46 protein-coding genes (2 of these 46 cut by a window edge) are annotated in these 57,671 nt (G+C 50.9%); 19 read left to right on the top strand and 27 right to left on the bottom strand.

The window, feature by feature from the left end; genetic code table 11:
- Both chuS and chuA read right to left on the bottom strand, forming a co-directional pair.
- On the bottom strand, nucleotides 1-303 hold the beginning of the coding sequence (gene chuS / locus ACJHX3_RS11965) for a hematinate-forming heme oxygenase ChuS (RefSeq protein ID WP_001017181.1). 726 nt of this gene lie to the left of the window's left edge; 303 of the gene's 1,029 nt are visible here — the first part of the coding sequence; it begins with the start codon at nucleotides 301-303; its stop codon lies off the left edge, out of view.
- 48 nt (nucleotides 304-351) lie between these two features.
- Entirely contained in the window at nucleotides 352-2,334 is a 1,983-nt protein-coding gene (chuA, locus tag ACJHX3_RS11960) for a TonB-dependent heme/hemoglobin receptor ChuA/ShuA (RefSeq protein ID WP_024046303.1), read from the bottom strand.
- Between the two features lie 681 nt (nucleotides 2,335-3,015).
- Here chuA and shuT point away from each other — a divergent pair.
- The 6 genes from shuT to ACJHX3_RS11930 are packed head-to-tail and all read left to right on the top strand — an operon-like array spanning nucleotide 3,016 to nucleotide 8,225.
- Nucleotides 3,016-3,930, top strand: coding sequence for a heme ABC transporter substrate-binding protein ShuT (shuT, locus tag ACJHX3_RS11955; protein ID WP_140427141.1), 915 nt, complete (start codon nucleotides 3,016-3,018; stop codon nucleotides 3,928-3,930).
- Between the two features lie 19 nt (nucleotides 3,931-3,949).
- Nucleotides 3,950-5,287, top strand: coding sequence for a heme anaerobic degradation radical SAM methyltransferase ChuW/HutW (gene hutW, locus ACJHX3_RS11950; protein WP_094308212.1), 1,338 nt, complete (start codon nucleotides 3,950-3,952; stop codon nucleotides 5,285-5,287).
- Nucleotides 5,288-5,299: 12 nt separating this feature from the next.
- Nucleotides 5,300-5,794, top strand: a complete 495-nt coding sequence (gene hutX / locus ACJHX3_RS11945; RefSeq protein ID WP_094308211.1) for a heme utilization cystosolic carrier protein HutX — start codon at nucleotides 5,300-5,302, stop codon at nucleotides 5,792-5,794.
- Nucleotides 5,794-6,417, top strand: coding sequence for an anaerobilin reductase (gene chuY / locus ACJHX3_RS11940; RefSeq protein WP_087890943.1), 624 nt, complete (start codon nucleotides 5,794-5,796; stop codon nucleotides 6,415-6,417). Before hutX ends, chuY begins: the two co-directional genes overlap by 1 nt.
- A 48-nt stretch (nucleotides 6,418-6,465) precedes the next feature.
- Nucleotides 6,466-7,458, top strand: a complete 993-nt coding sequence (gene shuU / locus ACJHX3_RS11935) for a FecCD family ABC transporter permease (RefSeq protein ID WP_206310263.1) — start codon at nucleotides 6,466-6,468, stop codon at nucleotides 7,456-7,458.
- Nucleotides 7,455-8,225, top strand: a complete 771-nt coding sequence (locus ACJHX3_RS11930; RefSeq protein WP_000622315.1) for a heme ABC transporter ATP-binding protein — start codon at nucleotides 7,455-7,457, stop codon at nucleotides 8,223-8,225. The genes shuU and ACJHX3_RS11930 overlap by 4 nt, the downstream gene beginning before the upstream one ends.
- Nucleotides 8,226-8,276: 51 nt before the next feature.
- Here the strand turns inward: ACJHX3_RS11930 and ACJHX3_RS11925 are convergent, their stop codons facing one another.
- The 3 genes from ACJHX3_RS11925 to hdeA form a co-directional block, all read right to left on the bottom strand.
- Nucleotides 8,277-8,924 carry an MgtC/SapB family protein gene (locus tag ACJHX3_RS11925; protein WP_001296814.1) on the bottom strand — a complete coding sequence of 216 codons (648 nt, stop codon included), beginning with the start codon at nucleotides 8,922-8,924 and terminating at the stop codon, nucleotides 8,277-8,279.
- Between the two features lie 63 nt (nucleotides 8,925-8,987).
- Nucleotides 8,988-9,314: an acid-activated periplasmic chaperone HdeB gene (gene hdeB, locus ACJHX3_RS11920; protein WP_001298717.1), complete on the bottom strand. Its 327-nt coding sequence runs from the start codon at nucleotides 9,312-9,314 to the stop codon at nucleotides 8,988-8,990.
- A gap of 115 nt (nucleotides 9,315-9,429) precedes the next feature.
- Nucleotides 9,430-9,762 carry an acid-activated periplasmic chaperone HdeA gene (hdeA, locus tag ACJHX3_RS11915; RefSeq protein WP_000756550.1) on the bottom strand — a complete coding sequence of 111 codons (333 nt, stop codon included), beginning with the start codon at nucleotides 9,760-9,762 and terminating at the stop codon, nucleotides 9,430-9,432.
- A gap of 254 nt (nucleotides 9,763-10,016) precedes the next feature.
- Between hdeA and hdeD the strand changes: the two genes are divergently transcribed.
- Nucleotides 10,017-10,589, top strand: a complete 573-nt coding sequence (hdeD, locus tag ACJHX3_RS11910) for an acid-resistance protein HdeD (RefSeq protein ID WP_000965672.1) — start codon at nucleotides 10,017-10,019, stop codon at nucleotides 10,587-10,589.
- A gap of 798 nt (nucleotides 10,590-11,387) precedes the next feature.
- Nucleotides 11,388-11,915 (top strand): acid resistance transcriptional activator GadE, encoded by a 528-nt coding sequence (gadE, locus tag ACJHX3_RS11905; protein ID WP_000576690.1) that lies wholly within the window; start codon nucleotides 11,388-11,390, stop codon nucleotides 11,913-11,915.
- Here the strand turns inward: gadE and ACJHX3_RS11900 are convergent, their stop codons facing one another.
- Nucleotides 11,916-12,194, bottom strand: coding sequence for a hypothetical protein (locus ACJHX3_RS11900; protein ID WP_087890945.1), 279 nt, complete (start codon nucleotides 12,192-12,194; stop codon nucleotides 11,916-11,918). It lies immediately after the preceding gene.
- Nucleotides 12,195-12,301: 107 nt separating this feature from the next.
- Here ACJHX3_RS11900 and mdtE point away from each other — a divergent pair, with 107 nt between their 5' ends.
- Complete coding sequence (mdtE, locus tag ACJHX3_RS11895) at nucleotides 12,302-13,411, top strand: multidrug transporter subunit MdtE (RefSeq protein ID WP_309228574.1); 1,110 nt, start codon at nucleotides 12,302-12,304, stop codon at nucleotides 13,409-13,411.
- 24 nt (nucleotides 13,412-13,435) lie between these two features.
- Nucleotides 13,436-16,549 carry a multidrug efflux pump RND permease MdtF gene (mdtF, locus tag ACJHX3_RS11890; protein WP_094322044.1) on the top strand — a complete coding sequence of 1,038 codons (3,114 nt, stop codon included), beginning with the start codon at nucleotides 13,436-13,438 and terminating at the stop codon, nucleotides 16,547-16,549.
- A gap of 362 nt (nucleotides 16,550-16,911) precedes the next feature.
- Here the strand turns inward: mdtF and gadW are convergent, their stop codons facing one another.
- The 4 genes from gadW to ccp all read right to left on the bottom strand — a co-directional run bounded on the left by gadW (nucleotide 16,912) and on the right by ccp (nucleotide 22,200).
- Nucleotides 16,912-17,640, bottom strand: a complete 729-nt coding sequence (gadW, locus tag ACJHX3_RS11885) for an acid resistance transcriptional activator GadW (protein WP_000150006.1) — start codon at nucleotides 17,638-17,640, stop codon at nucleotides 16,912-16,914.
- A gap of 368 nt (nucleotides 17,641-18,008) precedes the next feature.
- Complete coding sequence (gene gadX / locus ACJHX3_RS11880; RefSeq protein ID WP_001191050.1) at nucleotides 18,009-18,833, bottom strand: acid resistance transcriptional activator GadX; 825 nt, start codon at nucleotides 18,831-18,833, stop codon at nucleotides 18,009-18,011.
- Nucleotides 18,834-19,191: 358 nt separating this feature from the next.
- Nucleotides 19,192-20,592, bottom strand: a complete 1,401-nt coding sequence (locus ACJHX3_RS11875) for a glutamate decarboxylase (protein ID WP_000372259.1) — start codon at nucleotides 20,590-20,592, stop codon at nucleotides 19,192-19,194.
- A 210-nt stretch (nucleotides 20,593-20,802) separates the two neighbouring features.
- Nucleotides 20,803-22,200: a cytochrome c peroxidase gene (ccp, locus tag ACJHX3_RS11870; RefSeq protein ID WP_024044706.1), complete on the bottom strand. Its 1,398-nt coding sequence runs from the start codon at nucleotides 22,198-22,200 to the stop codon at nucleotides 20,803-20,805.
- Nucleotides 22,201-22,604: 404 nt separating this feature from the next.
- Between ccp and ACJHX3_RS11865 the strand changes: the two genes are divergently transcribed.
- Nucleotides 22,605-24,254 (top strand): alpha,alpha-trehalase, encoded by a 1,650-nt coding sequence (locus ACJHX3_RS11865; RefSeq protein ID WP_024216255.1) that lies wholly within the window; start codon nucleotides 22,605-22,607, stop codon nucleotides 24,252-24,254.
- Between the two features lie 50 nt (nucleotides 24,255-24,304).
- Here the strand turns inward: ACJHX3_RS11865 and ACJHX3_RS11860 are convergent, their stop codons facing one another.
- Nucleotides 24,305-24,907: a helix-turn-helix transcriptional regulator gene (locus tag ACJHX3_RS11860; protein WP_001167666.1), complete on the bottom strand. Its 603-nt coding sequence runs from the start codon at nucleotides 24,905-24,907 to the stop codon at nucleotides 24,305-24,307.
- A 519-nt stretch (nucleotides 24,908-25,426) separates the two neighbouring features.
- On the opposite strand from ACJHX3_RS11860, the gene ACJHX3_RS11855 reads away from it, so the two are divergent.
- From ACJHX3_RS11855 to ACJHX3_RS11845, 3 genes are all read left to right on the top strand, one after another.
- Complete coding sequence (locus tag ACJHX3_RS11855) at nucleotides 25,427-26,326, top strand: LysR family transcriptional regulator (RefSeq protein ID WP_087890860.1); 900 nt, start codon at nucleotides 25,427-25,429, stop codon at nucleotides 26,324-26,326.
- A gap of 48 nt (nucleotides 26,327-26,374) precedes the next feature.
- A complete protein-coding gene (gene yhjD, locus ACJHX3_RS11850; protein ID WP_000191259.1) occupies nucleotides 26,375-27,388 on the top strand; it encodes an inner membrane protein YhjD in 1,014 nt (337 codons plus the stop codon).
- A gap of 391 nt (nucleotides 27,389-27,779) precedes the next feature.
- Nucleotides 27,780-29,102: an MFS transporter gene (locus ACJHX3_RS11845; RefSeq protein WP_001149003.1), complete on the top strand. Its 1,323-nt coding sequence runs from the start codon at nucleotides 27,780-27,782 to the stop codon at nucleotides 29,100-29,102.
- 234 nt (nucleotides 29,103-29,336) lie between these two features.
- Here the strand turns inward: ACJHX3_RS11845 and ACJHX3_RS11840 are convergent, their stop codons facing one another.
- Nucleotides 29,337-31,397, bottom strand: coding sequence for an AsmA family protein (locus tag ACJHX3_RS11840; RefSeq protein ID WP_087890841.1), 2,061 nt, complete (start codon nucleotides 31,395-31,397; stop codon nucleotides 29,337-29,339).
- A gap of 69 nt (nucleotides 31,398-31,466) precedes the next feature.
- Complete coding sequence (gene pdeH, locus ACJHX3_RS11835) at nucleotides 31,467-32,234, bottom strand: cyclic-guanylate-specific phosphodiesterase (protein WP_001295219.1); 768 nt, start codon at nucleotides 32,232-32,234, stop codon at nucleotides 31,467-31,469.
- 231 nt (nucleotides 32,235-32,465) lie between these two features.
- Between pdeH and kdgK the strand changes: the two genes are divergently transcribed.
- On the top strand, nucleotides 32,466-33,395 hold the full coding sequence (gene kdgK, locus ACJHX3_RS11830) for a 2-dehydro-3-deoxygluconokinase (RefSeq protein WP_001296796.1): 930 nt from the start codon (nucleotides 32,466-32,468) through the stop codon (nucleotides 33,393-33,395).
- Nucleotides 33,396-33,490: 95 nt separating this feature from the next.
- Here the strand turns inward: kdgK and ACJHX3_RS11825 are convergent, their stop codons facing one another.
- From ACJHX3_RS11825 to bcsR, 9 genes are all read right to left on the bottom strand, one after another.
- Nucleotides 33,491-34,987 carry a M16 family metallopeptidase gene (locus ACJHX3_RS11825; RefSeq protein ID WP_001562260.1) on the bottom strand — a complete coding sequence of 499 codons (1,497 nt, stop codon included), beginning with the start codon at nucleotides 34,985-34,987 and terminating at the stop codon, nucleotides 33,491-33,493.
- A 219-nt stretch (nucleotides 34,988-35,206) separates the two neighbouring features.
- Nucleotides 35,207-36,493, bottom strand: coding sequence for a C4-dicarboxylate transporter DctC (dctA, locus tag ACJHX3_RS11820; protein ID WP_000858214.1), 1,287 nt, complete (start codon nucleotides 36,491-36,493; stop codon nucleotides 35,207-35,209).
- A gap of 182 nt (nucleotides 36,494-36,675) precedes the next feature.
- Nucleotides 36,676-38,664: a biofilm formation regulator HmsP gene (hmsP, locus tag ACJHX3_RS11815; protein ID WP_087890842.1), complete on the bottom strand. Its 1,989-nt coding sequence runs from the start codon at nucleotides 38,662-38,664 to the stop codon at nucleotides 36,676-36,678.
- Nucleotides 38,665-38,745: 81 nt separating this feature from the next.
- Nucleotides 38,746-42,219 carry a cellulose synthase complex outer membrane protein BcsC gene (gene bcsC, locus ACJHX3_RS11810; RefSeq protein WP_094322011.1) on the bottom strand — a complete coding sequence of 1,158 codons (3,474 nt, stop codon included), beginning with the start codon at nucleotides 42,217-42,219 and terminating at the stop codon, nucleotides 38,746-38,748.
- Nucleotides 42,201-43,307, bottom strand: coding sequence for a cellulose synthase complex periplasmic endoglucanase BcsZ (bcsZ, locus tag ACJHX3_RS11805; RefSeq protein ID WP_087890844.1), 1,107 nt, complete (start codon nucleotides 43,305-43,307; stop codon nucleotides 42,201-42,203). The genes bcsC and bcsZ overlap by 19 nt, the downstream gene beginning before the upstream one ends.
- Before the next feature lie 6 nt (nucleotides 43,308-43,313).
- On the bottom strand, nucleotides 43,314-45,653 hold the full coding sequence (bcsB, locus tag ACJHX3_RS11800) for a cellulose biosynthesis cyclic di-GMP-binding regulatory protein BcsB (protein WP_094308222.1): 2,340 nt from the start codon (nucleotides 45,651-45,653) through the stop codon (nucleotides 43,314-43,316).
- Nucleotides 45,654-45,663: 10 nt separating this feature from the next.
- Nucleotides 45,664-48,282, bottom strand: a complete 2,619-nt coding sequence (bcsA, locus tag ACJHX3_RS11795) for a UDP-forming cellulose synthase catalytic subunit (protein WP_000025849.1) — start codon at nucleotides 48,280-48,282, stop codon at nucleotides 45,664-45,666.
- Complete coding sequence (gene bcsQ / locus ACJHX3_RS11790) at nucleotides 48,279-49,031, bottom strand: cellulose biosynthesis protein BcsQ (protein WP_000279503.1); 753 nt, start codon at nucleotides 49,029-49,031, stop codon at nucleotides 48,279-48,281. The genes bcsA and bcsQ overlap by 4 nt, the downstream gene beginning before the upstream one ends.
- A gap of 11 nt (nucleotides 49,032-49,042) precedes the next feature.
- Complete coding sequence (gene bcsR / locus ACJHX3_RS11785) at nucleotides 49,043-49,231, bottom strand: cellulose biosynthesis protein BcsR (protein WP_001063314.1); 189 nt, start codon at nucleotides 49,229-49,231, stop codon at nucleotides 49,043-49,045.
- Nucleotides 49,232-49,502: 271 nt separating this feature from the next.
- Between bcsR and bcsE the strand changes: the two genes are divergently transcribed.
- Genes bcsE through bcsG form a run of 3 tightly spaced genes read left to right on the top strand, consistent with a single transcriptional unit; the run spans nucleotide 49,503 to nucleotide 52,938 of the window.
- Nucleotides 49,503-51,074, top strand: coding sequence for a cellulose biosynthesis c-di-GMP-binding protein BcsE (gene bcsE / locus ACJHX3_RS11780; protein ID WP_001204954.1), 1,572 nt, complete (start codon nucleotides 49,503-49,505; stop codon nucleotides 51,072-51,074).
- Nucleotides 51,071-51,262, top strand: a complete 192-nt coding sequence (bcsF, locus tag ACJHX3_RS11775; protein ID WP_000988308.1) for a cellulose biosynthesis protein BcsF — start codon at nucleotides 51,071-51,073, stop codon at nucleotides 51,260-51,262. The genes bcsE and bcsF overlap by 4 nt, the downstream gene beginning before the upstream one ends.
- Nucleotides 51,259-52,938 (top strand): cellulose biosynthesis protein BcsG, encoded by a 1,680-nt coding sequence (gene bcsG / locus ACJHX3_RS11770; RefSeq protein WP_000191599.1) that lies wholly within the window; start codon nucleotides 51,259-51,261, stop codon nucleotides 52,936-52,938. Before bcsF ends, bcsG begins: the two co-directional genes overlap by 4 nt.
- Nucleotides 52,939-53,024: 86 nt before the next feature.
- On the opposite strand, the gene ACJHX3_RS11765 is transcribed toward bcsG, so the two are convergent.
- Both ACJHX3_RS11765 and ACJHX3_RS11760 read right to left on the bottom strand, forming a co-directional pair.
- Complete coding sequence (locus tag ACJHX3_RS11765; protein WP_001295224.1) at nucleotides 53,025-53,132, bottom strand: type I toxin-antitoxin system toxin Ldr family protein; 108 nt, start codon at nucleotides 53,130-53,132, stop codon at nucleotides 53,025-53,027.
- Nucleotides 53,133-53,507: 375 nt separating this feature from the next.
- Nucleotides 53,508-53,615 carry a type I toxin-antitoxin system toxin Ldr family protein gene (locus tag ACJHX3_RS11760; protein ID WP_001295224.1) on the bottom strand — a complete coding sequence of 36 codons (108 nt, stop codon included), beginning with the start codon at nucleotides 53,613-53,615 and terminating at the stop codon, nucleotides 53,508-53,510.
- A gap of 475 nt (nucleotides 53,616-54,090) precedes the next feature.
- Between ACJHX3_RS11760 and ACJHX3_RS11755 the strand changes: the two genes are divergently transcribed.
- Nucleotides 54,091-55,362: an aromatic amino acid transport family protein gene (locus ACJHX3_RS11755; RefSeq protein ID WP_001316716.1), complete on the top strand. Its 1,272-nt coding sequence runs from the start codon at nucleotides 54,091-54,093 to the stop codon at nucleotides 55,360-55,362.
- A gap of 29 nt (nucleotides 55,363-55,391) precedes the next feature.
- Here ACJHX3_RS11755 and dppF read toward each other — a convergent pair whose 3' ends face one another.
- The 3 genes in view from dppF to dppC are tightly spaced (at most 10 nt apart) and all read right to left on the bottom strand, a layout consistent with a single transcriptional unit that may run on beyond the window.
- Nucleotides 55,392-56,396 (bottom strand): dipeptide ABC transporter ATP-binding subunit DppF, encoded by a 1,005-nt coding sequence (gene dppF / locus ACJHX3_RS11750; protein WP_000107026.1) that lies wholly within the window; start codon nucleotides 56,394-56,396, stop codon nucleotides 55,392-55,394.
- Complete coding sequence (gene dppD / locus ACJHX3_RS11745) at nucleotides 56,393-57,376, bottom strand: dipeptide ABC transporter ATP-binding protein (protein ID WP_410236142.1); 984 nt, start codon at nucleotides 57,374-57,376, stop codon at nucleotides 56,393-56,395. The genes dppF and dppD overlap by 4 nt, the downstream gene beginning before the upstream one ends.
- Nucleotides 57,377-57,386: 10 nt before the next feature.
- On the bottom strand, nucleotides 57,387-57,671 hold the end of the coding sequence (gene dppC / locus ACJHX3_RS11740) for a dipeptide ABC transporter permease DppC (protein WP_000084677.1). The gene runs 618 nt beyond the window's last position; the window shows 285 of its 903 coding nt (coding positions 619-903); the start codon falls outside the window, past its right edge; the stop codon is at nucleotides 57,387-57,389.

The raw sequence follows: 57,671 nt of genomic DNA, 5'->3' as shown, positions 1-57,671 counted from the left end.
CAGACGCAAATCCAGCGCGCGTGGATTGAGGATCAATCCGGCATGTCCGTTCAAATGCTGGTTTGTGAACGCACCAACTTGCTCATGGACTGCATATTCATTACGGCAAATACATTTGGTCTCGCCAACACTTTCGAGCGCCGCCAGAATGTCACGGATATCGCCGCACATCCGCCACGCATCGTGCGTGACGCGCGCAAATGCCAGTTCTGCTTCGCTAATATTCATTAAACCTGCGATGTCACGCGCGTACTTTCCGGGATTTTGTTCTTTTAACTCAAGCCAGCGTGTGTAGTGGTTCATTGTCTCTCTTCCTTCCAGATAAATGCCCCGAAATATCGGGGCAGATGATTACCATTGATAACTCACGAAAATTTTTCCATTACGACCATCCTGTGGGATGCCTTGTGGCGACCAGTACTCTTTGTCGAAAGCGTTACCCAACACCAAAGTAGTGGTCATACCTTTGAGCGCCTGCTGCCCTTGATAACTGACGTAGAAATCATTCACGCCATAGCCTGGTTGTTTGCTGTAACTGCTGCTGATATGTGTTGAGCGATCGGCAAACGTACCAACCCACCCAACAGAGAAGCCACTGTGAGCGATCGGAATATTCAGGGTGCTGGTAACGGTATCCGGGTTAATACTGGAGATATATTCGCCGGTATCGGTGTCTTTGCCGCGGGTACGGTTATAGGCCACATCAAGGCTAAACAGATCAGTGGTATATTTCGTCATCACATCCCAACCCCAGATTTTGGCGTTCGGGACGTTATACGACATAGTTGTCGCCGCCGCGAAATCGACGGTCGTGGAGATGTAATCCTTCGCTTTGGTATCAAAGTAGCTGGCTTTAAATTCCAGAGTATCATTGGACAACATCAGGTCATCAAAACGCAGCCCAAAACCGTACTCCTGAGTTTCGTTAGTTTCCGGACGTAAGTTCGGGTTTGGCACCCAATAGTTGGTATAGAAGCGACCAATCGAGAAGTGCTTAGAATCGTTATACATTTCGCCCATCGTCGGGGCGCGGAATGCCTGGGCATATGAGCCAAATAACATCAGCCAGTTGGCCGGGTTGATAGTCATCCCCGCGCGAGATGACCATTTGTCGGCATCAACATCTTTGTAGCCGTCGCTGCTACCGCGATAACTGTCATAGCGGGTTCCGCCAAGCAGGGTAATCGGCAGATCGCGTAAGGTGATCTCATCCTGTAGCCAGCCGGAGCTAAAATCGATTTTTGCTTGCGGGAAGCCCGTCGTCGCGCCGCCCGGATGTTGTTCCTGACGATAATACTCACCGCCATATGTCAGTAAGTGAGAAGCGAAACTGTCGGCAAATAGAGTGGAACGGTTCTCCAGTTTGGCTCCTTTTGTTATCTGTTCACGATACTCGCCGGAACTCCCCGTGTTTTGCGCATTAATACGGACTTCCGACCAGTAAATTTTTGCATCTGCATTTAACCAGTCGTTGCCCTGCGGGGCGAGTTTATAAGAAAGCTGCGCATCGCGTTGAATTGTTGAACGATCAACCATCGGGTTGCTGCTATCAGAAGCTTCAACGGTCTGCGGATTTTTTGGTTCACGCGCGTCGTTGTTGTAGTAACGCACTAAACCGCTCAGAGACTGGGCTGAATCAATTTGCCAGGTCCCTTTCGCCAGCATGTTATTAATGGACTCGTCATTCGGCGCGGTTTCACCATTGCTCTGGCGTAAATCACCCCGATCGCGACTGGACCAGGCCACAATACCATCCAAATTTTCAGTTCGCCCAAACGCGCTCGCGCCTAATCCCAGGCTATGGTCCCCCGTGCCGCCAGTACCAAAGACACGAAAACCACTGCTTTGTCCTTCCTGCAATAAATCTTTTGCATCGACCGTATCGTAGGAGATCACTCCACCCAGCGCACCACTGCCATACAGTAATGCTGAAGGTCCGCGAACAATCTCAACACGCTTGATCAGCGCCGGATCAAGAAAAGTACCATTCAGGTGTCCGGTATCCGTTCCCTGACGAACACCATCGACAAGAACCAGCACGCCGCGATGATCATAGCCACGCATATTTACATCCTGACCGTTGGTTCGTCCGGTACCATCAAGAGTAATTCCAGGAACATGACGCAGCAGATCGGTGGCTGAAGTAGCCGTTTGATTTTCAGGAGCGGAAGTGTCGATGACGCTGACCATCATAGGCGCTTCGAAGGAACTACGGGCATTCCCCGTTGCCGTAACGGTCATGGTTTCAGTAGCAAAAGCAAACGTTGGCAAGGTGGCAGAAACAGCCAAAGCCAACAAACTCAAACGCAACGAGGTAAATTGCGGACGTGACATAGCGATTCTCCATGAGGAAAATAAAAAATGCTGGCTGCCTGGGTTAATACCGGGGTGGCTGGCGAAAAATAAATTTATTTAAAATTCAGAGCGATAATATTCGCCGGGTGAGTTTACAGGCGTTTATATCCCATGAAATTGCCTGGTATCTCGGCAAATACGCAAAAGCACGCCCTCTTTGTCAGGCAAAACGATATGCCCCATCAGGAGTGAAGAGCGCTGTGCGTTACCCCTTGTAAATGATATGGCTTTGTTATCCATATGGCCGTATTTTGTTAAATGCAACGTGATAATGAGAATTATTATCGATCAATTTTTTATGATCAAGCTTTTTTTAACCGCCATTAACACAATAAACAGGGGGTTATGAAACTTATCCTGCGCCCTGGAAACCACTTTGTTTTTATGGTTATTCCCCCATGACCTCATCACTAAACTTTGTCGTTAACAATGATAATTTTCTCTTCGCTTTGCTCTGCAAGCCTCGATATCTCTGGGTTCTCAGCTTTTTCCCGCGCTGAAATTTAGTCGGTAACAAGAACGTTAGCTGACGAAGCATCTTGATAAAAATCAAAAATAAATACGCTTGTAACGCCTTGCGTATTGAATCGACGGTTGTATTTCATATATAACTCAAATGATAATCATGATCATTCTCAATTTGATAAGAGTTCTCATATTATGCCAAGGTTCATCACCAGGCCGTTTCTTTTTTCCCCACTGACGTTATGTATTTCAGCCGTGGCCTCTGCCGCAAAGACCGCGGTAAAACGAAAAAAATTGTTTACGGCAGTACTGGCTCTTAGCTGGGCTTTTAGCGTAACGGCTGCCGAACGTATCGTGGTCGCAGGAGGATCGCTGACGGAGCTAATCTACGCGATGGGCGCTGGCGAACGCGTGGTTGGTGTCGATGAAACGACATCTTATCCACCAGAAACCGCCAAACTGCCGCATATTGGCTACTGGAAACAACTCAGCAGCGAAGGCATTTTGTCACTTCGCCCGGATAGCGTAATTACCTGGCAGGATGCCGGGCCACAAATTGTGCTCGACCAATTACGAGCGCAGAAAGTCAACGTCGTCACCCTGCCGCGTGTGCCTGCCACCCTTCAGCAGATGTACGCCAACATTCGCCAACTGGCAAAAACGCTACAGGTTCCTGAACAAGGCGAGGCGCTGGTGACACAGATCAACCAACGCCTGGAGCGAGTACAGCAAAACGTGGCGGCCAAAAAAGCCCCGGTTAAAGCCATGTTTATTCTCTCCGCAGGCGGAAGTGCGCCACAGGTTGCCGGTAAAGGCAGCGTCGCGGACGCCATTCTTTCGCTTGCCGGAGCAGAAAACGTCGCAACCCACCAGCAGTACAAAAGCTACAGTGCAGAATCACTGATTGCGGCCAATCCAGAAGTGATTGTCGTAACTTCACAAATGGTCGATGGCGATATTAATCGGCTACGTTCTATTGCCGGAATTACCCACACTGCCGCATGGAAAAACCAGCGCATTATCACCGTTGATCAAAACCTGATTCTGGGAATGGGTCCGCGTATTGCTGATGTCGTTGAGTCTTTACACCAGCAGCTTTGGCCGCAATAAATGGATTTAAATCAGACGAATGAACACAAATAACACCCTGGATCTCACGCCACATTTTGCTTTAGACGGTGATCAGCCATTTAAAGACAGGCGCGCCATGATGCCGTTTCGTGGGGCCATTCCAGTTGCCAAAGAGCAACTGGCACAGACCTGGCAAGAGATGCTCAATCAAACGGTATCACCACGTAAGCGACTGGTTTATCTACACATTCCTTTTTGTGCAACACACTGCACGTTTTGTGGTTTTTATCAGAACCGTTTTAATGAAGATGCGTGTGCTCATTATACCGACGCCCTGATTCGTGAAATAGAAATGGAAGCGGACAGCGTATTGCATCAGTCTGCCCCCATCCACGCGGTCTATTTCGGTGGCGGCACGCCTTCCGCGCTTTCGGCACACGATTTGGCCAGAATTATCAACACATTACGAGAAAAGCTGCCACTGGCCCCTGATTGTGAAATCACTATCGAAGGCCGGGTACTGAATTTTGACGCTGAGCGAATCGATGCTTGCCTTGATGCAGGAGCAAACCGCTTCTCAATTGGTATTCAGTCGTTTAACAGCAAAATCCGCAAGAAAATGGCCCGCACCTCGGATGGCCCAACCGCCATTGCGTTTATGGAAAGCCTGGTCAAACGTGACCGTGCTGCGGTGGTCTGTGACCTGCTGTTTGGCCTGCCGGGTCAGGATGCGCAAACCTGGGGAGAAGATCTGGCTATTGCTCGCGATATCGGTCTCGACGGCGTCGATCTCTATGCGCTCAATGTCCTGCCCAATACACCGCTGGGCAAAGCCGTGGAAAATGGGCGTACTACCGTGCCCTCTCCGGCAGAACGTCGCGATCTTTATCTGCAAGGGTGTGATTTTATGGACGATGCCGGTTGGCGCTGCATCAGTAACAGCCACTGGGGCCGTACCACACGCGAACGCAATCTCTATAACCTGCTGATAAAACAAGGTGCCGATTGTCTGGCCTTTGGTTCCGGAGCCGGTGGTTCGATTAATGGTTACTCCTGGATGAACGAACGCAATCTTCAGACCTGGCATGAATCCGTCGCGGCAGGCAAAAAACCGCTGATGATGATCATGCGTAACGCCGAACGTAATGCGCAATGGCGTCATACCTTGCAGTCAGGTGTTGAAACAGCGCGTGTACCGCTGGATGAACTTACGCCACATGCCGAAAAACTCGCGCCGTTACTGGCTCAATGGCACCAAAAAGGCTTAAGCCGCGATGCGTCAACTTGCCTGCGGCTGACTAATGAAGGTCGTTTCTGGGCAAGCAATATTTTGCAGTCTCTTAATGAACTAATTCAGGTACTTAATGCGCCAGCGATTGTGCGTGAAAAACCATAACAGGAGTGATTTATGAGCCATGTCTCGTTACAAGAATTTTTGAAAACGGAGCCGGACGGTACGCTGGAGGTGGTAGCCGAACAATACAACACCACACTGCTGGAAGTAGTGAAAAATCTGCCCTCCTCTACCATAGTGTCAGGCGATAAATTCGATACTGTATGGGATACCGTCTGCGAATGGGGCAACGTCACCACGTTAGTACATACTGCCGATGTTATCCTCGAATTTAGCGGCGAACTGCCTTCGGGTTCCCATCGCCACGGCTATTTCAACCTACGCGGAAAGCACGGCATGTCCGGGCATATCAAAGCAGAAAACTGCACGCATATTGCCTTGATCGAACGTAAATTTATGGGCATGGACACCGCCTCTATTCTCTTTTTCAATAAGGAAGGCAGCGCAATGTTGAAAATCTTCCTCGGCAGGGATGATCATCGTCAGCTCCTGAGCGAACAAGTCAGCGCCTTCCATGCTCTGGCAGCATCGTTAAAGGAACACGCCTGATGACGCCGTGGCTACTCTTTGGCGCAGGCGGAAAAGGTGTGGGTGCCAGAACGCTTGAACTGGCGCTGGCAGAGCAACGTCCGGTCGTTGCTGTCGTTCGTCATGCCGATGCCGCCACGAAACTGGCGCAACAAGGCGTACAGGTTTTTACAGGCGACGCCTGTGATGCCAGCGTAGCCGCGGATGCTTGCCGCGCAGCTGGCCCGGATGCGCTTATCATCTCAACAATGGGCGGAGCTCAGGATTATCTGGCGCACAGAACAGTGATTGATGAGGCCGAAAAGGCCGGCATCAGTCGCATGATTCTGGTGACCTCTTTGGGATGCGGCGATAGCTGGCCGTTTTTATCGGAGCGAGCAAAGGCTGCGTTTGGTCAGGCGGTACGGGAAAAAACGCTGGCGGAAAGCTGGTTGCAAACCAGCCAGCTTGATTACGCCATTCTCCGCCCTGGCGGTCTGCTTGATGGGGCGGCAACGGGCAAAGCACAACGGATACAAAATCAGGAGTGTCATGGTTTTGTTCACCGTGCCGATGTCGCCGCACATATCCATGAACTGGCAAATGCGCCAGCACTTAACCAGCAGGTCTACAGTCTGATTGAACCGGACCTGAAACCGGCGTGATACCCCGGCGCGGCATGTCCGCGCCGTAATGTCGTAACGGAGTTTTGCGTGCTCAAGGATTCACTCTCTTCCGCCAGGGTCTTTATGGGGCTATCACTATTATTGCTCGCTCTGGTGCTGTTCGGTGCCAGTCAGGGAGCGTTAAGGATCAGTTTTGATGCTCTTTTTGATGAGGAATACCGTGATATCTGGCTCAATATTCGTCTACCACGGGTTTTGCTGGCGGTGCTGGTAGGTGCAGCGTTGGCAACCGCAGGGGTAATTATGCAGGGGCTTTTTCGCAACCCAATGGCTGACCCTGGATTACTCGGCGTCAGTAGCGGTTCTGCATTAATGGTTGGCGTTGCTATTGTGCTGCCCTTCTCCTTCCCAGTGGTGCTGGTGCTCTATGAGCAAATGGTGTTTGCCATTGCCGGAAGTTTAGTGGTCTGCACCATCATTTTTCTCATCACGCAGCGCCATCGCGATGGCAGCATGATGCAATTATTACTCGCCGGTATCGCCATCAATGCCCTGTGCGGCGCAGCGATCGGCATCCTGAGCTATATCGGCGATGAGCAGCAGCTACGACAACTCACATTGTGGATGATGGGCAATCTTGGACAGGCGCAATGGCCGACGTTATTGGTTGCCAGTTCATTCATCCTACCGGCCATTATCGCAACAACTTGTCTCGCCGGAACGCTGAATTTACTGCAGCTCGGTGATGAAGAAGCCCACTACCTCGGCGTGAACGTTAAGCGTAAACGCCAGCAATTACTGTTAGTGAGCTCACTGCTCGTTGGTGCCGCCGTATCGGTAAGCGGCATTATCGGCTTTATTGGCCTGGTGATCCCACATCTGATTCGTATGACTACCGGGGCAAATCACCGCTGGCTAATCCCTTGCTCCGCCCTCGCCGGAGCCTGTTTATTGCTGATGGCAGACACGCTTTCCCGCACGCTGGTACAGCCAGCAGAAATGCCCGTGGGATTATTAACCAGCCTGCTTGGTGGCCCTTATTTTATGTGGTTGATTCTGCGCAACCGGAGGATCACATGATCAGCGCCCAGAATCTGGTTTATAGCCTTCAGGGGCGGCGTCTGACTGATAATGTCTCGCTGACTTTTCCCGGTGGGGAAATTGTTGCCATTCTCGGCCCTAATGGTGCGGGAAAATCTACGCTGCTTCGCCAGTTAACCGGCTATCTTCAACCTGATAGCGGCGAATGTCGGTTGTTTAATAAGCCATTAAATGAATGGTCGATTACTGAACTGGCGAAACACCGGGCCGTGATGCGTCAAAATAGCCACATGGCGTTTCCATTCAGCGTACAAGAAGTTATCCAGATGGGTCGGCATCCGCATCGTACTGGTAATCAGGATAATGAAACAGCACAAATAATGGCGTTATGTGACTGTCAGGCGTTAGCAAACCGCGACTATCGGCAATTATCCGGTGGTGAACAACAGCGCGTGCAATTAGCGCGCCTGCTGGTGCAACTCTGGGAACCTACTCCCTCACCGAAATGGTTATTTCTTGATGAACCAACTTCGGCGCTGGATATTCACCATCAGCAGCACTTGTTCCGTTTATTACGCCAGTTAGTTCACGAACGGCAATTCAATGTTTGCTGCGTATTGCACGATCTAAATCTTGCCGCACGTTATGCAGACCGTATTGTATTAATGCAAAAAGGAAAGGTTATCGCAAATGGTAAACCGCAGGATGTATTGACACAGCAGGCGCTGACAATGCTCTACGGCGCGGATATTACCGTACTTAAAGATCCTGCCAACCATTCACCACTGATCGTCCTCGATCATTAAAACCAACAGGAGTACCGCTCTGGTACTCCTGCGAATAAATAACTATACAGATTAGCTAATTGAAACGCCTTTCACCCCTGCCATACCTTTTAATAATCGCAACAGATCTTCTATCGACGTTGTGGCATGAAGCTGGATATCAATGGCGACCACTTCATGATCCTCATTTTCCTGCAACGAAACTAAATCAGTTTTTATTTTTTGCTGCTTAAACCAGTCGAGCATTGATACCGTATTACCGTTCACTAATGTCAGCTGTAAATGGTAATTTTTGTTCATCAGGCGGAAGGTTAATTGATGGAACACTTCCAGCACCAGCAAGGTCATCACTGAACCATAAATACCCAGTTCGTACATACCACTGCCAATAACCATACCTATGGCGGCGGTCACCCAGATATCCGCTGCCGTCGTCAGACCTACAATATTTTGGTTACGAACGAGAATGTTACCTGCACCGATAAACCCGACGCCCGTCACCACCTGAGCAGCAATACGGCTGGGGTCCAGTCCGACGTGATCTAAAGACAGCACGTCAGCAAAACCATATTTCGAAACAATCATAAACAGGGCGCTTCCCATGCCAATTAATACATGTGTGCGTAACCCTGCTCCTTTGCCGCGCATTTGCCTTTCCATGCCAATAGCGCCACAGGCAATTGCTGCGAGTATAAGACGTATAATAAATTCTGCTGTCATATAAAAATGCAAAAAGGAGCAGCAAGATGGCTCAACTTGCTACTCCTTTTTACTTGTACCTCATTAATTCGGCAAGTCATTAGATGCTTGATTTTTGAAGGTATACAAATTTTTCTGCGGGTTTTTCTTGCAGTATTCGATCACTTTAGGAATTTGAGTGAGATCGGTTTCATTTAAAGTAACAGTATCGCCACCTTTATATACTGTTTCTTCATGCAGCATCCACCATGCAACCGGTGTCATTGCTTTTGGATTCAGATCAATAAATTCCTGGCAGGTCATATCTTTAGCGGATTCATTGGCTGCCAGCGCAGATTGTGCGTTCACCAGTGACAAAGCCGCTACAGCGCCCATAAAAATAAACGCTTTACGGAGAGATGAAATATTCATTTTGTAACCCATTCAATATAGAGATTATATATGAACAGGAGGAATAGCTGCTTTTAAAGAAGATATTCCGGCCTGTTCAATATGCAAGGAAGTACGATGTAACGCATTCCCGGAATTACATATCTTTCTTAATTTTGTCCCACTCGCCTTTAACTTTATCTTTAAAGTTGGCTTGTTTATCCTGAGTACAAGCCTGAACGATAGCTGGGGTTACGGTTGCAATACCCTGAACATCTAAAACCGCATCTTCTGGTTTATCTTTGTTGTTCAGCGCTTCAGCAAAACCAACTGCAGTTGGCTGGAAGGATTCGTCCACAGCCAGGAAATCTTCACAGGTCCAGGAGTTGACCGGTTTTTTGTTATCAGCTGCTTTTTGCGCATCCGCTGCATTGCTCACAACTGGCAGAAGAAGCAGACCACCAAGAATAACGCCTAATACTTTTTTCATCGTAATATCCTCAACTATAAAGTGAAAGAGCCGTCACGAATCAATTTCGACACTGAGGTTATAACCTGGTTTTCTGTATATGTCATGTTGATGGAAAATATCAAAATCAGATATTTTTATTTCAATACAATGAGTTACAGATGCGTCAGATACTGTAATTAGGAAATTTTTATTAAATCGACTGCATTCTTAGACGCGTTTTTGGCATAGATTGATAGCAGGGGATTTTCTTCTTAATTTTATAGGGTGGTTCTATGTTATATATAGATAAGGCAACAATTTTGAAGTTTGATCTGGAGATGCTGAAAAAGCATCGCAGAGCAATCCAGTTTATTGCCGTGTTGCTGTTTATCGTCGGGTTGCTGTGTATCAGTTTCCCGTTCGTCTCTGGCGATATTTTAAGCACGGTAGTGGGTGCATTATTAATCTGCTCGGGCATTGCGCTTATTGTTGGATTATTCAGCAACCGCAGTCATAATTTCTGGCCGGTATTATCCGGTTTCCTCGTCGCAGTCGCCTATTTATTGATCGGCTATTTCTTCATCCGCGCACCGGAGCTGGGCATTTTTGCCATTGCGGCATTTATTGCCGGTTTGTTCTGTGTTGCAGGGGTTATTCGCCTGATGAGTTGGTATCGTCAGCGTTCAATGAAAGGCAGCTGGCTACAGCTCGTTATTGGTGTGCTGGATATCGTCATTGCATGGATATTCCTTGGTGCAACGCCGATGGTGTCTGTAACTTTGGTTTCCACACTGGTGGGTATTGAACTGATATTTAGCGCCGCCAGCCTGTTCAGCTTCGCCAGTTTGTTCGTTAAGCAGCAATAATTATCCCTGTTGTCACCCGGATCATAGTCACTTGATGTGACTATGATCCGATTAATACTCTCTCCGCTACACAGCGTTGTAGATCAATTACGCACTATCATTGAAATAATTACCTGCTGATGATTATTTCAACCTACTGAATTTCATCTAATTTTTTTCATTCCATGGCAAATTAGCCATTTCAAACATTATCATGGCTGATATTTTCCGTAGTCAGGTTTAATGTTTTAAAAGTGCTGTGGGAAAGTGAACAAAGAGTTCCGTAAGCGTTGATGCTATGGGCGGTTAAATAAGTAATCCGGGTTCATTTTTTTGCAACTGGCGTTGATTACATTGCATAAATATCCGTGTCTCCAGACGCTATATAAAAACCTGAAGACATGAATGCGTTATTTACTCAGGTAATTTCAATGCGTTAAAAGAAAGCTGGCAATCCAATTGCCAGCTTAAGTCGAAACAAGGAGACTCGATATTTAAATCGGATTACATTTTAACTTTAGTAATATTCTTCAGAGATCACAAACTGGTTATTGATAACTTATTCTTGGGCAGTAATCCGCAAACGTTAACTTTTTGTTTACCATTTACAAACTGATAACAACCAGGAATTTTACTTAGGATCAATATATGGAGTGCGTGATGGATAAATCTGAAGCATTGATTAGTGTTAATAGACGTATTAGTTCACGAAGGGCAAAGTTCTTATAGGCGTTTACTATATTGAACAACGATTCGGACAAGGATGTAAATAATGAAAAGGATGACATGTTCGAAACGATAACGGCTAAGGAGCAAGTTATGATTTTTCTCATGACGAAAGATTCTTTTCTTTTACAGGGCTTTTGGCAGTTGAAAGATAATCACGAAATGATAAAAATCAATTCCCTGTCAGAGATCAAAAAAGTAGGCAATAAACCCTTCAAGGTTATCATTGATACCTATCACAATCATATCCTTGATGAAGAAGCGATTAAATTTCTGGAGAAATTAGATGCCGAGAGAATTATTGTTTTGGCACCTTATCACATCAGTAAACTAAAAGCTAAAGCGCCTATTTATTTTGTCAGCCGCAAAGAAAGTATCAAAAATCTTCTTGAGATTACTTATGGTAAACACTTGCCCCATAAGAATTCACAATTATGTTTTTCACATAATCAGTTCAAAATTATGCAACTGATTCTGAAAAATAAAAATGAAAGCAATATCACGTCGACGCTCAATATTTCGCAACAAACATTAAAGATTCAGAAATTCAACATTATGTACAAGCTGAAACTAAGACGTATGAGCGACATCGTCACCCTGGGTATCACATCTTATTTTTAGTCAGGACATAAGCAACTGAAATTGATGGCTGGCATGACGAGGGATGCAGATGCTGATTTCATTACCCCCGGTGATTACTAAAGGAGAGGTTAAAACGACTTTATTCCCTTGGTATGTGTATCCACCAGTAGAACCCTTCGTTGCCCGAATGCTGGCAGGAACTGTTGGCAGAACGGCAACATTTTTTTTGTCGTTGACCTCACCATGTCGATCACTATGCCTGTATCCCACCTTACTGGCTGACACCCCCACTATGCCGCTGGTCTGTAAATCCCTCATATCTCTCCTCGCGCGCAATTTAAAGAACCGTTATTTCTCAAGAATTTTCAGGGACTAAAATGAACAGAAGAAGAAAGCTGTTAATACCGTTGTTATTCTGCGGCGCGATGCTCACCGCCTGCGATGACAAATCGGCGGAAAACGCCGCCGCCATGACGCCTGAGGTCGGTGTCGTCACACTCTCCCCCGGTTCGGTCAATGTGTTGAGCGAATTGCCCGGTAGAACCGTTCCTTATGAAGTTGCCGAGATACGTCCCCAGGTGGGCGGTATTATCATTAAACGCAACTTTATCGAAGGCGATAAAGTGAACCAGGGCGATTCGCTGTATCAGATTGACCCTGCACCTTTACAGGCCGAGCTGAACTCCGCCAAAGGCACGCTGGCGAAAGCGCTCTCTACCGCCAGCAATGCCCGCATCACCTTTAACCGCCAGGCATCGTTGCTGAAGACCAACTACGTTAGCCGTCAGGATTACGACACCGCGCGCACCCAGTTGAATGAAGCAGAAGCCAATGTCACCGTCGCCAAAGCGGCTGTTGAACAGGCGACTATCAACCTGCAATACGCAAATGTCACCTCGCCGATTACGGGCGTCAGCGGGAAATCGTCGGTGACCGTCGGCGCACTCGTTACCGCTAATCAGGCAGATTCGCTGGTTACCGTACAACGTCTGGACCCGATTTATGTCGATCTCACGCAGTCGGTGCAGGATTTCTTGCGTATGAAAGAAGAGGTCGCCAGTGGGCAAATCAAACAAATTCAGGGCAGTACGCCAGTACAGCTCAATCTGGAAAATGGTAAACGTTACAGCCAGACCGGCACGCTGAAATTCTCCGACCCGACGGTGGATGAAACCACGGGCTCCGTGACGTTACGGGCGATTTTCCCCAACCCAAATGGTGACTTGCTGCCTGGCATGTATGTCACGGCATTAGTGGATGAAGGTAGCCGCCAGAATGTATTACTGGTGCCGCAGGAAGGCGTCACCCACAACGCCCAGGGTAAAGCAACGGCGCTCATTCTGGATAAAGACGATGTTGTGCAGCTACGCGAAATTGAAGCCAGCAAAGCCATCGGCGACCAGTGGGTCGTCACCTCTGGCTTACAGGCTGGCGATCGGGTGATCGTTTCCGGTTTGCAACGCATTCGTCCGGGTATCAAAGCACGAGCAATTTCCTCCAGCCAGGAAAACGCCAGCACCGAATCGAAACAATAACGTTGCAGGCTTAAGGGGACTTTCATGGCTAACTATTTTATTGATCGCCCGGTTTTTGCCTGGGTACTTGCCATTATTATGATGCTTGCAGGCGGTCTGGCGATCATGAACTTACCGGTTGCGCAGTATCCGCAGATTGCGCCACCGACCATTACCATCAGCGCTACCTATCCAGGTGCCGATGCGCAAACGGTAGAAGACTCGGTCACTCAGGTGATTGAGCAAAATATGAATGGGCTTGATGGCCTGATGTACATGTCTTCAACCAGTGATGCGGCGGGCAATGCCTCTATCACTCTGACCTTCGAGACTGGGACATCTCCTGATATTGCACAGGTTCAGGTGCAAAATAAACTGCAGCTCGCTATGCCTTCATTACCTGAAGCGGTGCAGCAGCAGGGGATTAGCGTCGATAAGTCGAGCAGTAATATCCTGATGGTAGCGGCGTTCATTTCTGATAACGGCAGCCTCAACCAGTACGATATCGCCGACTATGTAGCGTCTAATATCAAAGACCCGCTAAGCCGTACCGCGGGCGTTGGTAGCGTACAGCTCTTTGGTTCCGAGTACGCCATGCGGATCTGGCTGGACCCGCAAAAACTCAATAAATATAACCTGGTACCTTCCGATGTTATTTCCCAGATTAAGGTGCAAAACAACCAGATTTCCGGTGGTCAACTGGGTGGCATGCCACAGGCGGCAGACCAGCAACTAAACGCCTCGATCATTGTGCAGACGCGTCTGCAAACGCCGGAAGAATTTGGCAAAATCCTGTTGAAAGTTCAGCAAGATGGTTCGCAAGTGCTGCTGCGTGATGTCGCCCGCGTCGAACTTGGGGCGGAAGATTATTCCACCGTGGCGCGCTATAACGGCAAACCTGCTGCCGGGATCGCCATCAAACTGGCTACCGGAGCAAACGCCCTGGATACCTCGCGGGCAGTCAAAGAGGAGCTGAACCGCTTATCAGCCTATTTCCCCGCAAGTCTGAAGACGGTTTATCCTTACGACACCACGCCGTTTATCGAAATTTCTATTCAGGAAGTTTTTAAAACACTGGTTGAGGCTATCATCCTCGTCTTCCTGGTCATGTATCTGTTTTTGCAGAATTTCCGTGCCACAATCATCCCGACAATTGCCGTACCGGTGGTTATTCTCGGGACGTTTGCGATCTTGTCGGCGGTCGGTTTCACCATCAACACGTTAACTATGTTCGGGATGGTGCTGGCGATAGGGTTACTGGTGGATGACGCCATCGTGGTGGTGGAGAACGTCGAGCGTGTCATTGCGGAAGATAAGCTACCGCCGAAGGAAGCGACGCATAAATCGATGGGGCAGATCCAACGTGCGCTGGTCGGGATTGCCGTTGTTCTTTCCGCAGTGTTTATGCCGATGGCCTTTATGAGCGGTGCAACCGGGGAGATCTACCGCCAGTTCTCCATCACGCTGATCTCCTCCATGCTGCTTTCAGTATTTGTGGCAATGAGTCTGACCCCTGCCCTGTGCGCCACCATTCTGAAAGCCGCGCCGGAAGGCGGTCACAAACCTAACGCCCTGTTCGCACGCTTCAACACGCTGTTTGAAAAATCAACTCAGCACTATACCGACAGCACCCGCTCGCTGTTGCGTTGTACCGGTCGCTACATGGTGGTCTACCTGCTGATTTACGCTGGGATGGCGGTGCTGTTCCTGCGCACGCCGACCTCTTTCTTACCAGAAGAGGATCAGGGGGTATTTATGACCACCGCGCAGTTACCTTCCGGTGCCACCATGGTTAACACCACGAAAGTGCTGCAACAGGTGACGGATTATTATCTGACTAAAGAGAAAGATAATGTTCAGTCGGTGTTTACCGTTGGCGGCTTTGGCTTCAGCGGCCAGGGGCAAAACAACGGTCTGGCGTTTATCAGCCTCAAACCGTGGTCTGAACGTGTCGGTGAGGAAAACTCGGTTACCGCGATCATTCAGCGGGCAATGATTGCGTTAAGCAGTATCAATAAAGCCGTCGTCTTCCCGTTCAACTTACCCGCGGTGGCTGAACTGGGTACCGCGTCAGGTTTTGATATGGAACTGCTGGACAACGGCAACCTGGGGCACGAAAAACTGACCCAGGCGCGAAACGAGCTATTATCACTGGCAGCGCAATCACCGAATCAGGTCACCGGGGTTCGCCCGAACGGCCTGGAAGATACGCCGATGTTCAAAGTCAACGTCAACGCCGCGAAAGCTGAAGCGATGGGCGTGGCGCTGTCTGATATCAACCAGACAATTTCCACCGCCTTCGGCAGCAGCTACGTGAACGACTTCCTCAACCAGGGGCGGGTGAAAAAAGTGTATGTCCAGGCAGGCACGCCGTTCCGTATGTTGCCGGATAACATCAACCAATGGTATGTACGCAACGCCTCTGGCACGATGGCACCGCTTTCTGCCTACTCGTCTACCGAATGGACCTATGGTTCACCGCGACTGGAACGCTACAACGGCATCCCGTCAATGGAGATTTTAGGTGAAGCGGCGGCCGGGAAAAGTACCGGTGACGCCATGAAATTTATGGCAGACCTGGTCGCTAAACTTCCGGCAGGCGTCGGCTACTCATGGACCGGACTGTCGTATCAGGAAGCGTTATCCTCAAATCAGGCTCCCGCGCTGTATGCCATTTCACTGGTCGTGGTGTTCCTCGCCCTCGCCGCACTTTATGAGAGCTGGTCAATTCCGTTCTCGGTGATGTTGGTTGTACCGTTAGGCGTCGTTGGCGCATTACTGGCCACCGATCTACGCGGCTTAAGTAATGACGTCTACTTCCAGGTTGGTTTGCTGACCACCATCGGGCTTTCCGCCAAGAACGCCATCCTGATTGTCGAATTTGCCGTTGAGATGATGCAGAAAGAAGGGAAAACGCCGATAGAGGCAATCATCGAAGCGGCGCGGATGCGTTTACGCCCAATCCTGATGACCTCTCTGGCCTTTATTCTCGGCGTGCTGCCGCTGGTTATCAGTCATGGTGCCGGTTCTGGCGCGCAAAACGCGGTAGGTACCGGCGTGATGGGCGGGATGTTTGCCGCAACAGTGCTGGCAATTTACTTCGTTCCGGTCTTTTTCGTTGTAGTGGAACATCTCTTTGCCCGCTTTAAAAAAGCGTAACGTGTAAATGAGAGTAAGGTTGAACGTGAGGGTTCAGCCTTACTCTTTCCCGCTAACCATTCACCACTCAACAACCAGCTAACCGTCAGGAATACCAGGCTTAGTACACAGCACTGAAAGTAGAAACCACTCCAGCCATTCGTCATCAATTTAAACAACACAATACTGACCCACATTCCCGTAATCGTATGAATTGTCAGCTTAATAATCCCAAACATGCCGAGTCTTTTCCTCCTGAAAATACCTATACCGCCTGGCAAACTGCGAAAGAGAACTAGCCGGTAGCCCGGCAGAAATCATCAGGGAAGAGTTTCACATGAAGCAGGTGTGAGATCCTGACCAATATTCAAATGCAAAATATGTCAGGAAAAGGTACCTGGCGAATGTTGCGCAAACTGATGTGGCGTTACACCATAATATTGTCGAAATGTGTTTATAAAGTACGATGTACTGCTATAGCCACATTTTTCCGCAATAGTATGCAGAGGAATTTGACGTAACTCGAGTAATCGTCTGGCCATCGACATCCTGGAGGCGAGTAATATTTTACTGAAACAGGTATTTTCATCCTGCAACTTTTTTTTGATTAGACTCTCGCTGGTATACATTCTTTCCGCAATATCGCGCAGATACCAACGTTTGGCGATATCAAAGCTAATAAGGCGTTCAACTTTTCCTGAAACAGTACTGATACTATTGAAAAGTAAGGGGATCAGTTCTTTCTTATGAGAAAACATCGATAAACAGGAAAGATAGAGCATTTTGCTCAGTATCGGTGAATTTACCCCGGAGTCATTGAAACTATCAAAAATCGCCGTCACCAGCGGCATGGGGGGTGACTGGTTAATTAACAGACGGTCTTTGCTATGTAACCCTAAATTGCGTGGTATCTGACGAATATTTTGTAAGTAATGGCAAACTGTCAGCTCATCGATATCCAGTCGTCGCGTATCCGGTGAACAAAACGCAAAATCGTCTGCCAAATTTTTATCCAGTAACAGGATACTCTCGTTGTGCAACGATATTTTTTGCTGTTCATGATAAATATCGAATGAACGACGAACGAGGATCACCGAGCAGACATGAGTCATGACTATCCCTTATATTTCATTACTGCGATTATTTCAATTTCAGTATACTAATGAAATGATGCCAGACTGTTTCTTAGCGCAAAAACTGCCAGATTTGGTAGGACCAAAATTTATCCACAAAGTAGTTTTGCATAACAGTTAATTGATAATAAGTAAATGCAACACGAATATATTTTCGTACAGCGTATAGCTTATGTTTATAAAAAAATGGCTGATCTTATTTCCAGTAAAAGTTATATTTAACTTACTGAGAGCACAAAGTTTCCCGTGCCAACAGGGAGTGTTATAACGGTTTATTAGTCTGGAGACGGCAGACTATCCTCTTCCCGGTCCCCTATGCCGGGTTTTTTTTATGTCTGAGTAAAACTCTATAATCTTATTCCTTCCGTAGAACGGTCAGTGCCGTAAAAATTCCCTTGCGCAGCCATACTTGCCGCCGAGCCACAGTTCGGTAATTCCTGCGCCGATCGCTCCTGATACTCTGTGGGCGTCATCCCATAATAATTTCGAAAAACGTAAATGAAATACGACACGCTGTGATATCCACAGGATACTGCAACTCGCTTAATTGAAACACCATATATAACAATAAGTTGTAAAGCACGCTGCATCCTACACTCAGTAAGCAACTGTGAATATGACGTACCTTCTTCGCGCAATTTTTTCTTTAACAGGCTTGGACTCATCAACAATTCGCTAGCGATTCGGGCTAATGTCCACTCATGGGCGATATTATTATTGATGACCGTACAAACTCGTGTTCGCATGTTCGGTTGCAACACGTTCAGAAGTAACGGTATAAACTGCGTATCCTCAAGAAAAACAGATAACAACGCAAAGATTAATGCCCTTTTACGTAGCATTTCTGCATACCGAAGATTCTTATTCTGCGATAGTTGCGCAACTTCCTGAAAAACAGGAATATCTCTGGTACAGTGATGAACGAGTAATGAAGGAACTTTTTTATGTGCATGAAGTTTTAATGCCTCCTCCTTGAGCATCGGGAGAAATAATGAAAGCGTGTCTCTTGAAACTAATACGAAATTCTCAACACACTTATCCACTTGAATTTGGCTTGCATCCGCAAAAACCAGATCACCGCCATTAAAATAGCGATATTCACCATTAACCATGGTGAGAATATATTTATGTCTTGCGTACGCAATTAGACAATTCCCATGTAATGATTGCATAGTTGACTTAATATTACATAAACATATTACTGTTTATTAATGTAGCACGCCGCCCTCTTAAGTCAAATTGATTGATAAATAAATTTAAACGAAGCGGGAAAACAGGATGATAATCTACGGGCAGGATGACTGGATTTATAATACAAAAGGCGTGCTTAAGAACGCAGTGAAATTAATAGTAAGCAAATAATCCCTTGTAGTGACATTAAAATATTCGTTACATTGAATGAACATTCATATAACATATATCTTATCAACACGATGAATAGACAGCCAATATATTATTGCTATTAATAAGCAACCGAATGCCCAACTGTTTTTTAAAGGTTGGGCATTCGGTTTTTACAACGTTATGTTATCAGGTGTGTTTAAAGCTGTTCTGCTGGGCAATACCCTGCAGTTTCGGGTGATCGCTGAGATATTTCAGGGAGGCTTTGTAGTCTTCCAGCAACAGTTCAGCAAAGTCCATTTCGAAGCCGCGACGACACATAATGCGCATCACCACGATGTCGGTGGCTTCACCGCCGAGAGTGAAGGCCGGAACCTGCCAGCCGCGCAGACGCAGACGTTCAGAGAGGTCGTACAGGGTGTATCCCGGATCTTCACCATCTTTCAGTTTGAAGCAAACCGCCGGGATGCCTTCGTCCGGGCGACCGGTACAGATGAACTCATACGGCCCCAGTTTGGCGATTTCATCCGCCAGATAAGCGGCAACCTGGTAAGAGGCGTTCTGTACTTTAGTATAGCCTTCACGACCGAGGCGCAGGAATTCATAGTACTGTGCAATTACCTGACCCGCCGGGCGGGAGAAGTTGATGGCGAAAGTCCCAATCTGACCACCGAGATAGTCAACGTTGAACACCAGTTCCTGCGGCAGCGCTTCTTCATCACGCCAGATAACCCAGCCGCAGCCCAGCGGAGCCAGACCGAATTTATGGCCTGAAGCACTGATCGATTTCACACGCGGCAGGCGGAAGTCCCAGACGATATCCGGGGCAACGAACGGTGCCAGGAAGCCACCGCTGGCGGCGTCGATGTGCATGTCGATGTCGATACCGGTGTCGGCCTGGAATTTATCCAGCGCATCGTGCAGCGGTTGCGGGAACTCATAGTTACCGGTGTAGGTCACGCCGAAAGTCGGCACCACGCCGATGGTGTTTTCGTCGCAGGCTTCAATCATGCGTTTCGGGTCCATAAACAACTGACCGGGGCGCATAGGGATCTCACGCAGCTCCACATCCCAGTAGCGGGCAAATTTATGCCAGCAGATTTGTACCGGACCGCACACCAGGTTTGGTTTGTTGGTCGGCTTACCTGCGGCTTCCATACGCTTGCGCCAACGCCATTTCATCGCCATCCCGCCGAGCATACAGGCCTCGGAAGAACCAATGGTGTTGGTGCCAACGGCCTGACCATTTTTCGGCGCAGGCGCATGCCACAGATCGGCAACCATGTTTACGCAACGCAGGTCGATGGCTGCAGATTGCGGATATTCTTCTTTGTCGATCCAGTTTTTATTGATCGACAAATCCATCAATTTATGGACGTTTTCGTCGTCCCAGGTCTGGCAGAAAGTGGCCAGGTTCTGACGAGCGTTGCCATCAAGATATAATTCGTCATTGATAATCTGAAATGCGACATCATCGCGCATTTCGTGCAGCGGAAATCGTTTTGACTCCGCGATAGTAGAAATGGCCTTTGCGCCAAAACGTGAATCGAGTAGTTCTGAGCGGAAATCCGTTAACAGCTTCTGGTCCATTTCGAACTCCTTAAATTTATTTGAAGGCAATAAAAAAGTAGGATTTATCCGCAATGGAAGCAAGGCATTACAGGCTTAATTTAAATAACAAAATCCTAAGCAGAAAAACGACTTTTTATAATATAAACATTTAACATGATAATATTAAAAACAGACTTTATTATCGTAATGAAAATCGCCCAAACATTCCTGTTCGGGCGATTAAATTAATTATTGTTTATCCTGCATATACGGCGTGTAAACCCCGTTCAGACTGTGCAGGAAAGCTACGATATCATCCACATCCTCCTGCGGCAGCTCTTTGCCTACCTGATAGCGCAACATCAGTTTCACCGCCCCGTCCAGCGTCGGCACATCACCGCGATGGAAGTACGGTGCCGTTAGTGCAACGTTACGTAAACCGGGTACTTTCTGACGCAATTTATCGCGCTCTTCTTTAGTCACATTCATACGACCAATATCCGCCGCCGTAATTTCACCAAAGTTAAAGTCTTTTTTCAGCCCCAACGGTTCGAAGGAACGTCCGCCGAGAATAATACCACCATGACAAGTTGCACATTTATTATCTTTAAATAATTGATAGCCTTTTTTCTGTTGTGCCGTCAGCGCATTCTCATCTCCACGCAACCATTTATCAAATGGGGAATCCGGCGTAATTAATGTTTTCTCAAATTCAGCAATGGCATCAGTAATATTTTCGCCACTGAAACCTTGCGGATAGACTTCGAGGAACTGCGCTTTAAGCTGCGGATCTTTTTCCAGCTTAGCAATAATTTCGTCCCAGGATTTCGACGCCATTTCAATCGGATTCAACGGCGGTCCACCAGCCTGATCCTGCAATGTTGCCGCACGACCATCCCAGAACTGCTCAACGTTAAATACTGAGTTAAATACCGTCGGCGCGTTAATCGGCCCCACTGCGCCACCAACACCAATCGATGTTTTTCTGCCATCGACGCCCCCCGCATTCAACGCATGGCAATGAGCGCATGAAATGGTGCTATCAGCCGATAAACGGGGATCGTGATACAGCGCAAAGCCCAACGCCACTTTTTGCGCATCGGTAGGCAGTTTTTGCGGAATGGGCTGCACCGGTTCATTGCGATGCTCCGGAGCAATGTCATTGCTGGCGTAATATTCCGCGCGCTGTTTTGCAATCCAGGCGAGTATTTCCGCCCGCTCTTCATCACTCACCTTACCCGCCCAGTGTAGCGCGGTATAACGCGTTGGTGGCATGGTTTCATACTGCATCACCCATTCAATCTTATTCAGATCGCTTTGCGAAACGGGTTTATCAGCCAGCAGAGCCGCACGCACGGCCTCGAGGTTAAAAGATTTATATCCAAGCTTAATGTCGTAATCCATCAACTGTTTCGCGCCAGGAATATAATAATAGGCGGGTAATTCTGCCGAAGGCGTGTGGCAATAGTCGCATCCTTTTTCGCGGAGAAAGCCTAAAACCTGATTATTTTCACTGACAGCAGATGCCTGAACATCAGCCTGTTTACTGCGTTTATTATCGTGGTACCACACATAACCAGATAACCCTAAATAGCAAATCGCGACGCCAGCCAGGCCGATCGCGGTAATACGTGAGACCATTTTCATTATTCTTCCCTCACGGTGGTGAGTTATTGTGACCCAGAAAATTTTCCAGAATGCTGCAAACGTCTCTGCGAGACAAAGCCATCATAAAAAACAGGGAGATACGCTTTTTGATAGGAATCAATCAATTACATGAATATAAACTATCAATAAGATAGCCTATGCCTATTATCCAGATCAGGAATGGCATATCATGATTGCGGCGAGAGCAGGATTGAATGTTCTGAAAATGAAAAACAACACGAAATCTGTATTTTTATAAATTCCATGGATATTAGTGCGTTATATTTTTTGACAGGTTAATAAACGTGATCCACCGCACGCTTTGTCGCCCACCAGGCGGAGCGAATGACTACCCTTAAAGAAAAGCCCGATAATTAGCGACGAATTTCGGAGGTTGGATCCTTATGCTCAATCAGAAAATTCAAAACCCTAATCCAGATGAACTGATGATCGAGGTCGATCTCTGCTATGAACTGGACCCGTATGAATTAAAACTGGATGAGATGATCGAGGCAGAACCGGAACCCGAGATGATTGAAGGGCTGCCCGCCTCTGATGCGCTGACGCCTGCCGATCGCTATCTCGAACTGTTCGAGCATGTTCAGTCGGCGAAAATTTTCCCCGACAGTAAAACCTTTCCCGACTGCGCACCTAAAATGGACCCGCTGGATATCTTAATCCGCTACCGTAAAGTGCGCCGTCATCGTGATTTTGACTTGCGCAAGTTTGTTGAAAACCACTTCTGGCTGCCGGAGGTCTACTCCAGCGAGTATGTATCGGACCCGCAAAATTCCCTGAAAGAGCATATCGACCAGCTGTGGCCGGTGCTAACCCGCGAACCGCAGGATCACATTCCGTGGTCTTCTCTGCTGGCGCTGCCGCAGTCATATATTGTCCCGGGCGGCCGTTTTAGCGAAACCTACTATTGGGATTCCTATTTCACCATGCTGGGGCTGACGGAAAGTGGTCGGGAAGATTTGCTGAAATGCATGGCCGATAACTTCGCCTGGATGATCGAAAACTACGGTCACATCCCCAACGGCAACCGCACCTATTATTTGAGCCGCTCGCAACCACCGGTTTTTGCGCTGATGGTGGAGTTGTTTGAAGAAGATGGTGTACGCGGTGCGCGCCGCTATCTCGACCACCTGAAAATGGAATATGCCTTCTGGATGGACGGTGCAGAATCGTTGATCCCTAATCAGGCCTATCGCCATGTTGTGCGGATGCCGGACGGATCGCTGCTCAACCGTTACTGGGACGATCGCGACACGCCGCGTGACGAATCCTGGCTTGAGGACGTTGAAACCGCGAAACATTCTGGTCGCCCGCCCAACGAGGTGTACCGTGATTTACGCGCGGGGGCGGCCTCCGGTTGGGATTACTCTTCCCGTTGGCTGCGTGATACCGGTCGTCTGGCGAGCATTCGTACCACCCAGTTCATCCCCATCGATCTGAATGCCTTCCTGTTTAAACTGGAGAGCGCCATCGCCAACATCTCGGCGCTGAAAGGCGAGAAAGAGACAGAAGCACTGTTCCGCCAGAAAGCCAGTGCCCGTCGCGATGCGGTAAACCGTTACCTCTGGGATGATGAAAACGGTATCTACCGCGATTACGACTGGCGACGCGAACAACTGGCGCTCTTTTCCGCTGCCGCCATTGTGCCGCTCTATGTCGGTATGGCGAACCATGAACAGGCCGATCGTCTGGCAAACGCCGTGCGCAGTCGGTTACTGACACCTGGCGGGATTCTGGCAAGCGAGTACGAAACCGGTGAACAGTGGGATAAACCTAACGGCTGGGCACCGTTACAATGGATGGCGATTCAGGGATTTAAAATGTATGGCGATGACCTTCTGGGTGATGAAATCGCGCGCAGCTGGCTGAAGACGGTGAATCAGTTCTATCTGGAACAGCACAAACTGATCGAGAAATACCATATTGCCGATGGTGTTCCCCGCGAAGGCGGCGGTGGCGAGTATCCGTTGCAGGATGGGTTTGGCTGGACTAACGGTGTGGTGCGCCGTTTAATTGGTTTGTACGGCGAACCATAATATTTTTACAGCCAGCCGCTAACTTCCTGCTGGCTGTAAAATTATCCTCTTCAGGAGGAGATATTTAACATCATTGCCGCCTGGGTGCGATTTTTCACTTCCAGACGGCGATACAGGGATTCCAGATGCGCTTTTACCGTTCCGGTACTGATATTCAGCGCCCTGCCGATCTCCTTATTTGATTCGCCCGCCGCTAACATGGTTAAAATCTCCCGCTGGCGGGCGCTTAACGATTTGAGATCTTTAATGTCCTTTTCCGGCGTCGTTCGCCAGTCTCCCGGCAGAAACATCATCCCCATCGCCGCACTATTTACCGCCAACGCAAATGTCTCGACGGTTGAATCACGAGGCACAATGGCCAGCACATTAAAATGGATAACTTCCTGTAACCACCGTTTATTGCAATCCGTCGCCGTAATTAACACCTTAACCTCAGGAAATTGCACCACGGTTTTTTGCAGCAACCAGTAGCAAAACTCACCATCCTGATCGCCATCGAGCATCACTAAGGCTTCAGGGTAACTTTCCAGCTTTTGCCATAACTCGTCTGCCTGACCGGCCCCCTGAATACTCACTCCTGGAATACGCTGCTGTAAACTGATTTTCATTCCATGAATAAATATTGACTGCCTGTCAAACATGACTATTTGCATAACTGAATCTCCACCTGAATACGTTAAAAAGACTTAAGTAGTGGAAGGGTATTACCCGCGAGAAAAAATAAGAATTCGCCATTTGGCGGTGGCCATTCTACAGAGATGACGCGTAGAAAATAGTTACCGATATAAATAGTTACAGCTAAACGCCTGAAATTACATGTCGAGGGCATTATTTAAAACAATTTTGAGGATTTCCTTATATTGATGGCTAGTACGCATGCAATTAAAAATGAAATTCCGCGACCACAAGCCAAAATAACAAACAGCAATGAGACAAAAATAAGCACAAATAGCCAATACGTCCTCTGTTCACTTTAAAGGGAATCGCTGAAAAAAACGCTCTGTTTAGGGAAATTCACCTTTCTCATAAAGCTATTCCGCCCTTTTCCTGCTGAGAAATCGCCACATTCGTCATGACAACATTGTGAAACCCGGCATTAGATGTTAGAAAAAACAATAAACAATGCGATATGCGCGTTACTGTTTCGCTGTGAACAACAATCGGTCAAAGAAATGGATAAAATTCACGCAATGCAGTTGTTCATCAAAGTCGCTGAGCTGGAAAGTTTTTCCCGCGCAGCGGATTTCTTTGCTTTGCCAAAGGGAAGTGTTTCGCGCCAGATACAGGCACTGGAACATCAACTTGGCACCCAGCTTCTCCAGCGCACCACGCGGCGGGTCAAACTCACGCCAGAAGGCATGACCTATTATCAACGGGCAAAAGATGTGTTGAGTAATCTCAACGAACTGGACGGTCTGTTTCAACAGGATGCCACCAGTATCAGCGGTAAATTACGCATCGACATCCCGCCAGGAATCGCGAAAAGCCTGTTACTGCCGCGTCTGTCGGAATTTCTCTATCTGCATCCGGGAATTGAGCTGGAGCTGAGTAGCCATGACCGTCCGGTAGATATTCTTCACGATGGTTTTGATTGCGTGATACGCACTGGCGCGTTACCGGAAAATGGCGTTATCGCCCGTCCCCTCGGCAAACTGACCATGGTCAACTGTGCCAGTCCGCACTATCTGACGCGCTTTGGTTATCCTCAAAGCCCCGACGATCTGACTTCGCACGCAATAGTGCGCTACACACCGCACCTGGGTGTACATCCGTTAGGTTTTGAGGTTGCCAGCGTTAATGGCGTCCAGTGGTTTAAGTCTGGCGGCATGTTGACGGTAAACAGTCGCGAAAACTATCTCGCCGCCGGTCTTGCCGGTCTGGGGATTATTCAGATCCCGCGCATTGCCGTGCGCGAAGCCCTGCGTGCCGGGAGGCTTATTGAAGTATTACCTGGCTACCGTGCCGAGCCGCTCTCCCTTTCGCTGGTTTATCCGCAGCGTCGGGAGCTTTCCCGGCGTGTAAACCTGTTTATGCAGTGGCTGGCTGGCGTAATGAAAGAGCACCTGGACTGACCGACTATACTTTTTAAGAATGACCACGACAGAAGGACAAAAGAGCGGATGACGCAGGAAAACGAGATCAAACGTCCCACCCAGGATCTGGAGCACGAGCCGATTAAGCAGTTGGATAATAGCGAGAAAGGCGGCAAAGTTAGCCAGGCGCTGGAAACCGTCACCACTACTGCCGAGAAAGTCCAACGCCAACCGGTTATTGCGCACCTGATTCGCGCAACAGAGCGCTTTAACGATCGGCTGGGTAACCAGTTTGGTGCGGCTATCACCTATTTCTCATTTTTGTCGATGATCCCGATTTTGATGGTGTCGTTTGCCGCAGGGGGCTTTGTGCTGGCCTCCCATCCGATGTTGCTACAGGATATCTTCGACAAAATTCTGCAAAACATCAGCGATCCGACGCTAGCCGCCACGTTGAAAAACACCATCAACACCGCCGTTCAGCAGCGTACTACCGTAGGGCTTGTCGGCCTGGCGGTGGCGCTTTATTCCGGCATCAACTGGATGGGTAACCTGCGTGAAGCGATTCGCGCCCAGTCACGCGATGTCTGGGAACGCTCGCCGCAAGATCAGGAGAAGTTCTGGGTAAAATATCTGCGTGATTTTATTTCGCTGATTGGTTTGTTGATTGCACTGATTGTGACGCTTTCGATCACCTCGGTTGCCGGTTCGGCGCAGCAAATGATTATTAGCGCCCTGCACCTGAACAGCATTGAGTGGCTGAAACCGACGTGGCGGTTGATTGGCCTGGCGATTTCCATCTTCGCCAACTATCTGCTTTTCTTTTGGATCTTCTGGCGCTTGCCGCGCCACCGTCCGCGCAAAAAAGCCCTGATTCGCGGAACATTTCTGGCTGCGATTGGTTTTGAAGTGATTAAAATCGTGATGACCTACACCCTGCCATCGCTGATGAAATCCCCCTCTGGCGCAGCATTTGGTTCCGTGCTGGGACTGATGGCGTTTTTCTACTTCTTCGCCCGTTTGACGCTGTTTTGCGCGGCGTGGATTGCCACCGCCGAATATAAAGACGACCCGCGAATGCCGGGGAAAACGCAGCGGTAATTCATTGGTTTATAATGCCTGATAAACGCACGGTCGATCCCCTCGCCCCTTCGGGGAGAGGATTAGGGTGAGGGGGTACAAGCCAGCCAGAGACCAGGCAATGACATGCACATAACCACCTGAAACTACATCTCTTCAGGAGCAAACAATTTCATACCAACTCATAACCCCAGCATATAAATCCAGTTGGTAACTTTTATTTAACCTGAAGCCAGTTTTATCCACTATTTATAAAATTATGTGAAGCATTTCATAGAAGAAAAATCACTGGCCTAAACATTATCCCCTTTTTGCCTGGTTTTTGACCATTCCCGCGATTTGTTACACATTGAAATATCACTTTTGCTGTGCGTAATATGGCTATTCGTTAGCCAAAAAATAAGAAAAGATTATGCAAGCAACAGCCACAACACTCGACCACGAGCAAGAATACACGCCGATCAACTCGCGTAATAAAGTCCTTGTCGCCTCTCTCATTGGCACGGCCATTGAGTTCTTCGACTTTTACATTTACGCCACTGCGGCCGTTATTGTGTTTCCGCATATCTTCTTCCCGCAGGGCGATCCTACGGCAGCAACGCTCCAGTCGCTCGCCACCTTCGCCATCGCCTTCGTCGCGCGCCCCATTGGCTCTGCCGTTTTTGGTCATTTTGGCGATCGCGTTGGGCGTAAAGCGACGCTGGTCGCCTCGTTGCTAACGATGGGGATTTCGACCGTGGTGATTGGTCTGCTGCCGGGCTATGCTACGATTGGTATTTTCGCCCCGCTGCTGCTGGCGCTGGCTCGATTTGGTCAGGGTCTGGGCTTAGGCGGCGAATGGGGCGGCGCGGCGCTGCTGGCGACTGAAAACGCCCCACCGCGCAAACGTGCACTGTATGGCTCCTTCCCGCAGCTGGGCGCACCGATTGGCTTCTTCTTTGCCAACGGCACTTTCTTGCTGCTTTCCTGGCTACTGACCGACGAGCAGTTTATGAGCTGGGGCTGGCGTGTGCCATTTATCTTCTCAGCGGTGCTGGTCATTATCGGCCTGTATGTTCGCGTGTCGCTGCATGAGTCGCCGGTGTTTGAGAAAGTCGCTAAAGCGAAAAAGCAGGTGAAGATCCCGCTGGGTACGCTGCTGACCAAACACGTACGCGTCACGGTGCTCGGTACCTTCATCATGCTGGCAACCTATACGCTGTTTTACATCATGACGGTCTACTCTATGACCTTTAGTACCGCCGCCGCGCCAGTTGGGCTTGGCCTGCCGCGTAACGAAGTGTTGTGGATGCTGATGATGGCAGTTATTGGTTTTGGCGTGATGGTGCCAGTCGCCGGATTACTGGCTGATGCCTTTGGTCGCCGTAAAAGCATGGTAATCATCACCACGCTGATCATCCTGTTCGCGCTGTTCGCCTTTAACCCGCTGCTCGGTTCTGGCAACCCGATTCTGGTTTTTGCCTTCCTGCTGCTGGGGTTAAGTCTGATGGGACTGACCTTCGGGCCGATGGGCGCGCTGTTACCAGAGCTGTTCCCGACAGAAGTGCGTTACACCGGAGCATCGTTCTCTTACAACGTAGCGTCGATTCTCGGGGCTTCCGTTGCGCCGTATATCGCAGCCTGGTTGCAGACTAACTACGGGTTAGGTGCGGTGGGGTTATATCTGGCGGCGATGGCTGGCTTGACCTTAATCGCCCTACTGCTGACCCATGAGACGCGACATCAGTCGTTGTAAGTATCGTGTGGGCAGCCACCCTCACCCCAGCCCTCTCCCTGAAAGGGAGAGGGAGAAAAGCGGAGCGAGATGTTATATCGCGAACATAACAGCCCTCCCCCCAGAAAGTGAACGGAAAAGCGGTACTCGTTGTTTCAACACGCACAAAACAGTCCCCTCGCCCCTTTGGGGAGAGGGTTAGGGTGAGGGGAGCACGCTGCTCCCGAACTCACCAGCAAACACAATCCAACCTCATCACTTCTTCATCTGCGACAATATCGTCCGACACTGATTAGCCTCCCCTTCGGAAGGTGAGATCAGCGCCAGTAACGCCGCCGCTGGCGTAACCAGCGTTGCCAGTGCCGCCGCGACGGCTCCGCGAGCAATCAACGGTCCGGCTTTTACCCCAGCCTGCGGATTTTTAAACGTCCCACGCACATACAGCGGCGAACGCAGCGTGATAATCCGAATCCCTTTACTTTCTGGATCGATAGTCAAATCCAGTTGCTCCGAAGCAAAACTTGCCGTGCCGGTAACATTGATCAACGCATTCTCAGTATCAAAAGCAAAAATCTGCGGACGCGCCACGCCGTTGGCAATATCCAGATTCGCCGCCGCACAGTTCACCCGCACCTCATCGTCACCAAATATCGCACCGACAATGTAGTTACCGACATTCAGCCCGACAATCTCCATCAGGTTGCGGCTCACCAGCCCGTCATTCATCAGCAGTTTCAGGTTGCCGTTACTGTTGCCTAAAAGCGCCGCCACCGAGTTACCGCTACCGCGTAGTTCCGCGTCACCGTTCATTTCCCCCAGCGTCTTCTGCATCAGTTCTACATCGGGCATCAGTTCTTTCAGTTTCAGCCGACGAGCCTGAATATCTGCCCGCCCTTGCATCGGTTTTTTATCACCTTCCAGATGAATATTCGCCGCAATGCTGCCGCCTGCCATGCCAAATTTCAGCGGTTGCAGGCGCAGGTCAGCATTTTTGAGGATGATATGAGTAGAAAGATCGCTAATCGGCAGGCTACTGCCATGCTCAATGCGCCGCCCTTTGAAGCGAACATCGGCATCCATGACGTCCCATTTATCGGTTTCGAAGCGGTCATAAGGCAGCACTTTGCCCGCAGGCTGAACGCTTTTTTCACCCTTCTTCTGTTCAGACCGTTTCGACTTTTCAGCTCCTTTCCCGGAATCAACGCCAATTAACGGCCCTAAATCTGCCAGCCGCAATTGCCGCGACTCAACATCACCTTCCAGTTTTGGTCGTGGCTTGCCGGTGGTGTAGACCAGAGAACCGTGGATATCGCTATCGCCAATTCGCCCATTAAAACCGCGATAATCAAAGACCGACGATTTTTCAGTGTCGATTTTCGCTACCAGCCGACCATCCGTTTCAAACGGCGGGGTATCGGGCAGCAGAACGCCCGTCAGTTCATAGAGATCACCCAGCGAATCGCCAGAAAATTTAAGCCGTAAATCGACACCACCCATCTTCATTGGGTCATTCACAACGCCATCAAAAGCAACACGGGTGTTACCAGAGCGAAAATCAGCCTGTACAGGAAATGGCGTCCCTTCGCCACGCAGCGCCAGCATACCGCCTATTTTTCCCGTACCAGTGAGCGGTTCACCGTTATAACGTCCCTGCGCCTTCAGGCCAAAAACGTAATCGCCCACCTTTTCTTTATCCGCTTTACCTTTCGATCCAGTAACTTCGCTGAACGGCAGCGGCTTGCCTAACGGATCGACAAAAATTTCCAGATCCGCTTTGCTTACTTTGTCATCAATGGCGATCCGCCCTTGATCGAAAAGAATATTATCCAGCCGAAACGACCATGCCGACGGCTTTGCATTCGCGTCTTTGTTGCCATCGTTGGCAAGATTAAACGTCCAGTTATTGTTCTTTTCAGAGAGGCGAATCAGGCGTGCGTCGGGCTTTTCCAGTTTGATCCACGGTAGCCAGACCGTTTTGGTCAGCAGCGCCAACGGTGCCAGCGTTGCCTCTACGCGTGGCAAATGCACCATCGTGACTTCGGGAATATCCGGTGGATTGCCAAGAATGATGTCTTCCGCGTGTACATGGGGCCACGGCACCCAGCTGCGCCAGCCAGTTTCTTGTTTTTGCCGCTCCCACACCACGCCCAGATCGCCACGGATAGCGAACGGACGATTCAACTCCGCAGAGACTTTCTGGTTGATGGTCGGTTTGAGTCGATTCCAGTCAAAAGTTGCAATCAAAATGATCGCCACGACAATCAACAACAAGAAAGCCCCTGAAATCGCAGCGGTTATTTTGCCTGCCTTGCTCATCGTTCGCTTCCTCATATTCTTCCTGTGCCAGTCCTAAAGATAGTCCAGCCAGGCGGAAAATGAGGCAGCTTATAGCGCCAGAACCGCCGTATTCAGCGTTTCTATCGGTGCCGGGCGTGAAAGAAACCAGCCTTGTGCGGCGAATGCGGGCGAGTTCTGAACATCACGCCACTCTTCCGGCGTTTCTACGCCCTCGACAATCACCCCGCGACAATAGCGATTCATGAGATGTAAAAGCTGAGAAAAGAGTGTGCGTCCTTCCGGCGACTGACGCAGCATCACAAACAGCTCTCGCGCGATTTTGATGTAGTCATAACGCACTTCACTTAGCGCAGAGAAATTTGCCATCCCGGTGCCAAAATCATCCAGCCACAGCGGGCCAAATTCACACATCGAGGCAAAGGTTGAATCTTTCGGCAGACGGATGTGTTCCACCAGTTCGAAACGCAGCCAGGGAAGACGCTCAATCTGGCGCAGGATTTTTGGTTGCTGACGCAGGGCGATGAGCGTAGGGCCATCAATATTGACCGATGCCAGCAGGCCGTGCTCTATAAAGAAGTCGGCTTTTTGCGCCAGCAAATCAATCTGCTCTTTCACAACCTCCATCCGATGGCTGACGGTGATTTCAGTAAAATAGCGATCCGGCGGCAGGCGTTGCGAAGGGTTCAAGGGATGTGTGACCACCGTTAATAGCTCCACGGCCATTAACCGTCCGCATGTTTGATAGATCGGCTGCCAGGTGTAAGCACGCTCACACTGCAACCAAAAACGCCGTTCCTGCAAGCTCTCGATGCTTGCTTCAGGGTTGCTTATTCGCTGGATAACCTGCCTTATCATCAAAGATGTCCTGTGTTTAAAAGTGATGCTGCCCGGACTCGACAAAGATTATCGGCGCGCAAGGGCAGAACTTTACCGCCTGGCCGGGGTAAATTTCCCCACTCCACAACGGAATCTTTCAGGAATACGTTCTGGTTCAAAAAAATAATGGAACACTGTTTTAATATGGTTGACCAGCAAACCACCACAGCGCAAACTAACGCTAATTTTTTACAGATCAGGTTCACGACTATGTCCAAAAAGATTGCCGTGATTGGCGAATGCATGATTGAGCTTTCCGAGAAAGGCGCGGACGTTAAGCGCGGTTTCGGCGGCGATACCCTGAACACTTCCGTCTATATCGCCCGTCAGGTCGATCCTGCGGCATTAACCGTTCATTACGTAACGGCGCTGGGAACGGACAGTTTTAGCCAGCAGATGCTGGACGCCTGGCACGGCGAGAACGTTGATACTTCCCTGACCCAACGGATGGAAAACCGTCTGCCGGGCCTTTACTACATTGAAACCGACAGCACCGGCGAACGTACGTTCTACTACTGGCGTAACGAAGCCGCCGCCAAATTCTGGCTGGAGAGCGAGCAGTCTGCGGCGATTTGCGAAGAGCTGGCGAATTTCGATTATCTCTACCTGAGCGGGATTAGCCTGGCGATCTTAAGCCCGACCAGCCGCGAAAAGCTGCTTTCTCTGCTGCGCGAATGCCGCGCCAACGGCGGAAAAGTGATTTTCGACAATAACTATCGTCCGCGCCTGTGGGCCAGCAAAGAAGAGACACAGCAGGTGTACCAGCAAATGCTGGAATGCACGGATATCGCCTTCCTGACGCTGGACGACGAAGACGCGCTGTGGGGTCAACAGCCGGTGGAAGATGTCATTGCGCGCACCCATAACGCGGGCGTGAAAGAAGTGGTGGTGAAACGCGGGGCGGATTCTTGCCTGGTGTCCATTGCTGGCGAAGGGTTAGTGGATGTTCCAGCGGTGAAACTGCCGAAAGAAAAAGTGATCGATACCACCGCAGCTGGCGACTCTTTCAGTGCCGGTTATCTGGCGGTACGTTTGACGGGCGGCAGTGCGGAAAACGCGGCGAAACGCGGGCACCTGACCGCAAGTACCGTTATTCAGTATCGCGGCGCGATTATCCCGCGTGAAGCGATGCCAGCGTAAAAGCAGCATATGCAAAAGGCTGGATAGAGTGTTACCCCTCTATCCAGCTCATCCATAAATACCTGATGGTTGTGCTAACTCATCACCATCAGGCATTACTGTACAGGTGGAATATCCGTCACTTCAGGATGTACGTCATCCGTGGCGACAGAGGTGGCGGCAGCCGCAGTCGATGGGGCCATGATTTGATCCCAGGCCGCCTGCAACGCTTTCATGTTAAATTCCGGCTCGCCTTTCGGCTGCAGCAGTATTAACGCCATATCATTCGACAACTGCTGACGCAGATCCTGATTTAACATCTCCACCGTCAGGCTGTTAAGGAAATCCTGACGCAGTTTCTGATATTGCTCCGGCGCGATATCGACGACCTGATTTTGCAACGAACGCATCCGCTGCCCCATCAGAATATCGGTATCAGCTCGCGCATAGGCGGCAAACAGTTTCTGCAGCTCCAGTTTCTTTTGCGCCACTAACGCATTGAACTCTTCTTCCGGCAGACCTTTATCGCGAACCTTCGCCAGTTCACGCGCCACCAGATTAAGGTTGCTGTTCAGCTTGTCGTTTGGTGATTCGATGTTGATGGCACACTGCGCACGCAGATACAGCACACGACAGTCAAATCCAAGACCGATGTCTTTACTGTTACTGGCGCTTAACGCTTGCTGAACATGCCAGAACAGCGCCTCACGGGCCAGGTCCGCACGCCAGTAGCGCAGCAGTGCGGCTGATTCACGAATCGGCTGCCACGGCGTATCCCACATGATAGATAGCCGGTCCTGACGCACCGCGTCGGTCATAATACTCACCGCTTCCGCACGCAGCGGAGAAAGCGTCGGCACCGGAGCCGGTGTTTCACGTTTGCCTTTCAGTTCGCCAAACGTTTTATTGATTTGGTCGACGACCGAGCGCGCATCCACGTTTCCCACCACCAGCAGCGTCATTGCATCCGGGGTGTACCATTTCTGATAGAAATCTTTAATCTTTTCCGCTTCAACGGGTTGTTTCAGCGGATCGGCAGGATCGTGACCTAACAAGGTTGATCCTTTCAGACGATAGCGCCACCAGCCCTCTTTAGTATCGGCAGGCCAGGTTGCCACCATGTCCTGACTTTGCAGCGCGTGGTTGATGGTTTCTGGCGTGATAGTCAGTTTGCCAGTGGCATTTGCCAGATAAGAGAGCGCTTCTTTCAGCAAGTCGTTACGGTTATTGGGCAAACTCAGATTAAACAGCGTGGTGTCATAAGAGACAATTACCGGCGGCATCGGGCGTTTAGGGTCGATCCCCTGCTGCCACAATGAACGCGCCTGTGCTGCTTCAAGGCCACCGCTTTGCGTTAACGCAATACGAGGGATGGCGTGGCTGTAACCGCTCTGTTGTGTACTTTCGGCGAGCGAACCGGTATTAACCAGCAGGCGAATTTCAACACGATCGCTGGGACGCTGGGGCGTGGTCAGCACTTGCCACTGTAAACCGTTGGAAAGCGTCCCCTGTTGCCATGCTGGATCAGGCTGGAGCGCATCTGCCTGCACATAGCCAGCAGTGGCCATCATCAGCAAACCGCCCGCTAAAAGTCGAATTTTTGTGCCCTGCATGTGAACCCCTGATCAACTATCCTGGTAATAAAAAACTGCCCGTTGTCGGTCAGTCTAAATGACGTTAAAAACACTTCGTGTTAGACCGCAAGAACATGAAAATGTTACGGAAGAAGTGAAATAAACCTGAACTCACCCAGGTGGTAAGTTCAGGCACAGGGGTCAATTATGCGCAAACACCCGCACTCGGGGAAGGGAGTGCGGGCATAAGTGGTGAGATTAAGAGGATAATTCGTGCGTTTTGCCATCCGGCGCACGATTATTCAGCACATCGTCCAGTTTTTTGTGGTCCAGTTCTTTCACCCACTTAGCAACGACAATGGTCGCTACGCCGTTACCGACCAGGTTAGTCAGCGCACGAGCTTCTGACATAAAGCGGTCAATACCGAGGATCAGCGCCAGACCCGCTACCGGCAAATGGCCCACCGCAGAGAGCGTTGCCGCCAGCACGATAAAACCACTACCCGTTACCCCTGCCGCCCCTTTAGAAGAAAGCAGCAACACGATTAACAGCGTGATTTGGTGGACGATATCCATCTGACTGTTAGTGGCCTGGGCGATAAACACTGCCGCCATTGTCAGGTATATCGATGTGCCATCAAGGTTAAACGAGTAGCCTGTCGGGATGACCAGCCCCACCACCGATTTGCGGCAGCCGAGTTTCTCCATCTTGTCGAGCATACGCGGCAGCGCCGACTCGGAAGATGAAGTCCCCAGTACAATCAGCAATTCTTCACGGATGTAGCGGATAAATTTGAAGATACTGAAACCCGTCGCTTTAGCGATTGAACCCAATACCAGCACCACAAACAGGATACAGGTAATGTAGAAACAGATAATCAGCTGCCCCAGTTGCACCAGTGTGCCGACGCCGTATTTACCGATAGTAAACGCCATTGCCCCGAACGCACCAATAGGTGCCAGACGCATGATCATATTGATGATGCCGAAGATGACCTGCGAGAAACTTTCGATCACGTTAAAAATCAGTTGGCCTTTGCTGCCCAGACGGTGGAGCGCAAAACCAAACAGTACGGCAAACAGCAGCACCTGCAGAATGTTACCGCTGGCAAATGCGCCAATGACGCTCGCCGGGATGACATCCATAATGAAGGCGACAATGCCCTGGTCTTTCGCCTGATCGGCGTAAACCGCTACCGCTTTCGCATCAAGCGTTGCCGGATCGACGTTCATTCCGGCACCAGGCTGCACGACGTTAACGATGATAAGACCAATAATCAGCGCGATGGTACTGACAATTTCAAAGTAAAGCAGTGCGACTGCGCCGGTACGACCGACCGCCTTCATGCTTTCCATGCCCGCAATGCCCGTTACGACGGTACAAAAGATGACAGGAGCGATGATCATCTTAATGAGCTTAACGAACCCGTCGCCAAGCGGTTTCATTTGCTCGCCTATTTCAGGGTAGAAATGGCCAAGGAGAATACCAATGGCTATCGCTGTCAGGACCTGAAAGTAAAGGCTTTTAAACAGAGAGGTTTTCATAGGGTGTCCTTTAGTAAAACCACAGGTCTTGTAAGGTTATGGGGTACCTGCGGCCTTAAAATAACACCCAGACAACATCACAGAAATGTACCTGGATCATAATTGAAACAAAAAGGTTAAAAAGTTTGAGCTGGCTCGCACAAACCAGCACTTTTTAAAGTTTTGTAATCAGTTTGGGGTAGCTACTTTTCTTCCAGGTAACTCTCTTCGAAGATTTCAATAGGGAGTGGGCGAGCAAAAAGGAAGCCCTGGGCAATACCAACGCCCGCTTTTGCCAGCCAGTCGCGTTGTGCTTCAGTCTCCACGCCTTCGGCAATCATTTGTAAGTTCAGGCTTTGCGCCAACATGATAATTGCAGCAATCATGCTGCTATCTTCCGGCAAGCCTTCAACAAACATTTTGTCGATTTTTAACACGTCGATTGGCAACGATTTCATATGCTGCAGCTGACGCAGCCCCGCATAGCCCATGCCGAAATCATCCAGCGCCACCCGAACGCCGGCATTGCGCAGCGGACGGAGGATTGTCACCGCAGCATGAGGGTCGTCAATACGTCGGCTTTCTGTCACTTCCAGAATCAGTGTTCCCGGCTGAATGCGATAGCGGGTTAACAGTTCCAGCATATCCGCTACCATATTCGGGTGCATCAGTTGCAGCGCTGAGAGGTTTACCGACAAGGGCAGCATAATGCCGCGCTCTTGCCAGGCAGCCAGCAGTCGACAGGACTCTTCCAGCACCCAGTGACCGACGGTAACCATCAGCCCACAGCACTCAATGCGATCGATTAAGCCATCCGGCAGATCCCAACTGCCATCCGGTTGCTGGATACGCAGTAACACTTCCGCACTGACCAGTTTACCGCTGGTCATCTCGACCTGTGGCTGTAACCAAATCGCAAACTGATGATTTTCCAGTGCATTAAGGATATCGCTCTCTTCCGTCAACCGCTGTTGGGCGGCTTCCATCTGCTGCGGATCAAAGAACTGAATCTGATTCTTGCCTTTATGGCGAGCGGTAAATGCCGCAGAAATAGCGCGACTGTAAAGCTGTTCGGCGGTGAGATCGCCGTAGAACATCGCCACGCCAATGCTACAGTGCGGACGGAGTTGAATACGTTCAATCGGCAGGCGCTCGCTCATGATAGTGAGCACTTGCTGACCCAAAGTGATTGCGTGCCACGGTTCCTGTACACCGTTGGCAATGACAGCAAAGTCATAACCGCTAATCTGCGCGAGGATCATACGTGGCGACAGTACCGATTTGAGTTTTTCCACCAGCGTCAGCAGCAGAATTTCTCGTTGCGCCTCTTTCAGCACGCCCGCAGTATCACGCAGGGTTTCACAGGTGATGATCATCAGCGCGGTGGTTTGTTTACGCGCGACAACCTGCTCCAGCATCTCCATCAGCAAGGCTTTGTTCGGCAAATCCGACACCGGGAAGCGCATCGCGTTTTCGTTCTGTTCTTCATAATGGCGCTGCAGCAATTGCTGGTTGAGGTTGTAACTGCGCACCAGCATACCGATTTCATCGTCCTGATGCAGACGTGGTAATGCCAGTTGGTGACCAACAAGCTCCTGGGCTGGAATGGCGTTAAGTTCACGAGCAATATTGCGTAACGGATGCAAAATCAGGCGGTTAATGCACCAGCTAATCGCCACCGTCAATATTAACGACAAAAGTAAGTAAATGGTCACTAACGTTGAGAGGGTGCTCATCACGAACTTATACATACGGAAGGAATCCGCCTGTAGCACCAGATAGGCAATTGGCTGCGGATTTGCCGGACGTTCCAGCGAGTAAACGCCCAGCGAGATTTGCACCGGTAGCTCAAACAGGCGAGTAACCATTACCGGCACCGGACGCTCTGGAATAAAACTTTTACGCAGCGCCTGGAACTGGTTAGGCAGCACCACATCGGCACGGCTGACCACGCCTGCCGGTTTAATGCTGGCAAGAATAGCTTCCGCTTCGGGAATATCGCCTTTCAAAATAGCTGAAGATAAGGGTTCGCGGACAGAGCGAGCAATGCTTTCCAGTTGCGTAGCCGTGTTATAGCGATTCTGCTGGACCAGATGGAACAGCAAAACGGTGCAAAAAATAAAAACGAACACCAGGACAACGGCTGCCACCATTGCCATCTGCTTGATTGTTAACGAGCGACTTACGCGCAAATTGTCTCCCCCCGGAAATCCCAGATTGCCGCCCGAGTATACCCGATCGCAGCGGCATTAAGAGAGGCGCTATCTGAAAACTTACCAGTCGGCGTAAGGTATCAGCGGCTGCGGCGGTAAATCCATGTCACCCTGCCATCCGGCGGCGGAATAACGTACGTAGAGCAGGAAATGGCTGGGTGCGTAATCTTTTGCCTGCTGGATATCAATTGCCGTGCCGACAAACCAGTTGGAAGTAACACGTCGTTCAAGTAATGCCCGCGCCGTGTAGCCAAAGCCCTGACTGCTGCCGCCATCGTTCGATTGCCGCGCAGCTTCTTCCTGCCAGTCGGTCGGAATCAGGTTCATCAGCGGATAACGCGGCATGGTTTTGGTGCGTGAATGCGACCACGAGCCAGACGCCCCCAGCTCCCACGACCAGTTTTCCGTCCGCTCCCGCCACATCACCGGTATGGCAAACGACAGGTATTCCTGCGGGCTGTAGTAACCGCCCTGACCGAGTGAGTAGCCACTCAGGTCTTTGTCGTAATGCCAGATCATGTTGTTCAGGCCGATGGTGACGCGGCGATTGTTCTGGTTAATGACCTTATAGTAATAGCCCGTCATCCAGCGCACGCGCCAGTTATCTTCGACATTTTTACCGGTTAACTGATCACCGCTAAGCGATGCCCAGACGCCGTTTGCTTCACCTTTATCGTAGCTCAGGCTTAGCCCCACGCCGTCGGCACGCACGCCGCCCCATTTTTTCCCGGTATTGCTCGGGGAGTCTTTTTGCCCGCCAAAGGCCAGCAAAGAACTGGAGATGGGCCGACGATGGGCGTTAACGGTGTAACCCAGCGGCCCGATATCATCGCTGTAACTGATGCCGCCGACCACATCCACCACATTGAAGCCCATCGGCGTGGTGCCGATATCCCAGCTCCAGACGTCATTTCGCCAGCCGACCGCCACGCTGGCACCGGAATCCGACTGGCTGCGGTTGCCGCTACAGTCTTGTAATGTACAGGTGCCCCAGTTGTCATCCCATTTGCCATCGGCATTAGTGGAAAAACTGCCGACGTTCATATTGACGAAATCACTACGAAAGAACATCCGCCCGTCAGAATACGGCGCATCCACCTGCAACATAGTGGTGTGCGCTTTCAGATCGGAGTAACCACCGGTGCCGCTCGAACCCCAGTAATCGTGCTCGAGGGTGACATTAAGATCCTGCTGACGATAGAGGTCCGCCGCATCGCTGCGCACGCCGCGTTTCAGCCAGTCATCTTTCTCGTCATTGCGGGTCAGTCGGGTAAAGGTGTCGTTATCCTGCGGACGCGTCGTGGTCACACCGGATGCGACCATCGCGTCTTTGTAGGTTTCCAGCGCCTGCGTTGGATCGCCCGCCTGCGCTTCAAACTTCGCACCGTCGCGCAGTACCATCGCGCTTTCCATCGACGGCGGCTGAGATTTTGCCTGCGGGATCAACTTATTAAACGTCTGCTGCGCCGCTGCGGTATCTCCAAGCTGCGCCTGCGCCAGCGCCACGCGCCGCTGAGTGTTCAGAGAGGCGTTATCGGTAGCGGGCAGCTTCGCCAGCTGGCTACGTGCCGCCGCTTTGTCACCGGCAGCAATATCCACTTCCGTCAGACCAAGAATGGCATCGGCGTTAGTTGGCTCCCGCGTCAGGACATTCTGATATGCAGCGCGAGCGGCGGTGTAATCACGTCGTTGTTGCGCCCAGTCAGCCAGCGTGAGGTCTATGCGCGTGGAAGGTGGTTGCTGGCGCAGCATCGCTTCCGCTTCAGCTTCTTTGCCGCTTTCTCGCAGGCGATTAGCGGTTTCCAGTACCTGATCGCTTTGCAGTCGATTAACCAGCTCCTGAATATTGCTGCTCCACTGCGCGCGCGGCAGGCTGTTGATATGCGCCAGCGCCGCTCTGTCCTGGTCATGACCAGAGAGATACAGCCCATAAGCGTAAACCTGCTCCGGGTCGTTCGGCTTCTGCTGCGCCAGATTACGCATTAACGTATCGGCCTGGCTGCGTTGTCCGGCCTGCCAGAGATCCTGTGAAAGTCGGTAAGTAATCCATACACTGCCGGGGTCCAGCGCCAGTCGTTGCCGCTGAAGTGCTGCCGCCTGCACCCATTTGCCCTGCTTTTCCAGTGCCTCTGCCTGCTGTGCCAGACGGTCGTTTTGCAGGCTGCGTTCGATATCATCAATGCTGCGCCGCTGACTGGCAGAGAGCGAGGCGATAAACGCTTCAGCTTTTTCTGGTGATTGCTGGCGGTATATATTCGCCAGCCCGCGCACGGCGTTAGTGTTGCCGCTGTCCATACGCAAGGTCTGCTGGTAATAGCGTTCGGCGGCGGGATAATCTTTGCGCGCCATCGCCACATCGCCCAGCCCAAGCACTGCATAGCTGTCGGTGTTATCGACATTACGTGCCTGCTGGAACAGCCGTTCTGCCCGGTCAGGATTATTGGCTTTCAGCGCAGCATCGCCCTGCTGGATCGCCAGCCAGTAGCGGTTTACTTTCAGGAGACTGTTCCATTTGTCGTTGTTGCTGCTGTGCGGATCCAGGGCGAGGGCTTTTTCCAGATTCGCCACCGCATTGGCGCGATCGCCTTTCTGAGAATACGCCTGGCCCAGCGCCCCCAGAGCCTCACTGTCTTTCGGGTTCGCCCGCACTGCCTGTTGTAGTTCGGGAATGGCTTTACCCGCCATACCAGAGTCCACCGCCGCTAAACCTTGCGCACGAGCGCGGAAAGCAGGGTCGGCCAGCTGTTTTTGCTGTTCTGCCCGTTGCGATTGCGCCGCAGCTACGCTATCGCCATCACTAAAGATCGAGAGATATTTTTTCAGCGCCGACACACTGGCATCGCTGACGGGCATGTCTTTAATCTGCCCGTACCAGATTTTAGAGGCCCCTTCGCGCCCGGCGTTTGATTTCGCCATCTGTTCCAGGACGGCAAAACCTTCGTCACGGCGATCGCTACTAAACAGCAATAGCGCCAGATTGTTTTGCAGGCCCGTATTGCCCGGCGTATCCGCATTAATGCGTTTTAGCTGATTAATCGCTTCGCCACGGCGAGCCGGAATTTTCGCCACCGTACTCCAGTACTCGACGGCAATGTCACCTTCCGGCGGCGCACCGTTGAACAGTTTGTTGTAACTCGCCACAGCTTCTTCTGCATGACCAGTAGTCGCCTGCAATCTTGCCTGTTGCAGTGCCTGACGACCATCCGGCGTGGAAAGCAACATTGTGGTCCGCGACGATTTATACGCATTTGAACTCGGCGCTAACTGCGACAGCCGATCGAGCTGTTTTTGCGCGCCATCAATATCGCCCTGACGTAACAGAGAACGGAAACGGGCGGCAACGACGTCCGGGTTATTCGGATCAATAAGTTCCAGCCGATACAACGACTGTTGCACCAGGTCTTCACGATGGGTCGCTTCGCCTAACCGAACTTGCTCCAGCAACTGTTGCTGAGCGGTTGGTGCTGCCTCGACCATCGGCATGACGGCCAGACCGAGGGAAAGCGTGAATATGTTTAGTGTGAATTTGCGCATTCCTGGCCCCAGTCAGGTAATAACTCACCTTTTGTCGAGAAGCGGAAACGGTGTTGATCCCAGCCTTGTCCAAACAGGGTCAGCACATAGTTGTAATAGGCATCGCTGCCGGGAAAGTTATCGGCCACGCGCTGGCGCTGAACGGCCTGCGCATCGCGGTTTTGTAAAAAGGGCAGCATGGCGGCAGAAAAACCGACCGGTCCTTTACCCTGCGCTTTCCCCGTAGCCACATCCACTTTTTCTGGCGGATAGCCGTTTTTCTCAGTGAATGTCGCCATCGGTTTAAACCGGTTGAGCATCCGCGCTTTTTGCGGATCGCTGTCAGGCATCATGCCTACCCACATGTAAACGCGGATAGCGTCGTAGCTGCTGATCAATGTTTTTTCGGCTTTTAGCTGCCAGCCTTTGTCTTTCTCATAGCGCACCCAGTCTGGCGAAAAGCCTTTCGGGGCGGTTTCCAGCAATAAACGTTGATTGGTTTCGCGCAGCGTGGTCCACGGCGCGCCAAAGCGGGTGAAATACTGCGCCAGCGTCGGCGGCAGGTAGCTGGGGTTAAAACGCCAGCTGTTATCCTCAGCAAATCCCACTTTGCCTGGCAACAACATGGAACCCAGTCCAGGCACCGTCACCACTTCCTCCCGCGCAATACGTTTTAACAATGCGCTGCCGATGTCGGTATAACGCTGCTCTTTCCACAAACGCCCCGCCTCCAGCAACGACCAGGCCATCCAGACATCACCATCGGAGGCCGAATTGCTGTCCAGCACTTCCCACTTACTGTTCTCTTTCTTGCCCCACAGCCATGCGGGCAAACGTTCTTTTAAAGAACCCTGAGCGAGATTGTTCTGCGTCCAGTCGAGAATAATATCGAAAGCTGCACGGTCGTTAGCCGCCAGGGCAAAGAACATGCCGTAACTTTGCCCTTCGGAAGTGGTGATTTTACGCGCGTCACTTGGGTCAATGACGCGCCCTTCCTGACTGATGTAATCCTTTTTGAACTGCTCCCAGGCAGGCCAGTTGCAGGCTGCCTGAACACTAAAGGCAGCCAGCAGCAGCATCGTCACGAGTCCACTACGCAACACATTCATCTTCAATTACTCGTTATCCGGGTTAAGACGACGACGGCTGATAATACGCAGCAGACGCCACAGTACCCAGGCCAGCAGCACGACGCTGATTGCCGCCAGCACCGCCAGCAGAATCGGATGGTTTGCCAGGGCATACCATAAGCGTTCGAACCACGGCAGATGGCCAACGTAATAGACGTCGCCAACACGCAGGCTATTGATACCGGACTCGCGGATCACCGCGACCGAACCGAACATGGTGGCGCGTTTGCCGCTATCGTTCACCGCATCGTTAAGCATTTCATAACCGCGTGGGCTATCTGCCAGCAGCGCAATCACGCTACGCTGGTCGTTATACGGCGACTGGAAGCCAATCACCGCCGCCATCGCACCGGAAGAGGTCAGCGTTGATTGAGTTTCTGCCGCGCGATCGCTCTCATCCGGTACAATGCCGGGGAACGGGGTCTGGCGCATCGGCGTTTTCACCCAGCTTTCGGTCGCCTGCACCAACAGGTCGATCTGCTTATCGTCTTTCAGTTTGTCCGGGATACCACCGACGATCATGATGTCGGCATCTTTGCCCTGAATGGTGCTGCCATCATCGGTCACCGTCAGGTTAATCGCCGGGAAGCCCGTCTGCGCACCGATAAAGCCAACGGTATTCAGCAAGGTTTCCATCTGTGCTTCGTTAGGCGCTTTCGGCATCACGGTGATGGTTTGTGACAGATCCGCCATCCGGCTGAACGGGAAGCCCGCGTTAGCAAAGGCGCGTAGATCCGGCATCGGGATGAAGTGGTAATACTTCGAGAAGTCGATGGTGGAATCGTCACCAATCACCACATGATTCTGCACCGGCTGGAAGGTAATGCAGTTATCCACCGAACCGCCCGGCATCGGGTTCATATACTCAAAGTCGAAGCGCAGCTGGTTGGTCGCGCCCAGTTTCAGCGCCGGAATAGAGACATCCGTTTTGCCATCCAGCAAACCTTGTAATACCGGAATCCGCAGCAGCAGGCGGTTCGCCTCCTGTTTACTGCTCAGGTTGAAGGATTGCAGGAACTGGTTATTCAGGCTGATATCCATCCGCGAACTGTCTTTCACCGGCGGCATGGTGTAGCGATAGTTGATATCCATATCAATGCCGGTACTGCGCATCAGGTAGAGATCTGGCGGCAGGTTTAGCGAAACATTAATCGCTGCTGGCTCAAGACCGCTGGATTGCAACTGTTCTTCATAGGTTTTCAGTTCACCAAAGGTGACCGGACGATCGGTACGCACCCAGTTCGGCGCATCGTACGGCTTACGCGGTAGCAGCGGTTTCACTTCATTCACTACCACGCTTTCACCACGGAACAGGATGTTACCCTGAGCGATACCTTTCGCTGCCTGCAACAGGTCTTTGTCGTCACGACCAAACACCACCAGCAGTTTGACGTAAGGATTCTGCGGATGGTTGATCATCTCAATCACCGGGGCTTTTACCGCCGGATGATCGCGCAGGAAATCCGGGCGTTTGTCATTGGTGGCAAAAACGATGGCATTGCGATCCGGCAATTGGTTATAGAGCACCGGGAAGTTCTGCCCACGCCAGCCAGAACGCGAACCAAACCACGAGGCGACAATGGCAGATGCTTGTTGCAGCCCGACATCCGGCGCACCCGCAAAGACCATCGGCAAGGTGTTAGTACGGTTATCACGCGGGTCAAAGAATGGTACCGGGAAGTGTGACAGGTTATTCTTCACATTCAGGGTCTGATAGGTCAAATCCAGTCCACTGCTCCGCCCAACATCCAGCCAAAGCGTGGTGCTGGCCGGGTTTTCGCACACGTCCTGATAATGACCGACAAACTCCAGCCGCACACGGTTGAAGTCGGTAATAAACAGTGGGTTAATGGGCATTTGTGCCAGCGTTTTTTTACCCAACTGTTCTTTGGTCACTGGCAGCACGCCCATCAGTTCATCATTGAGATAAACCTTTAACTGCGACTGGACAGGCAGTAACGATGGCGATGGCGTGTATTCGAGGTTGAGCATCGCCTTCGTCACCACTTCATCGCTGCGCATACCAAACTCAATGCTGCCGTTCGGGTTAATGCCACGTAGCACCATGCTGCCCGGCGGCGGCGCAATTTGCGCAAAGGTCAGCTTCACATCACGCGAAGGACCGTTCTGCGCCACGATGGGGGCATCAGCGCCCTGCACGCCCGGCATCACTTGCCCAACCTGCGGATTTTGTTCCGTCTGGGCGGCTACAGCTGGCTCAGCATTGATCAGTGGTTGCGTTGCTGGCGTCGCCTGCGTCATGAAAGAGGGGAACGCACTCATCCCCATAGCCACTGCACAAATCCAGAATAGTTTTCTTTTCATCGCGTTATCATCATTGTTGAGCCAAAGCCTGATCCGATGGTTGTGCCGTTTCGCTCCGCTCCGGGCGGCGCGGAATAAACGATACAACCCAGGAAACCAGAGAAGTCAGCACACGGAATATGCCCTTCACCGAAGAAGGAGCAAACTCCGCCAGATGGCGGTAGCCACGGAAGCCGAGCTTCAGAATATCCAGCAGACTTTCCAGCGGCTTATCTTCCGGATAGCTGTCCTGCCAGAGCGCCCATGTATCCGCACGGGCAAACGTACACTGCACAAAATCGATATGTTGCTGGGTGGTGAGCGGCATTAATTTCAGCCCAACTTCATTACCCATCACGCGCGCCACCTGGGTCGGGAAGACGTATTCCTGCTGACCACGTTTAAGCAACAGATTCACTTTCTGCCCTTCCAGAATCTGCGCCTGACCGTTGATCTTGATCCCCAAACCACCGTCGGAGAAATCCTGAACGGTACACGAGAAGAGGTGACCATCTTCGCGGGCAATTGCCGCGGGCATCGTCATCTCCACGCGGTGCGATCGGCGTACCTGTTTGCTTTCTACCGATACCGCAACTGCGCCGCCAAGAACAATTAGGTTGTAGAATACCCACACCATACTGACGACCACGGTGAGCATCTCGGTTGGCGGGCCATAGAAGTAGCGCCAGATGCCTACCGCAACGCCCACCAGGTTGAGCAGAACAAGGAAGATGTAGGGCCGCGAGATCACCCAGTCGACGTACTCTTCTTCCACCAGTCCACCTTTGGCGGTAACGTTAAATTTGCCTTTGTGCGGGTTAATCAGCGCCACCAGCGTCGGTGGTGCGATATACCACGCCAGCACCGTTTCGTAGATTTCACTCCAGAAAGAGTGGCGATATTTACCCTGGATCTTCGAGTTGGTCAGGCTGGCATGAATCATATGCGGCAGCACGAACAGGGCGATCATCAACGCTGGCGCATAGATGATGTAGGCATGAAGCAGCAGGAACGCCAGCGGCGCAGTCAGGAAGATCAGCCGTGGAATGCCCGACAAGAAGTGGAACATGGCGTTGACGTAACATAGCCGCTGAGCAAACTTCAGCCCTTTACCGGTGAGCGGGTTATCGAGACGGAAGATTTGCACCATCCCGCGCGCCCAGCGAATACGCTGACCGATATGCGCCGACAGACTTTCGGTCGCCAGCCCCGCCGCCTGCGGAATACGCATATACGCGGAGGTATAGCCACGACGGTGCAAACGCAGAGAAGTATGCGCATCTTCAGTCACAGTTTCGACAGCAATGCCGCCAATTTCATCCAGCGGCTTACGGCGAATCACCGCACAGGAACCGCAGAAGAAAGTGGCGTCCCACATATCGTTGCCATCCTGCACCAGACCATAGAACAGCGTGCCTTCGTTCGGTGTTTTACGAAAACGCCCCAGGTTGCGTTCAAACGGGTCCGGTGAGAAGAAGTGGTGCGGCGTCTGCATCATCGCCAGCTGTTTTTCTTTCAGGAACCAGCCCATGGTCATTTGCAGGAACGATCGCGTTGGTACGTGGTCGCAGTCGAAAATCGACACGAACTCGCCTTTGGCATATTTCAGCGCATTGTTGATGTTGCCCGCTTTCGCATGTTCATGAGTGGTACGGGCGATATATTTCACCCCCACGTTTTGCGCAAACTGGCGAAACTCTTCCCTGCCGCCGTCATCAAGGATCCAGATGTTCAGCTTGTCTTTCGGCCAGTCGATACCCAGCGAGGCGTAAATGGTATTTTTCACCACGTTGAGATCTTCGTTGTAAGTCGGGACAAAGATATCCACCGACGGCCACAACGACATATCTTTCGGCAATGGCACCGGCTGACGATTCAGCGGCCATACTACCTGGAAGTAGCCGAGCACCAGCACAATCCACGCGTACGTTTCAGCGAAGAGCAGAATAAGCCCGCACACCAGGCTGACCGGATCGTCCCAGTTCAGCGTAGAGGTGTAGCGCCACCAGATATAACGGCAAGAAACGGTCAGCGACAGCACAATCAACATTAGCGCCGAGAAGCGCCCCGGCATCCGCCGTACGATCAGCGCTACCCCCCACAGCAGCATCAGGAAGATAAACTGCGCCAGCGGGTTAAACGGCTGAGTAACGCAGATTAACGCCAGAATCAGCGAGAAGGTGACGATGATACCGAGGATCAACCGCCGCGCCCCGGCACTCAAATGGCCGAGCTCTTTTTTCTCATCAAGATGCTGTGTTTTATGGCTAACGCGCTCAGGCAGCTCGTTCATCCATTGATGGTAACGTCCACGAATATTCTGCAGACCTGAAAATGCCCGCCTGCGCGGTTTCGGCGTTTCTTTGCGCGATGCACCGATCAGTAACCAGCATGTTTGAATGAGATAACGGACCGGGTCCAGCGGACGCGGACGCGAGGCGTTGATATGCGGATACAGGTTTTTATGTTCTGCGCGAATACGCTGCCAGCGCGGGTGCTCCAGCGGAATAAAAATCCAGGCCAGGATCAACCAAAAACAGCCGAGCGTCGCGCTGAAAGCCGACGCGCCGTGACGACGATAATCGCGATAACGCCCGATAAGCCGCGCGTTGACCGGCGGGATAAGCAACCACCGGGTCAGGATACTCATGATGCACTCCCGACTGGCGTTTTCAGCCCGGAATAGTTCAACAGGCACCAGTTAGCCAGCGTCAGTATCTCTTCAGCCGCCAGCGCATCACTGCGATATTCACCGACTGGTTGCTTAGCCGCCAGGCATTCAGCCATCGCTTCATCACGATGAATGAGCATCGGCAGTAATCGGCGCTGGCTTTGCAACCAAAGCTGGTAAATATCGTCCTGAACTTGACTGCCGATACGGAAGTCATTAATCAAAATATGCGCGCCATCCGGCAGCGCCTGCTGATGCAGCCGGATATGGCAGTTGGCATCCACATTGACGATTGCCAGCGAGTGATCGCACAAACTCAGCAGCTGGTGGGTTATCTGCGAGGAATCACGCGGTAAGTCGATTAAAATCCAATGGTAACGCCCGCTGGCTTTTAGTTGCTGTAAGCCGGAGCAAATATCGCTCAGCCGGGTTTGCCAGTGCTGCGGATTTTCTTGTTCTTCAATGGATAACTGACCAAAAGGCAGCAAATCGAGCTGCGAGGTATAGCGCAACCCGGCGTCACGCCAGTCCTGGTCATCCAGCATAGCTCTGGCCCAGCCCTGACGGTGGGTAAAATCAACGTTAAATGACAGGCGCAACAAGTTGTCCGGGCAGGCATCGACCACCAGGACATTTTCTCCTAACATTTGTAATGACCAGGCTAATGCGGCGGTGATGGTTGTTGTCCCCACGCCTCCCCGCACCCCCTGCAATCCCAGTACGGCCATTCACCAATCCCCTACTTTTGTTGCGCAAACTCTGCCAGCAACGGCCAGCGTTTTAATGCCGCGGCCAACTGTTCGCGTTGGGAAATATCGGCATAATCAATATCAGGCAGTGAAAATGCCTGCTTTAACGCCAAAATATCATTCTGGAAGATATAGCCTATCGCGGGATCAGGCAGAGTATCTGGTTCATTGTTATTCATTTGCTTGATCCCTATGAAATAACCGTACCGTTCATGAGACAATTCTAACCGTGAGCATTTCGCCGGTTTATTGTTTACGGCGAGACGGGAATTTGCTCACTTTTTGACTTTCCGTTACGCAACAAAAAAAGTTAAAAACGAAAAGACTAAAATCACACGTCTTGTGACCTGCTAAATTGATTCACATGCTAAATCTGATAAGTTTTAATTTCAATGGTAGGTTTATTTCTTAGCTTTCGCTAGTAAACTGATAATCAGACAAAATGATGACATGAGGGACATTGTGGACCCTGTATTCTCTATCGGTATCTCATCATTATGGGATGAGCTGCGACATATGCCAGCAGGCGGCGTCTGGTGGTTTAACGTCGATCGCCATAAAGATGCTATCAGTCTGGCGAATCAAACAATTGCATCCCAGGCTGAAACCGCACACGTCGCGGTCATTAGCATGGACAGCGATCCGGCGAAAATCTTTCAATTAGATGATTCTCAAGGACCGGAAAAAATAAAATTATTTTCAATGCTAAATCATGAAAAAGGTCTATACTATTTGGCCCGTGATTTGCAGTGTTCTATTGATCCCCATAATTACCTTTTTATTCTTGTTTGCGCAAATAACGCATGGCAAAACATTCCTGCCGAGCGGCTTCGCTCATGGTTGGATAAAATGAATAAATGGAGCAGGTTAAACCATTGTTCGCTTTTGGTAATTAATCCCGGAAATAATAACGATAAACAATTTTCATTGTTGCTTGAGGAATACCGTTCACTTTTTGGTCTTGCCAGTTTGCGTTTTCAGGGCGACCAACATTTGCTGGATATTGCCTTCTGGTGCAACGAAAAAGGGGTCAGCGCCCGTCAGCAGCTTAGCGTTCAGCAACAAAATGGTATCTGGACATTAGTTCAAAGCGAAGAGGCGGAGATCCAACCACGCAGCGACGAAAAACGCATTCTGAGTAATGTTGCTGTGCTGGAAGGTGCGCCGCCGCTATCGGAACACTGGCAACTGTTCAACAATAACGAAGTCCTGTTCAATGAAGCCCGTACCGCTCAGGCGGCGACGGTGGTCTTTTCTTTACAACAAAATGCGCAAATCGAGCCACTGGCCCGCAGCATTCATACTCTGCGTCGCCAGCGCGGTAGTGCGATGAAAATCCTCGTACGGGAAAATACCGCAAGCCTGCGCGCCACCGATGAACGTTTGTTATTGGCCTGCGGTGCAAATATGGTTATTCCGTGGAATGCGCCTCTCTCCCGTTGTCTGACGATGATCGAAAGCGTGCAAGGGCAGAAGTTTAGTCGCTATGTGCCGGAAGATATCACTACCTTGCTGTCAATGACCCAGCCGCTCAAACTGCGTGGTTTCCAGAAGTGGGATGTATTCTGTAATGCCGTCAACAACATGATGAATAACCCTCTATTACCTGCCCACGGTAAAGGCGTTCTGGTTGCCCTACGTCCGGTACCGGGTATCCGCGTTGAGCAAGCCCTGACGCTGTGTCGCCCTAACCGCACCGGCGATATCATGACTATTGGCGGTAATCGGCTGGTGCTGTTTCTCTCATTCTGTCGGATTAACGATCTGGATACCGCGTTGAATCATATTTTCCCATTGCCGACTGGCGACATTTTCTCAAACCGTATGGTCTGGTTTGAAGATGATCAAATCAGTGCCGAGCTGGTGCAGATGCGCCTGCTTGCCCCAGAACAATGGGGCATGCCGCTGCCTTTAACGCAAAGTTCTAAACCGGTCATCAATGCCGAGCACGATGGTCGCCACTGGCGACGAATACCAGAACCAATGCGACTGTTAGATGATGCTGTGGAGCGCTCATCATGATGACCATCAGCGATATCATTGAAATTATTGTCGTTTGCGCACTGATATTTTTCCCGCTGGGCTATCTGGCGCGGCACTCTTTGCGACGCATTCGCGACACCTTACGTTTGTTCTTTGCTAAACCTCGTTATGTTAAACCGGCCGGGACGTTACGCCGCACGGAAAAAGCCAGGGCAACCAAAAAATGACTCAATTTACGCAAAATACCGCCATGCCTTCTTCCCTCTGGCAATACTGGCGCGGTCTTTCCGGCTGGAACTTCTATTTTCTGGTTAAGTTCGGCCTGTTGTGGGCGGGATATCTTAACTTCCATCCGCTCCTCAATCTGGTGTTTGCCGCGTTTCTGCTGATGCCCATTCCGCGCTACAGCCTGCATCGCTTACGCCACTGGATTGCCCTGCCGATCGGCTTTGCTTTGTTCTGGCATGACACCTGGTTGCCTGGCCCGGAAAGCATAATGAGCCAGGGTTCGCAGGTGGCGGGGTTCAGTACCGATTATTTAATCGACCTTGTCACACGCTTTATTAACTGGCAGATGATTGGGGCCATTTTTGTTTTATTAGTGGCCTGGTTATTCCTGTCACAATGGATTCGCATTACCGTTTTTGTGGTTGCCATTCTGCTATGGCTGAACGTACTTACCCTGGCGGGACCAAGTTTCTCCTTGTGGCCAGCCGGTCAACCGACGACCACTGTAACAACGACGGGTGGTAACGCAGCGGCAACCGTTGCCGCGACGGGTGGCGCACCGGTAGTGGGTGATATGCCCGCACAAACTGCACCGCCAACAACGGCGAACCTTAACGCCTGGCTGAATAATTTCTATAACGCGGAGGCGAAACGTAAATCGACCTTCCCGTCTTCACTGCCCGCTGATGCTCAGCCATTTGAACTACTGGTGATTAATATCTGTTCGCTTTCCTGGTCGGATATTGAAGCCGCCGGGTTGATGTCGCATCCGCTGTGGTCGCATTTCGATATTGAGTTCAAGAACTTTAACTCCGCCACCTCCTACAGTGGCCCGGCGGCGATCCGTTTACTGCGCGCCAGCTGCGGGCAGACTTCGCACACTAATCTGTATCAACCGGCAAATAATGACTGCTATCTGTTTGATAACCTGTCGAAACTGGGCTTTACACAGCACCTGATGATGGGACATAACGGCCAGTTCGGCGGTTTTTTGAAAGAAGTTCGCGAAAATGGCGGCATGCAGACCGAATTGATGGATCAAACAAATCTGCCGGTTATTTTGCTGGGCTTTGATGGTTCGCCGGTTTATGACGATACCGCCGTGCTTAACCGCTGGCTGGACGTTACCGAAAAAGATAAAAACAGCCGTAGTGCTACGTTCTACAACACACTTCCACTGCATGACGGCAACCATTATCCGGGCGTCAGCAAAACAGCGGATTACAAAGCACGAGCACAGAAATTCTTTGATGAGCTGGAAGCCTTCTTTACTGAACTGGAGAAATCGGGTCGTAAAGTGATGGTGGTAGTGGTGCCGGAACACGGTGGCGCGCTGAAGGGCGACAGAATGCAGGTATCTGGTCTACGTGATATCCCTAGCCCGTCTATCACAGACGTCCCCGTTGGGGTGAAATTCTTCGGCATGAAGGCACCACATCAGGGGGCACCGATTGTCATCGACCAACCGAGCAGCTTCCTGGCTATCTCCGATCTGGTGGTTCGCGTTCTTGATGGCAAGATTTTCTCCGAAGACAATGTTGACTGGAAAAAACTCACCAGTGGGTTGCCACAAACAGCACCGGTCTCCGAGAACTCAAATGCAGTAGTTATTCAATACCAGGATAAACCGTACGTTCGCCTGAACGGCGGCGACTGGGTGCCTTACCCGCAGTAAGCACGAAAAAGGCCGCAGAGTTTCACCCCTGCGGCCTGGTCCGGGCGCAAATTGCCATTACGGCAGCCTGACGCCCGCATGACACGTTACTTCCGCTTATTCAGCCAGTTCACGATCATACTGGCAAGAATGCCAGCAATGACCGGAGCCGCTAAATCATGCCAGAAGGCCATGCCCAGTTCTGCGAGCGTCATATAGCCGCCTGTGTTGTAATGACAACGTTTCGCGGCTATTCTTGAGTTGTTCAGGTTCAAGAATGGCCCCCGTGATGTTGTCAGGTGCATACCTGCAACGTGCGGGGGTTTTCTCTCTCCAGCAACCAATGCCACCAGGGATTAAGCCCCCGCAACATTGCGCCTCACCGGAACCTTTCCGGCTTGCCGCTGATTCTACGACTGTTTTTCTGTTCCGGAATCCATCACGTCTTCACTCTGTGCTGCGCATTCCGCAGAATATTATCCGCTTGCAACCGTTGCATTTTTCTTACGAAAAAGGCCGCAGAGTTTCACCCCTGCGGCCTGATCCGGGCGCAAATTGCCATTACGGCAGCCTGACGCCCGCATGACACGTTACTTCCGCTTGTTCAGCCAGTTCACGATCATGCTGGCAAGAATGCCAGCAATGACCGGAGCCGCTAAATCGTGCCAGAAGGCCATGCCCAGCTCTGCGAGCGTCATATAGCCGCCTCTGTTGTAATGACAACGTTTCGCGGCTATTCTTGAGTTGTGTAGGTTCAAGAATGGCCCCCGTGATGTTGTCAGGTGCATACCTGCAACGTGCGGGGGTTTTCTCTCTCCAGCAACCAATGCCACCAGGGATAAAGCCCCCGCAACATTGCGCCTCACCGGAACCTTTCCGGCTTGCCGCTGATTCTACGATTGCTTTTTACCGTCAGCACCCGGCAATCTTCCTCATTGCGTGATGCCTTCCAGCTTAATTTCTTTATTTGCAATAGTTGCAGTTCATATCCGGGCTGACTCCAGACTGGTAGTGAAATGCGCAATTTTGTAGAATTGCGCCTCCTCGCGACCTCCCCAGTGAATCTGTTGCCTCATTTTTTACATACTGCGTATTCGACTTCTCCACCTGTTGCGCAAGAGAAACTGGGTTTATTCATTTTTGCGAGGCCGACTTCTTTCTGGACAGGACTTTATGCAGCACAACACACTACCGAAACACGATCAGAAAATGCCGTTTACACGCTACGACTTCGGCTGGGTTTTATTATGCATAGGCATGGCGATTGGTGCCGGAACCGTGCTGATGCCAGTACAAATTGGCTTGAAGGGAATTTGGGTATTTATTACCGCAGCGATCATTGCTTATCCTGCCACCTGGGTAGTGCAGGACATTTATTTAAAAACCCTTTCTGAAAGCGATTCCTGTAATGACTACACCGATATTATCAGTCATTACCTGGGGAAGAACTGGGGAATTTTCCTCGGGGTTATCTACTTTTTGATGATTATCCACGGGATTTTTATCTACTCTCTCTCCGTGGTTTTCGACAGCGCCTCGTACCTGAAAACCTTCGGTTTAACCGATGCCGATCTTTCACAATCTCTACTTTATAAAGTCGCCATTTTCGCCGTACTGGTGGCAATTGCGTCTGGTGGTGAACGATTACTGTTTAAGATTTCCGGGCCAATGGTGGTGGTCAAAGTAGGGATTATTGTCGTGTTCGGTTTTGCGATGATCCCGCACTGGAATTTCGCCAATATAACCGCCTTCCCGCAAGCCTCCGTCTTTTTCCGCGATGTCCTGCTTACCATTCCCTTTTGCTTCTTTTCTGCGGTATTTATTCAGGTACTTAACCCAATGAATATTGCCTATCGTAAACGGGAAGCGGATAAAGTACTGGCAACCCGGCTCGCGCTGCGTACCCACCGAATTAGTTATATCACGCTCATCGCGGTGATCCTGTTTTTTGCCTTTTCGTTTACCTTCTCAATTAGCCACGAAGAAGCCGTTTCTGCCTTTGAACAAAATATCTCGGCACTGGCACTGGCTGCGCAGGTGATCCCTGGGCATATCATTCATATCACCTCGACGGTGCTGAATATCTTTGCCGTACTGACCGCATTCTTTGGCATTTATCTCGGTTTCCACGAGGCCATTAAAGGCATTATTCTCAATCTGTTAAGCCGAATTATTGATACCAAGAAAATTAACTCACGCGTGCTGACTCTGGCGATCTGCGCTTTTATCGTCATTACGTTGACGATTTGGGTTTCGTTTCGTGTATCGGTGCTGGTGTTCTTTCAGTTGGGAAGCCCGTTATATGGCATTGTGTCGTGCCTCATTCCATTTTTCCTGATCTATAAAGTCGCACAACTGGAAAAACTTCGCGGGTTTAAAGCCTGGCTGATTCTGCTGTACGGCATTTTGTTATGCTTGTCGCCACTGTTGAAGCTGATTGAGTAAACCGGAGCGCATGGCCCCGGTTTTGTGAGTTAACGCTGCGGATTTTCATCCTGATCAACAGCAAAACAAGCTACCAGTTGCCCGCCGTAGTCTTTTAGCTGCGGCTGCAACTGGGTGCAGGGGCCGAAGCGCCGACGACAGCGGGCGTTAAACGCGCAGCCCGGCGGTGGATTGAGCGGGCTTGGCAGTTCACCGGTGAGCTTGATGCGCTCGCGGCGATCGTCCGGGTTCAGGCGCGGCGTCGCGGAGAGTAGCGCCTGAGTGTACGGATGACGCGGGTTATTGAAGATTTGGTCCTTCGTTCCCTTCTCCACGCAGCGGCCCAGGTACATCACCATCACTTCATCGGCAATGTGCTCAACCACTGACAGGTCGTGCGAGATAAAGACATAAGACAGCCCCAACTCCTGCTGCAAATCCATCATCAGATTCAGCACCTGCGCACGCACTGAAACGTCCAGCGCGGAAACCGGTTCATCGGCAATCACCACATCCGGGTCGAGCATCAGACCACGGGCAATGGCGATACGCTGACGCTGACCGCCGGAGAACATATGCGGATAGCGGTCGTAATGCTCGGTTTTCAGGCCGACTTTCGCCATCATCGACAGGGCTTTTTCCCGACGCTGTTCTTTGCTTAAGCTGGTATTAATAAGCAGCGGCTCTTCAAGAATTTGCCCAACTTTTTTACGCGGATTTAGCGAACCATAGGGATTCTGAAAGACGATCTGGATTTTCTGCCGACGCAACTTCTGCGCCTGCGGATCGTGCTTGAGCAGATCCTGCCCCTGGTAATACAGCTCACCACCGGTGGGCATTTCGATCATCGTCAGCAACCGACCGAGGGTCGATTTACCGCAGCCAGATTCACCTACTACTGCCAGCGTTTTGCCACGTTCAAGGTTAAACGAAACGCCGTCCAGCGCCTTCACCAGACGTTCCGGAGCGAACATACCTTTCTTCACCGGATAATGTTTTTTCAGGTCGATAGCCTGCAACAGCGGTTGTTGCGAGGTGGCCTCTTGCGTACTCATAGTGTCGGCCTCCCGGCATCATCAAGTGGGTAGTGGCATTTGGACTGACGCCCGTCAGCGAGCATATTCAGCGCCGGTTCTTCAGCACGGCATTTGTCAGTGGCGTAGGGGCAGCGCGGGTTAAGCAGGCAGCCGTTCGGGCGGTCGTACTTGCCGGGAACGACACCTGGCAACGACGCCAGACGTTCTTTATCCTGAGCAAATTCCGGCAGCGCACGCAGCAATGCCTGAGTATACGGGTGACGCGGCGCATGGAAGATGGCGTGCACATCGCCCGTTTCCACCACCTGACCTGCATACATCACGATGATTTTATGTGCCGCTTCCGCCACCAGCGCCAGGTCATGGGTAATTAACACCAGCGCCATGTTCTCTTTCTGCTGTAGCTCCAGCAGTAGTTCAATGATTTGCGCCTGAATGGTCACGTCCAGCGCAGTGGTTGGTTCATCGGCAATCAGCAGTTTTGGCCGACAGGCAATCGCCATGGCGATCATCACGCGCTGGCTCATGCCGCCGGAAAGCTGATGCGAGTAAACATCCAGACGCGATGCCGGATCGGGAATACCGACCTGATTCAGCAGATCAATCGCTCGCTGACGGCGGGTACTTTTGTTGCCGCCCTGATGCACCTTTATCGCTTCCATAATCTGGAAACCCACGGTGTAGCACGGGTTAAGGCTGGTCATCGGGTCCTGGAAGATCATTGCCACTTCGGCACCCACCAGGTTGCGGCGCTCTTTTTCTGAGATACGCTGTAAATCCTGACCGTTAAACTCCAGCTTTTCCGCCATTACGCGGCCCGGATAATCAATCAGCCCCATAATCGCCAGCGAACTGACCGATTTACCAGAGCCGGACTCACCCACAATCCCGACCACTTCGCCCTGTTTTACGCTGTAGCTGATGCGGTCTACGGCGCGGAACGGTGCGCTTTCGTCGCCGAAATGCACCGATAATTTATCTACATTTAATAACGCCATCTCGAACCTCTTACTGCTTCAGTTTGGGATCGAGCGCGTCACGCAGACCGTCACCCATCAGGTTAAATGCCAGCACCGTCAGCAGGATCGCCAGACCCGGGAAGGTCACGACCCACCAGGCGCTTTGCGCGAACTGCAACACGTCGGAGAGCATGGTGCCCCACTCCGGCGTTGGCGGCTGCGCCCCCATGCCGAGGAAACCAAGAGCAGCCATATCGAGAATGGCGTTAGAGAAACCGAGCGACGCCTGAACAATCAGAGGCGCAAGGCAGTTCGGGAAGATGTTAATAAACAT

The sequence above is a fragment of the Escherichia sp. WS1265 genome, assembly GCF_046487585.1.
In the GTDB taxonomy this organism is placed as follows: Bacteria; Pseudomonadota; Gammaproteobacteria; order Enterobacterales; family Enterobacteriaceae; genus Escherichia; species Escherichia coli.
The sequence above is the reverse complement of the archived record's forward strand: the minus strand, read 5'-3'. Positions and strand labels throughout refer to the sequence as shown.

What these genes read in the sequence shown, in the direction of transcription:
- chuA (WP_024046303.1), bottom strand. Translation starts at nt 2,334, where the DNA reads ATGTCACGTCCGCAATTTACCTCGTTGCGTTTGAGTTTGTTGGCTTTG.
- shuT (WP_140427141.1), top strand. Translation starts at nt 3,016, where the DNA reads ATGCCAAGGTTCATCACCAGGCCGTTTCTTTTTTCCCCACTGACGTTA.
- hutW (WP_094308212.1), top strand. Translation starts at nt 3,950, where the DNA reads ATGAACACAAATAACACCCTGGATCTCACGCCACATTTTGCTTTAGAC.
- hutX (WP_094308211.1), top strand. Translation starts at nt 5,300, where the DNA reads ATGAGCCATGTCTCGTTACAAGAATTTTTGAAAACGGAGCCGGACGGT.
- chuY (WP_087890943.1), top strand. Translation starts at nt 5,794, where the DNA reads ATGACGCCGTGGCTACTCTTTGGCGCAGGCGGAAAAGGTGTGGGTGCC.
- ACJHX3_RS11930 (WP_000622315.1), top strand. Translation starts at nt 7,455, where the DNA reads ATGATCAGCGCCCAGAATCTGGTTTATAGCCTTCAGGGGCGGCGTCTG.
- ACJHX3_RS11925 (WP_001296814.1), bottom strand. Translation starts at nt 8,924, where the DNA reads ATGACAGCAGAATTTATTATACGTCTTATACTCGCAGCAATTGCCTGT.
- hdeB (WP_001298717.1), bottom strand. Translation starts at nt 9,314, where the DNA reads ATGAATATTTCATCTCTCCGTAAAGCGTTTATTTTTATGGGCGCTGTA.
- hdeA (WP_000756550.1), bottom strand. Translation starts at nt 9,762, where the DNA reads ATGAAAAAAGTATTAGGCGTTATTCTTGGTGGTCTGCTTCTTCTGCCA.
- hdeD (WP_000965672.1), top strand. Translation starts at nt 10,017, where the DNA reads ATGTTATATATAGATAAGGCAACAATTTTGAAGTTTGATCTGGAGATG.
- gadE (WP_000576690.1), top strand. Translation starts at nt 11,388, where the DNA reads ATGATTTTTCTCATGACGAAAGATTCTTTTCTTTTACAGGGCTTTTGG.
- ACJHX3_RS11900 (WP_087890945.1), bottom strand. Translation starts at nt 12,194, where the DNA reads ATGAGGGATTTACAGACCAGCGGCATAGTGGGGGTGTCAGCCAGTAAG.
- mdtE (WP_309228574.1), top strand. Translation starts at nt 12,302, where the DNA reads ATGCTCACCGCCTGCGATGACAAATCGGCGGAAAACGCCGCCGCCATG.
- mdtF (WP_094322044.1), top strand. Translation starts at nt 13,436, where the DNA reads ATGGCTAACTATTTTATTGATCGCCCGGTTTTTGCCTGGGTACTTGCC.
- gadW (WP_000150006.1), bottom strand. Translation starts at nt 17,640, where the DNA reads ATGACTCATGTCTGCTCGGTGATCCTCGTTCGTCGTTCATTCGATATT.
- gadX (WP_001191050.1), bottom strand. Translation starts at nt 18,833, where the DNA reads ATGCAATCATTACATGGGAATTGTCTAATTGCGTACGCAAGACATAAA.
- ACJHX3_RS11875 (WP_000372259.1), bottom strand. Translation starts at nt 20,592, where the DNA reads ATGGACCAGAAGCTGTTAACGGATTTCCGCTCAGAACTACTCGATTCA.
- ccp (WP_024044706.1), bottom strand. Translation starts at nt 22,200, where the DNA reads ATGAAAATGGTCTCACGTATTACCGCGATCGGCCTGGCTGGCGTCGCG.
- ACJHX3_RS11865 (WP_024216255.1), top strand. Translation starts at nt 22,605, where the DNA reads ATGCTCAATCAGAAAATTCAAAACCCTAATCCAGATGAACTGATGATC.
- ACJHX3_RS11860 (WP_001167666.1), bottom strand. Translation starts at nt 24,907, where the DNA reads ATGCAAATAGTCATGTTTGACAGGCAGTCAATATTTATTCATGGAATG.
- ACJHX3_RS11855 (WP_087890860.1), top strand. Translation starts at nt 25,427, where the DNA reads ATGGATAAAATTCACGCAATGCAGTTGTTCATCAAAGTCGCTGAGCTG.
- yhjD (WP_000191259.1), top strand. Translation starts at nt 26,375, where the DNA reads ATGACGCAGGAAAACGAGATCAAACGTCCCACCCAGGATCTGGAGCAC.
- ACJHX3_RS11845 (WP_001149003.1), top strand. Translation starts at nt 27,780, where the DNA reads ATGCAAGCAACAGCCACAACACTCGACCACGAGCAAGAATACACGCCG.
- ACJHX3_RS11840 (WP_087890841.1), bottom strand. Translation starts at nt 31,397, where the DNA reads ATGAGCAAGGCAGGCAAAATAACCGCTGCGATTTCAGGGGCTTTCTTG.
- pdeH (WP_001295219.1), bottom strand. Translation starts at nt 32,234, where the DNA reads ATGATAAGGCAGGTTATCCAGCGAATAAGCAACCCTGAAGCAAGCATC.
- kdgK (WP_001296796.1), top strand. Translation starts at nt 32,466, where the DNA reads ATGTCCAAAAAGATTGCCGTGATTGGCGAATGCATGATTGAGCTTTCC.
- ACJHX3_RS11825 (WP_001562260.1), bottom strand. Translation starts at nt 34,987, where the DNA reads ATGCAGGGCACAAAAATTCGACTTTTAGCGGGCGGTTTGCTGATGATG.
- dctA (WP_000858214.1), bottom strand. Translation starts at nt 36,493, where the DNA reads ATGAAAACCTCTCTGTTTAAAAGCCTTTACTTTCAGGTCCTGACAGCG.
- bcsC (WP_094322011.1), bottom strand. Translation starts at nt 42,219, where the DNA reads ATGCGCAAATTCACACTAAACATATTCACGCTTTCCCTCGGTCTGGCC.
- bcsZ (WP_087890844.1), bottom strand. Translation starts at nt 43,307, where the DNA reads ATGAATGTGTTGCGTAGTGGACTCGTGACGATGCTGCTGCTGGCTGCC.
- bcsB (WP_094308222.1), bottom strand. Translation starts at nt 45,653, where the DNA reads ATGAAAAGAAAACTATTCTGGATTTGTGCAGTGGCTATGGGGATGAGT.
- bcsA (WP_000025849.1), bottom strand. Translation starts at nt 48,282, where the DNA reads ATGAGTATCCTGACCCGGTGGTTGCTTATCCCGCCGGTCAACGCGCGG.
- bcsQ (WP_000279503.1), bottom strand. Translation starts at nt 49,031, where the DNA reads ATGGCCGTACTGGGATTGCAGGGGGTGCGGGGAGGCGTGGGGACAACA.
- bcsR (WP_001063314.1), bottom strand. Translation starts at nt 49,231, where the DNA reads ATGAATAACAATGAACCAGATACTCTGCCTGATCCCGCGATAGGCTAT.
- bcsE (WP_001204954.1), top strand. Translation starts at nt 49,503, where the DNA reads ATGAGGGACATTGTGGACCCTGTATTCTCTATCGGTATCTCATCATTA.
- bcsF (WP_000988308.1), top strand. Translation starts at nt 51,071, where the DNA reads ATGATGACCATCAGCGATATCATTGAAATTATTGTCGTTTGCGCACTG.
- bcsG (WP_000191599.1), top strand. Translation starts at nt 51,259, where the DNA reads ATGACTCAATTTACGCAAAATACCGCCATGCCTTCTTCCCTCTGGCAA.
- ACJHX3_RS11765 (WP_001295224.1), bottom strand. Translation starts at nt 53,132, where the DNA reads ATGACGCTCGCAGAACTGGGCATGGCCTTCTGGCATGATTTAGCGGCT.
- ACJHX3_RS11760 (WP_001295224.1), bottom strand. Translation starts at nt 53,615, where the DNA reads ATGACGCTCGCAGAGCTGGGCATGGCCTTCTGGCACGATTTAGCGGCT.
- ACJHX3_RS11755 (WP_001316716.1), top strand. Translation starts at nt 54,091, where the DNA reads ATGCAGCACAACACACTACCGAAACACGATCAGAAAATGCCGTTTACA.
- dppF (WP_000107026.1), bottom strand. Translation starts at nt 56,396, where the DNA reads ATGAGTACGCAAGAGGCCACCTCGCAACAACCGCTGTTGCAGGCTATC.
- dppD (WP_410236142.1), bottom strand. Translation starts at nt 57,376, where the DNA reads ATGGCGTTATTAAATGTAGATAAATTATCGGTGCATTTCGGCGACGAA.